The following is a 57,671-nucleotide window of genomic DNA, read 5'->3' as shown; positions in this document are numbered from 1 at the left end:
CTTCGTCAGGCGATCTTCCGGCAAGTAATGCGAATGAGCGTAGGCGACCAGGCTGTCCAAATCCCATTCCTCCGGAACGTCGTTGTCGGAGCAATGGCTTTCGACCGACTTGGCGATTACGGAACGGATCATGCCGGCGACGATGTCGCGGATGTTGTCCGAGTTCAGAATCGCGCGGCGGTCTCCGTATATTTTCTCCCGCTGGAGGTTGATAACGTCGTCGTATTGCAGAACGATCCGGCGAGTGTCGAAGTTGCTGCCCTCGACCCGCTTCTGGGCCGATTCGATCGCGCGCGTGATCAGCTTGCTCTCGATCGGAGATTCCTCGTCGAAGCCGAGCCGCTCCATCATGCCCATAATGTTGTCGGCGCCAAACCTTCTCATCAGTTCGTCCTGCATCGACAGGTAAAATTGCGACGAGCCCGGGTCGCCCTGACGGCCGGCGCGGCCGCGCAGCTGGTTATCGATCCGGCGGGATTCGTGGCGCTCGGTGCCGATGATGTGCAGGCCGCCCTTCTCGGCGACGCCGTCTCCCAGCAAAATGTCCGTACCGCGTCCGGCCATGTTCGTCGCGATCGTAACCGTGCCGTACTGCCCCGCGTTGGAAATAATGGCCGCTTCCTCGGCGTGGTACTTGGCGTTAAGCACCTGATGAGAAACGCCCTTCTTCTTGAGCATCTCCGAGATACGCTCGGAGTTCTCGATCGAGACGGTGCCGACGAGCACCGGCTGTCCCGTCGCATGCCGCTTCACAATCTCTTCGACGACCGACTTGTACTTGCCGTTCTCGGACTTGTACACGACGTCCGGTATATCGTTGCGGACCATCGGGCGGTTCGTCGGCACTTGAACGACCTCGAGGCCGTAGATGCGCTTGAACTCCTCTTCCTCGGTCTTCGCCGTACCGGTCATGCCGGCAAGCTTGCGATACATCCGGAAGTAGTTCTGGAACGTAATCGTCGCGAGCGTCATGCTCTCGTTCTGAACGGTGAGCTGCTCTTTCGCTTCGATCGCCTGATGGAGGCCTTCGCTATAACGCCGACCGGCCATCAGCCGGCCGGTGAATTCGTCGACGATGACGACTTCGTCTTCTTGAACGACGTAGTCGACGTCCCGCTTCATAATATAACGGGCGCGCAGCGCCTGATTTACGTGGTGGTTCAACGTCACGTGCTCGTGCGAGAACAGGTTGTCGATGTTAAAGGCTTTCTCGACTTTTGTTACGCCGGTCTCGGTCAGCGCGATCGTGCGCAGCTTGATGTCGACGGTAAAGTCCTCTGTATCCGCCAGCTTGCTGACCAGCCGGTCGGCCGCGTAGTAAAGCTCGGTCGACTTCTGGGCTTGTCCGGAAATAATAAGCGGAGTACGCGCTTCGTCGATAAGGATGGAGTCCACCTCGTCGATGATGGCGTAATGAAGAGGGCGCTGAACCATCTGCTCCTTGTACAGGACCATGTTGTCGCGCAGGTAGTCGAAGCCGAATTCGTTGTTGGTGCCGTAAGTAATGTCGCACGCGTAAGCCGCCTGCTTCTCTTCATGGGAAAGCCCGTGAAGGTTGCAGCCGACCGTCATGCCCAGGAAAGTATAAATCTGCCCCATCTGCGCGCTGTCGCGCTGAGCCAGATAGTCGTTAACTGTAATAACGTGAACGCCTTCGCCCTGCAGCGCGTTCAAATAGACCGCAAGCGTACCGACGAGCGTCTTACCTTCGCCGGTTCTCATCTCCGCGATTTTGCCGTGGTGGAGCACCATGCCCCCGATGAGCTGTACGTCGAAATGGCGCATGTTAAGCACGCGCTTGGACGCTTCCCTCACGACGGCGAACGCTTCGGGCAGGATATCGTCCAAGGACTCGCCTTTGGCGATGCGTCCGCGGAACTCGTCCGTCTTCGCGCGAAGCTGCTCGTCGCCGAGCGAGGAAATGGAAGACTCCAGGCCGTTGATCCGCTCGACGGTCTTGAGAAGCCGTTTCACCTCACGTTCATTGGCATCTCCGAATATTTTTTTGACAAGTCCCATCATAATCGAATGTACCCCTCTCTCTCGGGCTAAAAATGACGCGTACTCTAGCTATATCTTTACATTTTATCAGTTTGGGGGTATTGGAGCAAGGAAGCGCAGCTGGAAATTCTCTGGACATGGAAGTCATCCGGGCATAAAAAATGCTGCCTGGTCAGGCAGCGGAGGGAGAGATGAATTAGGGCTGATTCAGTTGAAGATCCCGCACGATGTTTTCTTGCTCTAGCGAACGAAGGCACAGTGTTTCAAGCAGACGCATCTGTCTTAGCTGGCCTTGCTTCAGCTCATCCGAATCCGACTTTAGCAGGGCTGTGGTTGATTTCAGTTCGGATACGTCTGTCTTTAGTTCAGCTACGTCTGTCTTCAGTTCGCCTATGTCGCGCTCCATTCTGGTGATCTTGGCGTCCATCACTTCTACGCTGTGCTTAATAGCGAGCAAAATTTCTTTCGTCCCGTCCATTCCAATCGCCTCCCTCGATTTCTTCCGGACTACTTGTGGAGCCGCTGAAGGTCGCTAACAATCGTCTCATATTCCACGGACCGAAGGGACAGCTTCTCCATGATTCGTTCCTGGCGAAGCTGGCCTTTCTGCAGCACGGCTACATTTTTCTTCAACGCCGCTACATCCGTCTTCAACGCCGCTACATCAGCTTTCAACTCAGCCACATCCGTTTTAAGTGACGCTACCTCAGACTTCACTATAGCAAATTCTTGCCTGACCTCCGCCTGAAACCCTTCGAACTTGGCCGCCAGCATGTCGACGCTATGCTTGATTGCCAGCATCATTTCCTTAGTTTCGTCCAATCGCTTCTCCTCCCCTGCTTCGAAGTGACACCCGGACTCGTGCAACTTGTCCCCTCATTATACTCCACATCGTCAGACAGTGCAGTAGTAATAATCCAGCTTTACGAGGCTCCTATGTCGTGAAAACAAAACGCCGCCCAACCTCCATAGAAGAAGTCGAGCGGCGCGTGCTTCGCGTCCGTGTGTTTGATGGATATAGAATAACATGGACAGGCGCCGCGTTCAAATTAATTTTTTGACAGCGCGAATCGACGAATTTCCTCTACAATAAAAGTGATCTCATCCGCTCCCAAGCCCGGGTAAACGCCAAGCCAGAAGGAGCGATTCATGACTTCGTCGGTGTGGGTTAAATCTCCGACGACGCGGTACCCTTGGCCGGATGAGCGCATTTCGTCGAACAAGGGCTGCCTCAGCAGATTTCCTGCGAACAGCATTCGCGTCTGAATACCTTTACCTTCAAGATGGCGGACAATCTCCTCTCTCGTAAAAGGCGCGTTATCCCTTACGGTCAGGAGGAAGCCGAACCAGCTCGGATCTGAATTGCTGGTCGCTCGCGGCAGCCGGAACAGATGAGTAAGAGGAAGCAAGCCGTCGTACAGCATCCTCCAGTTTCTTTTTCTGGCTTCGATAATATCGGGAAGCTTCTGCAGTTGGGCGCAGCCTACGGCCGCCTGCATATCGGTGATCTTCAGATTGTATCCGAAGTGCGTATATACATACTTGTGATCGTAGCCCTCCGGCAGCTCGCCGAACTTCTGGGAGAACCGGCGTCCGCACGTGTTATCTTTGCCGGAAGCGCACCAGCAATCCCGCCCCCAATCCCGGAACGACTCGACGGCTCGCTTAAGCCGAGGGTCGTTCGTGTACACAGCTCCTCCTTCCCCCATCGTGATATGATGCGGCGGATAAAAGCTTGATGTGCCGATATGGCCGACCGTTCCCGTGAAGCGCCACTGTCCGTCGTAAAAATATTTGGAGCCTAGCGCGTCACAGTTATCCTCGATCAGCCAAAGCCGATGCTTGTCGCAAAAATCGCGAACACGCTTAAGATCGAACGGATTACCCATCGTATGCGCGATCATGACGGCTCTCGTCTTGGGACTTAATGCGGCCTCCAGTCGAGAAACGTCGATATTGTACGTCTCCGGATCGATATCTACGAATACGGGCACGGCTCCGAACTGCACGATCGGATTCACCGTCGTCGGAAAAGAAGCCGCCACCGTTACGACCTCGTCGCCCTTGCGTATTCTCCGATCCTTGAGCATCGGAGAGGTCAGCGCCATAAAAGCGAGCAGGTTGGCGGAGGAGCCGGAGTTCGTCACCAGCGCATATCGCACCCCGAGAAAGGATGCGAGCTCCCGCTCAAAGCACTCCACGTATTTACCGCCGGTCAACCAGAAATCAAGCGACGAATCCACCAGATTGAGCACTTCCCGTTCATCGTAGAAGCGTCCTCCATACGAGATGGGGCGTCCTGGGGTAAAAGGCGGCTTCCTCGCGTGTTTGATCCGATAGTGGCGGGTCGTCTCGAGCAATACCCGTTTTCTGAGGATAGCTTCCAGAAGACGGGAAGAGCCTTGCGCAAGAAAGCCTTCGACTTGGTCAGCGGGAAGCGTGTAGGTTTTGTCGTAGACGATTTGTTCCACATTCATGTCCTCTAAGTTCGCATTGGGCTTCAGCATGATAAACTGCGCTTCTCCCTGTTCGTCACTCTCGGTTAGCGCAATCGCGACTCGTCGCGCTCCTCTCCAATTGATCTGCCAGATCGAGCCCAGTTGAATCGTCATTTTGCCCGCTCCTCCTCGTACTCGGCGATCTGGCGACGGCACAGTTCGGCGATATTTTCACCTTGCAAATAGGCTTTGTGCCATTCCACCGTCTTGCGCAGAGAGGTATCCAGATCCCAGCGCGGTCGCCAGCCAAGGCGAACTGCGGCTTTGGAGCTGTCCAGCTTCAACGCTCGGGCTTCCGGCCATCCCGGACTTGGCTGCTCCGGTACGGAGATGGCTGCGTTCGATCCCCACAATCGTGCAAGGCGATTGGCAACGTCACCTACAGACTGCACGTCGCGATCGTCCGGACCGAAGTTCCATGCTCCCCCGTATGCCGGACCATTCTTGTACAAAAGCTCCGCCAACCGCATGTATCCTTCCACTGGCGCCAGCACGTGCTGCCAAGGACGCGTCGCCAGCGGATTCCGAAGGACGCTCTCCCGGTCGGCCTCCAGAGCTTGCAAACATTCCGGAACGAGCCGGTCCTCGGACCAGTCGCCGCCGCCAATGATGTTGCCTGCCCTTGCGGTCGCTACGGCTACGCCGTGAACCGGATAACGCTCCATTGGAAAATAAGACTCCGTATACGCACGAACCGCCAGCTCCGAGCACGCCTTCGAAGCCGAATAGGGATCCTTGCCGCCCAAGCGTTCATTTTCCCGATAGCCCCATATCCACTCTTGATTCTCGTAGACCTTGTCCGTCGTTGCCACGACTACCGCGCGTACCGATGACACGCGACGGACGGATTCAAGCAAATTTACGGTGCCCATAACGTTCGTATCGAAGGTGTAGACCGGATCCGCATACGAGCGGCGAACGAGAGGCTGTGCGGCAAGGTGGAACACAACTTCCGGCTCGAACTGCAGGAAGGCCTCCTGCAAATCGTGTAAATTCCTGACGTCTCCGTGGCGGTCCGTCAAAACACGGCCGACTTCTGTTAGATGATACAGACTGGGGACCGTATGGGGCCTCAAAGCGTACCCGAACAATACGGCGCCTTGCCCAGCCAATGCGAGCGCGAGCCAGCTTCCCTTAAATCCCGTATGTCCGGTGATGAATACTTTGCGACCGCGCCAGAAATCGCTCATGGTCTCCCCTCCGCTGCCAGTCACCCGTTATGGCAATCTATTCTTTATCATATTGATGAAAAGCCGGGAAGGATTGTACTTTCGGAGAAGCGAGGCGGATGCCGTGGAGGGAAGCTTGATCTGACTAGTGTGCGTAATATTAAAAAGCCCCGGCGAGGTCGCCGAGGCTGGAGTTTTCGATTATGGATTATTGGGCTTCAATCAACCCATATGTGCCGTCGTTCCGACGGTAGACGACATTCACTTCCTTCGTGTCGGTATTCGCGAACACGTAGAAATTGTGTCCGACAAGATTCATCTGCAGGATCGCTTCTTCGACGTCCATCGGCTTCAGGTTGAAGCGCTTGGTCCTGACCAGCTCCATAGTGTCGTCTTCATCGCGGGCCATCGTCGACACGCTGCTTCCGTTGCCATTAACGTATTCTTCTTTGAACAACGCTCTGGCAGATCCCGGTTCGCGGAATTTGCGGTTGATCTTCGTCTTGTGCTTGCGAATTTGTCTTTCGAGTTTGTCCACCACGAAGTCGATCGATGCGTACATGTCGTCCCGTTTCTCCTCGGCGCGAAGCATCGCTCCCGGAAGCGGAATCATGACCTCGATGGCTTGATGGCCTTTGGTAACGCTCAAGGTTACATTAACCTCGGATTTCGGAGGCGTTTCAAAATACTTGTCCAGACGACTCAGCTTTTTCTCCACGTACTCTTTCAAAGCATCTGTGACTTCCATACGCTGACCTCGAATGTTGTATTTCATGGGGCAACTCCTCCTTTGCTTACCCCCATCATATCACATTTGAGATGGGCGATTCAAAACATTCAGTTAATAATTTTGAATTTTTTGAAAACTTAGTTTGGGCCTTGAAAAAGGAGAGAGAAAAGAAAAAACCCTGGATTTCTCCAGGGAAGCGCCATGATGCTTGTATGTGAGTTAGACGCGAAACGCGCCGTATGATTACAGTTTGGTAACGTTAGCCGCTTGAGGTCCTCTTGCGCCTTGAACGATGTCGAATTCCACCGCTTGACCTTCTTCAAGAGCTTTGTAACCGTCCATTTGAATAGCCGAGAAGTGAACGAAAACGTCCCCACCTTGCTCAGTTTCAATGAAACCGTAACCTTTTTCTGCATTGAACCATTTTACTTTACCTTGCATGTGTTAAACATTCCCTTCATATTCAAATGACGTTAGGCATTTATACCCAGCCCACATCTTGAATATAACATTAGGGAAAGATTGGTGTCAATGGTTTTTTGTAAGCGGTGTCATGCGAATGAGAAAGAAACGTTCTTCCCCAAATTCGAATGTAACAAACAATCTAATTACCTAAGAAGAATTCGATATTTGTCGTTAGTGGGTATGATTCACGTGAAGAAGGTGTTGGACCAACATATTATTGTTTGATGGCGCGTTGTACGCTACGTTATCTCTAAATAATTCTCGCTTTGGGGTGGAAAATCAGTTGTGTCCAATCTCGGCAATACTAAGGGGGTATCGGCTTGGAGATCGGCTACTCGCACTTCTGTCGTGAACCCTAGTTTACAACCCTTATCGGAAATATAAGCAAGTACTTCAGGATTATAAGAACCATATGGAAATACCATTGTCCAGTCGTTCGAATCTACGATTCCTTCTAAGGTTTCTAGTGATTTATTAATGTCCTTTTTCATCTCTCGTTGAGTAAGCTTTCCTAGCCAATAATGCTCATAACCATGGACAGCGAAATCCATGCCGCTTCTTTTCATTAGTCTAATTTGCTCGAAGTTCATATACAGCTCCCTCGAAAATGCGCCTTCCGAAATCGGGATGTAGATCCTAAACAAGTCGTCAATGATACGATCTCTTACCCATTCAGGCAACTCCATTTGGAGAAGCCGCTTGATAAAAATAATATCTTTGTCATCGAATCGATTCGCAATGGCCAACTTATCGTACAACTCTTCATTTGAAGGAAAGTCGAACTCCGTTCCCCGATAACGGTTTAACAGCTTGTACACTGTCGCAAGTAAATCCTGCTTCCGGTCTTCTCCCACAATCGCCAAAATAAAATGAATCTTGTTTACGGCCAAAACTTTATTTTCAGTTAATGGTTTTCCTGGAACGGCAAATAAGCCTCTAATTTTGTTTGCCATTAAGATCGGGAACACATTTAAGTAATGATCGATATATCCATCATCGAAGGTTAACAACAAGCTATTAGTCGGCAAGTCCCTTTTTGTTCTCATACACTCAACCGCCTCCTCGATGGAGACGATCGTGTACTTAGATTTGAAAAATTCGATTTGCTCAAGAAAATGTGATAACTCGAGCCCTTTAATACCAGGGTTTCTGCTATCAGCTAAATTCCTCACATAATGATACATGACTACTGTTAATTTAGAAACGATATCAGTTCACCTCTATCGCTAGGCTCGGCCTGTCCTGATCTCCGTCGCCTTTACAAATCGTTACATTGCTAACTGAGCTGTTCACCCAAATATCGATATTTTGTTGGACAAATGGTTCAAAATAATTCGGTATAACATTCTCATCGCTCTCATCTCGGAGCACAAAGCCAGCATTCGATAAACTCTGTTCTTCAATGCCATAACAATAAAAATCAATATACTCATACCCACGACTGGAAAGCAATATACTAAACTCTTCATATAAACCGGATAAAGCGAGGCAATCGCCAATATAATCAATAATGCGCAAAATCTTGCTACCATTGAAATGAATCTCTCTCCCAATCAAGATCGCCCGCATTGTTTGGCGTTCATCTTGAATGCCCCAAACGGAGTAGTTGTAGATCGGGTGCTGATAATACCTTCTATTTACATAATCCCCGTCCTTGTAAGGGATCGCTTCTTTATTACTCTCTAAGTCGTAGTTAGCCATTAATTCATCGATACTGGCGAGTTCTTTTAGCCGGTACTGGATTAACGAAGGATTTGCCGGTAAGATAACTTTGTTCTTAACAACAGCAATTCTGTATTCTTCCGCCTTTTCATTCAAACGATAAAAGTGATTCATTTTCCCAATATGAAATCCCAACATGACCTTCAAGATCGGAATAGAAGTTTTGGGATTGGCTCCAACACCAATTTCCGCCCTACACTTGCTTTCGACCATTAATCGCTTCATTAACTCGATCCCCAAAAAGGGTATATTCTCCTTGTTATCCCTTACTTTCCACATGACTCCCCATATATCCTTGCGGCTCTCGCTTCGGGATGCTTCAATGAATCCTAGAATTCCTTCTAGGCTTGATGTCTCTTTATCTATTGCCAGAATATAGTTTACTTTGTCAGCGAATTGATGCTCATAACAAAAATAACCTCGATTTCTAGCAAAGATGTGATCCGCTTTCCATTCCGTTGCGATAAAACTCATAATCTTCTCAATATCGTCTTCATTGGCCAAACGAATGATGTACTTCTCATCGAATTTATTCATCTCTCCACCCCAGTCTACTTGGAGATTGCAGCCAGCACAAAGGTACATACTGCTTTAATTGACTCGAAATTTTCGGGAGCCAACGCTTCTTCTTGAATATCAACGGACAAGTCGCTCTGGAGCCGTGAAAGCAGAATAATAATGTTCAGTGAATCCATTACTCCTGCATTGTAAAGATTGCTTGTATCTGTAATTTCGATATTTTTTTCGCTTGCCATTCGGTAAACTATTTCTTGGACACTCCTGCAAATATCCTCCATAATCTATCCACTCCAATTCTTATGCTTTAGCATACGTTTCTTCAAAAAATTTGTATCCATTACTCTTTATATTGGCGTGAATATACGCTTCATCACAGTTACCTTCCGTAATTAGATCTTTGATTAAAGCGAGAGCAAGATGAATTCTTTCTTCGGACTCTGTGCCAAAGGATACCCTGATGAATCGCTCAGTACTGGCACCATAGGCCGACCCCGGAACAGTAGCCACCCCATATTTAAATAGCAGGTACAAACAGAAATCCATTGAGCTGCCTTCAAACTGCCCAATATGAACAAAAAAATAAAACGTAGATGACCCCGGCAACCGCTTTAAGCCAATTTGATCCATATATTCTGAAATTCTTTGGCGCTTTTGAACAACTTCTCTTGCCTGTGGGAGCGTTATTGCGATGATTTCATCGAAATAACGCGCAAGATAATGTTGCAATATCGTTGGCGCGCACGTGATGAGATGTTGGTTTAATTTTTGAATGTTAGAAATGACCTCCACACTCGAAACAACGTATCCGATTCTCCATCCCGACATTCCCATATTTTTCGATAATGAGTTTACCACGATAATTCCGTCTTTATCAGGCACAAGATTGATCATGGAATAAAAAGTCTCATCCAACAAGAAATCACTATACGCCTCATCTACCAGAACATAAATCCCTCTGGACCGACATTGTTTATAAATAGAGGCAAGTTGCTCCTTGCTGTACAGCCATCCTGCCGGGTTATTTGGATTGTTAACGACCAACATTCTCGTCTTGCCAGTGAAATGCTTATGGAAGTCATCTATATCGCAATCGAAAGGAATAAACTTCGGGGTCACATCCACTAACCTTGCTTGCTCCTGGTAGCTCAACCATGCCGGTTCATGGATCAACACCTCGTCGCCGCTATTCAACACAGCTTGCATTGCCATATAAATAACAGGCTTTGATCCTGCTGTAATCAAAATTTCATTCTGATAATTGATCTCCGCTTTGTACTGCTTCAAATAAAACTCGGTGATCTTCCTTCGCAGCTCCGGAATCCCGTTGCTTTCCGAGTAGTGATAGCATTTCTCTACATTTAATTGATTAAAATCGAACATGGGGATATCAAAGAACGCCTCTCCCAAAGAAAGCGTAACGATGTCTCTTCCTTTTCTTTTTTGGGAATACACCAGTTCATTTATATAGATGGACAGCGCCGGAGGAATGCTGCTGACCCGGTTGCTTATTTGCATTTTCGGATTGTGCATAAGACTTAATCGCCTCCTTTCACAACAAACTTATTTTTCATCACTTTTCCGCTTGAAGTCTTCGGAAATTCACTGCTCAAATAAATATTGGCTGGCCATTTATAGTTCACGACATTTTTATGCAGCCATGCACTCAGTTTCGCCTTAACTTCCTCATTAGGATCCACAGGAATTACGAATAAGTTGTAGCTTTCTCCATAAAATTCGTGCTCCACTCGTACTGCCGCAGCTTCATGGATATAAGGAAGACTTTCAACTAACGCCTCAATTTCTTTAAGCGATACGAACAACCCACCTTTCTTAATGACATCCTGCCTTCTTCCAGACAACACGACTTGCTTGTCTTCATTAAGATATCCGATATCACCGGTTGCAAAAAATCCATCCTCATCCAGATCCATCTTGACTTCACCATCGCCAGTTAAATAGCCGCGAAATAGAAACGGCGTTTTCACCATGAGATTATAAACATCTTGCGTGTCTTCCCGAGAAGTGAATTTAAATGCGACATAGGGTAATACCTCACCAACGCTGGCTTCGGTGCGCTCCTTAAAGTTCTTTGCTGTTTCGGAGGTAAGGAACGTGGTCTCTGACAACGCATAGTTTTCGAGAATACACATCCCGAACTTTTGTTCAAATCCTTGTTTATCCGCAAGCGAGATCGGGGCTGTACCGATAAAAGATGTTTTAATATTTCTGCTTATTTCTAAGTGCTTTGGAGTATTAATTGTATTGGCTATTTTTAAAAGCCCCTTAGCAATCGTGGGCACAAGCCAAAGCGAGTCGATCTTAAATCGATCGACCGTCTGCCAGAAGCTTAGCAATGTGCGTCCACTGAACGTTTCTGTAATCACTATGCTTCCCCCGCTGCTGAGGGGGATCATTGCCAGATTAAATAGGCCTCCTAAATAGGACATGGGAAGGTAATTCCAAAATCTTGGTCTCTTATCGGGTAAATTGTGAATTTGGGCAAAAGCATACCCGCTAGACCATAGCGTATTCCCGTCGAGAACCATAGCCTTGGGCTCGCCTGTAGTTCCACTTGTCGAGAGATACAGCTTAGGGCTATCCCCTGTGGCCACTCTTTGCTCCGGAAGAAAGATCGGCAACCAACTGAAATCCCCGTCACAGGGAAGACTAATGATATGGGAGCTCTCAAATCTACTTAATGCGGTAAAATGAACGCTATCCAACTTTATACAAAGTCTCGGATCGATCAAGGAGCACCATCTCTCTACCTCGCGTTCCGTCGCGAAGCACGAAAGCGGAGCATAACCATATCCTCCTTTGATCGTGGCTAAGTAACAAATCACAGCCTCCGCCGAGTTAGGTAACAGTGACAATATATTGTCGCCTGGACGCGCCCCAAGTTGTTCAAATAAAATTAAATATCTATCCATATATTCGGACAATTCCCGGTATGTAATCTGAAGCTCTTGTATGCCCGCATCCACTATAATCGCGTCTTTCTGCCCATTTCCTTGCACTAACTGTCTCAAGTCGTCCGAGAAATTCCGCAAAGCTCCCTTCATAATTGCATTTCCCCCTCTTTAATCACCATTGTTCCGTCTATGTACATATTTGCTTTCGTCAATACGAAATCCAGATGAAACGAGACTTTGTTGCTGCCTCCAATCGTATAATTCGAACCGAAACCAAAATGAAGACTTCCATAGGAACCTTCATCGATCAACATATTGCCGCATAATACAGCATCCTTATTGAGCCCTATGCCGACTTCCCCAAGATAATAAGCTTTGTCGCTTTTTACTCTGGTGAATATTTTGTCCAATGCCTGGCAAATCTCTTCGTTTGCAGAGTATATAGAATCAATTTTTCCTTTGGAAATTCGAAGTTCAACTGTATCGGTCAATTTGCCGATAAGCTCGTGTGTAATAGATCCGTCTATAACCAGCATTCCTTCGGTACTGGCTTCGTTAGGGGCGATATTCGCTTCAATATCCGGCGGCGATCCTAATCGATAAAGCTGGTTAACGAAGCCCGGGCAACAATTCCCTCCCCTGTTTGAAATATCCATTTTCATTCTAGTTCCTGCTGCTGTCTCAATATATAACTCTTTCCCATTAGTCAATGCTTGAGTCATGGCTTCCACTGCTTGCAGCCTTGATCTGAAATCGGTAGCAACTGCGGGATCATTAAGCAAAGAAACCGAATATTCCGGCATACTTAAGAAACGGGATTTACCGTTAGTGGCTTCCAATCTGGCTTGGGTATGAGCAAGAGAATACTGCGTTAAACAAAGAATCAAATCTGAACTTTTCATCGCTTCTGCAACCTCATCAGGAGGTTCAATGCCATGAGTATCCGTCCTGATCAATTCGTAGGAGCTGAAGTTCGCGTGAATTCCCTCCAAATATTGAAGAAACACTGACGCTACGCCAAAGGTACTATTGTCATATAACACGCATACCCATTCGTCTGATTTCAAATCCCCACAATGCTCGATTATATGTTTAACAACGTTCATAACGGTACCTTCCTCTAACACAAATATAATAGTATTATCGGTTAATCAGCTTATAAATTAGATATAGCTATGATATAATATGCCCTGTCCAAAGAAATTTAACTCAGAAGCTAAGAGAGGATATTTACATATGATAAACGAATATGAAGGCTGGAAAAAATTCAAAGATGTAAATAATGATTTCTTTAGCTACCTTGATGAACTTCAAACCATGGATATAGAAACGAAAGACTTCCTTTATCACTTTCCCGTTTTTGTCGGCTATGTTAATATGTCCAGATTTCTATTCCTGTACGATTTGTATAAAAAAGTAAATGAATTGAATGGTCACATTGCTGATGTGGGTACATTTAAAGGGGCAACCTTATTATTCTTCACAAAATTGGTAAAGCTCTTTGAAAACTATACTTCAACTCAAGTTCATGGATTTGACTGGTTCATGGGGATGAACCCCGATGCAGGTGCTAATTCCACGTACAAAGGAGATTATGAGACTCTATTAAAATTAATAAAGCTACAAAAATTAGAGGATATCTCCATTGTTCATAAAATGGATATTACGAAAGAACTTAGGGGCTATTTCGAACAACACCCTTATTTACGTTATAAAATTGTTTTAATTGATTGCGGCATTAAAGAAGTGTTAGATTCTGCGCTCGAACATTTCTGGCCACGTTTAGTTCCTGGTGGAATATTAATCATGGATCACTATAATGCTGAAGTATCGAAAGATGAAAGTGAAATAGTCGAGAAATATATTGGAAGCAACTATGTCAGACAAGTTTCTTTCAGCAGGTCGCCTACTTGTTATGTAGTTAAAGAAAAGTAAGGTGAAGGTACAACCCATTCTGTACACAGCTCGCCGATCTTAGCTATCGGCGAGCTGATAGTGTTCTCTTACCATAAAGAGCAAGTACAATCAATTAGCGGAGGCGTCTCATGATTACTAATAAGCAAGATTATATGCGTTATCTTGAAGAAGATCGTCGTGCGCTTGGAGCCTATACCAAGTATCCGATCCTCCAGAATAACATCATGATATTATTGACTGATCCCTGCTGGAAATTCCAAAAGCTCTTACGCAAATTAGAGTATTGGACCAATTGTAAGTGCAGCGCGATATGGAGGCCTTATATCTACTACCTACGCTGGCGCTTCCAGAAGAATAGCCTATTACTTGGCGTTACGATTCCGCTTAACGTGTGCGAGGAAGGACTATGTATTGCACACTACGGAAGTATCGTCATTAGTCGTCATGCGAAAATCGGGAAAAGGTGCATCATCCAATCTGGAGTAAACATTGGAGGCAACGGCAGTGCCGCCACAATCGGAGACGACTGTTACCTCGGTCCCGGATGCAAAATATACAATCCCATCACAATTGGAAACAACGTTAAGATTGGGGCAAATGCTGTGGTCAACAAAAGCTTTCCTGAAGATAACATCGTCCTGGCAGGAATCCCTGCAAAAATCGTAAATCGCATTGATGAAGACTACAAAGTTCTCGGAATTACCAAGCGTTAAGTCCACCATCGACAATTATATTTTGCCCCGTCACATAACTCGAAGCACTCGAAGCCAAGTAAACAACAGCCCCTACCATCTCACTAGCCTCTGCCATGCGACCTAGCGGTATCCGTGCGGAATACTTCTGAACAAACTGTTCGTTCTGTCCACTCTCCACACCACCAGGAGTCAAAGTATTGACACGAATCTTATTTGGCGCCCAATAAGTAGCTAGATACTTCGTGAGTGCCACAACGCCACCTTTGGAAGCAGAATAAACAGCAGGTGAAGACAGTTTTTGCCCGAGATAATAGGAACCTTCATAAATACGATGATCTGGCCCCATAATGCCGTATATAGAAGCCGTTTGGATGATAGATCCACCTGTCCCTTGCCGAATCATTTGCTTGCCGACTTCTCTCGCTACAAGAAATGTGCCGTCGATGTTGATAGACATCACTTCTTGCCATTGCTCGAGAGAATACTCCTCGAAAGGAGCCAAGAAGCTGGCTCGATTAGCAGGGCGACTAGCTGCATTATTGTGAAGGATGTGAACCGCTCCCAACCTCTTTACAGTCTCCTCCACCATAGCTTCAACCTCACTTGGAACCGCCACATTACATTGCAATCCGATCGCTTGAACGGCATATACAGACGCTAATTCCGCCGCAAAGTCCTCTGCTCCCTGCCCGTTCAGATCGGCGATCGCAACATTCGCACCGAACTCACAAAGACCTCTACACACCTCCCGACCAATTATTCCAAGGCCTCCTGTTACTATAGCCGTCTTGCCTTCCAATTCAAATAATTTTCGATAAATCTGATTCATTCCGCTCCCCCTTCCAATCGTCCTCCAAGCAGCCATTCAACCATTTGCCAATCTAGTTCGCTATCAATATCAATGGATCTCTCTTCCGGCATAACATGTAGCAATGTATCAGGCAGAAATAGCGGATGGTCGTTTAGGATAAATTCTCGTCGCCAAATATAGATCGATGCGTTCATGTCGTAGCACTTAGGAGCATCCTGTCTACGAACAATTGGAACTTTCGCCGACTTTGATAAAAATACACGCCCCTCTTCGTCCGTTTCTACGAGATTAAAATACGGGGATCGACGAGCTGGCGTGCCCGTGATTAAATTAGATGCCCCTTTAGACTCTAACAAATACAGAGATTCAATGATATCTTCCTCTGTTCGTAGCGGCGAGGTTGCATCTAAATCCACCACAACATTAAATTGTTCGCCTGTCTTCAGTTCTACCTGTTGAATACAGTGGCGAATGGCAGGTAGCTTCGCGGATGTATCGCTTGCCATTTCAGGCGGACGCTCCACCAATATATCTGCGCCATATCGTTGAGCAACTTCGAGTATCGCATTCGAATCACTGCTCACAGCGATATACTTGAACTGTCCAGATCGTCTAGCAGATTCAATACTGTAAGCGATTAGTGGCTTTCGATGCATCTCACGAATGTTCTTATTAGGTATCCCCTTCGAGCCACCCCTTGCACAGATGGTACACAACCTACTCACGTCGTACCCACTCCTTAGCAGTAAACGATTTCTCTATCGCTTCGATGAGCTGAACAACTGCTAATCCATCACTCAACGTGCATAAATCACTCCATTGATCTTGGAGGATCGCTTGGTGTTGCGCCAAATAAGTGTCATTGCGCGCTGTCTGCAACACCTCAACCTGTCCATCTATTTCAAACAATCCGTTCCTCATGTCAACCCTATATGTATGCCGATCGGTCACGACAACGATCTCACGCCTGCCGGGCCGGTCTAAGTAATTCACTTGCAACGTAGCAATAGGACAGCGTTCAAGCGCTGCCAACACACTACACATATCTTCCCCGGTTACTTCAAGTGAACTGAATCGGCCACCTAATGCACTGACTTGCAGCCACTGCCCGCATAGCAACAGCATATAATCCAGTTCATGACTTAAGTCTCGAAGAACCCCTCCGCCTTCTTCACGTGAAGAAGAATAACTCAGTCGATAGTCACGTTGCGGTCGCCAATCCGGTAGAAATTGTCCCGCATAGATTGAAATAGACATTATTCGCTCATTTTGAAGTTCACTTTTTAATTTGCGAAGCAATGGATGGAATCGCAGGTTATAAGCAACTGCTATTCGCAATCTGTGACCTTCAGGAAGCAAGCGAGACTCAGCGAACAGCGGTTTTTCAACCAGTACTATGCCTTCCCACTGGCAATCAATTAATTCGATTAGCACGTTATAATGATCAGATGTCTTGTTTGCTACGACGATGTAGCTTGGACGCATTTCTTCTATGGCCTGGGACAAATTCATGTATGCGACAGGATACTGAATCTCTCGCGAACTAACGACCCCAACTTCTACGCCTAATTCTGTAAGAATCTCAGCATGCCGTCGTCCAATTGAACCGTAACCCACAACTAATGCCTTCATCCAAAAACCTCTAGAAACTCACTATTCGCCTTCTCAAAATCATCCGTTCGCCCGATGTCGATCCAGTATTCTCGAATTGGGAACACCGAGGTTTGCTCATGTCGCTGCATCAATTGATCGAACAAAGTCGTCATGTCATAGTAGCTATCTCGCGGAATATACGCAAGAATGCTTGGATCAATCACATAGATGCCGCCATTAATGAAAAATCTCTGCGTGGGCTTCTCTTGGAGCGCGCACAATCGATGCCCCTCTGTCTGAACTACCCCATACGGCACCTGAAACTCATATTCACGTACACACATTGTTGCTTTCGTACTCGTATCGATATGAAAATCAACGAGGTTGCCGAAGTTCACCTTCGTTAAGAGATCTCCATTCATAACGACAATCGGCTTTTCATGTTCCTCTTCAATAAGCGATAGTGCTCCCGCTGTACCTAGTCGCTTCTTTTCATGAATATAGCGAATCGTTACCCCCCAACGAGAACCATTACCGAAATAATCTTGTAACATTTCCGCTTTGTAGTTGACTGAAATATAAAACTTATGAAAACCACTCGAAATAAAGTTTTCCAAAATAATCTCTAGAATTGGCTTCGTACCAACCCGTAGTAATGGCTTTGGCATATCTTTCGTTAGCTCACCGAGTCGACTGCCCAGACCACCTGCCATCAGCACCACCCAATTATCACGATGATGCGTATGCATGAGATCGTCCAATAGCTGCAGCTTAATAACTTTCCCATCACCATCTAAAATAGGAAACTGACGCAGCTTTAAATAATTCATAATCGACAACAATGTCTCCCGATCCATATCGGTCGTCGCCGTTCGGGGCTGTCGATTCATGATCTCGGATACCGGAGCTTCGACACGAACTCCGCGCAAAATTCCACGTCGGACATCGCCGTCCGTTACCGTACCAAGTAACCGCCGCTCCTCATCCACGACAAGTGCAATTTGAACCGTACCGCGATCAATGATTTGCAGAACCTCGAAAATCGATTGTTCCGGTGAAATGAATATCTCTTCAACAGGGATCATTATGCCTCTCCCTCTTTCTTTCCGTGGCTGGAACTCCATAAACAAATGAATGCGAAGCGAGACTATTAATGACAACAGCTCCCGCACCTACGACACTGCGTTCGCCAATCGTCAAATTCGGAAGAATCGTTGCTCCTGCACCGACGTATACACTTTCCGCAACGTTAACATCGCCGCATATCGTCGTTCCTGGCATCAAAGCAGCGTGGTCGCCAATGCACGAACCATGATCGACAGACGCTCTCGTATTAATCAGGGCGTTCTGTCCAATGACGGCATCCGTCTGCACAACAGCACCCGCCATAATTTGCGCGCCTTCGCTCACCTTGACGCTCGTGGAAACAATCGCAGCATCATGAATGAGCGTCGCAAATTGATACCCTTTAGACTTATATCGGTTAAATAGAACCTCGCGGAGAGAGGAACCCACGATAAAACCTACTCCCATAACCAATTGAACTTCATTCGGTGCGAAGGCTTGCATCTGTTCATCCTCACCTAAATAAGGTACTGCATTAATATGCGAACTAGGCTCTTTGGAAATGTAACCGATTATCCGTATGTTTTGACGCAAGAGCAAGTCGAGACATACAGTAGCATGTCCACCGCCGCCGACAAGTATAAATGGTGTATCCACGCGATCACTCACCATTCGATCAATTCATCTTCCGCATAACTGCGGCTCGCCTTAAGTCCTAATAAGCTCCAATACATCGACGGCGGAAGTCCATTGCCCGGACGCTTTAGTGTTAGGTTCGTTTCGTCGAACGTCTCTCCCTGTTGAATATCACGTGAGGCAACAATACTTTTTCGCGCAGGCACCCTATTTTTAAGTTCGGAAACCGCCGGATATTTGACGCTAGTTCCAAATGCTATTTCGATATGTCTGATCTGCTTAATCATCTCTTGAATTTCATGTGGCTCTAGCGACGCCTGATGATCAGGACCTTCCATCGTCTTGTCCAATGTAAAATGCTTCTCAATGATGACTGCACCCAATGCAACTGCAGCGACAGAAACTTCCGAACCAAGCGTGTGATCCGAATATCCGACAGGTAGAGTGAATGCCTGCTCCAATGTCTTCATCCGATTCAAATGAACATCCTCGTACGGAGTAGGGTACTCCGTCGTACAGTGGAGCAACATCACCTTATCCTGTAATGCTGTCTGCCCTTCCTCGGAGGAATAAGCGCTCTTGAAAGCCATCAATGACGGCTTGGCAGCACGATCAGTGACCAAACCAAAAGCAATGACACTCAATGCTTCCTCGACTTCACCAATCGTCGCCATTCCAGTTGAAACGATCAGTTCACACTCTGTTCGCGCTGCTTTTAACAGGAACGGAAGGTTCGTCAGATCACCAGATGATAACTTCAGCCGATTCAGCTTTAACGTATCCGTCAACAGAGCAAGGCTTTCATCATCAAATGGAGTCGATAAAAAATCAATCTGGTGCTCACGGCAACATTCGATCAACGCGCAGTGATCGTTCAAAGATAATTCCAATCGACGAATCATATCTTGTTGCGACTCTTCCGCATCCGTAAGCCGCTTCTGATACTCTGCCTTCTCGGCACTGTTGCTAACGAGCTTGTTCGCTTGGAAGGTTTGGAATTTCACTGCGTTGGCACCAACTCTAGCTGCCTCTGCAACTAGCTGTTTTGCTATCGCCAGCGAGCCATTATGATTAACTCCCGCTTCCGCAATGATATAAGTTGATGGCTTCATATGATGGCCTCCGATCTTAGATCATAAAAGGATTTCATCAACAGCCCTTCCAGCTTTACGGACTTTAAAACTCGCTTAATCTTCGGAGCAGCATTCCCTTCACCATATAAAGAAACGACATCCGACAGTGATTCGCTGAAAGTGTCCGATAACGCCCACTGAATAGTGGCTACGATCTCCTCGCTTGACGAACCGCAATCCAACACAGAAGCCGCCTTGATCCGTCCCGCTTGCCGTGACCCAATATTAACAGTCGGCACGCGGAACATTGGAGCTTCTATAATACCGCTCGACGAGTTGCCAACGACAGCCTTTACATATCTTAGCGCGCTTAAATATCGAAGCTGCCCTAATGAAGTGAAACATTTAACTCGATCCGGATGGCTAGCAGCATATTCGTCCATCATCTTAGCGATAATGCGCCCGTCTGTATCCGAATTCGGTTTGGTAAAAACGATCTTTGCTTGCGGGAAGCGTTCCAGTGCAGTCAGAAGCTGTGTCATTAATTCACTAGAAGATTGCTTCGACAGCGTAAGAGGGTGATACGTCACTAACAAATTGACTTCACCTAGCTTGAAGTCCAATGCGCGCTCCAGTTCGTCCTTCTCCAACAGCTTGATCTTTCGAATGTTATCGAGGCCAATTGCCCCAACATTGTAGACGCGCTGAGGGTCTTCCCCCAGTTGAATAACACGCTGCCTATACGGCTCAGCCGACGTAAAATGAAGGTGCGATATCTTCGTAATCGAGTGACGAATGGCTTCGTCTATTGCGCCTTCTGTGCTCTCACCGCCGTGAAGATGCGCGATTGGGATATTCGCAATCATAGCCGCCTGCGCTGCCGTCATGATCTCATATCGATCCCCGAGCAATACAATGAGATCCGGTTTTAGACGGTCTAGCGCATCCGCAAACCCGATCAGCGCCAGCCCCATCGACTTCGTGATGCCAACGGGTGTGTCACTAGAGAGCAACATCTCTACCTTTGCATCGATCGCGAATCCGTCGTCCACGATTTGTTGCATGGTCAGTCCGAATTCAGGCGACAGATGCATACCGGTGACAATGAGCAGCAATTCAATAGCTGGATCATCGCGCAACTCCCCTAGCAACGGAGTCAGCAGCCCGTACTCGGCTCTTGTTCCGGTGACGACGGCTATTCTTCTTCCCTGATCCAATGTCATAAATACATCAGCCCCTGACTGCTCGGTATGTTAATCACCGAATGTTCCAACCGTTCCGTTACCGTAAGAGTCATGCGCGGATGATGCCCAAACATCGGTAATCGATGCATTGGAGTCCAGATTGGACGCGTTTGGAATCCTGCCTTGTTCGTCTGCACCAATATCTGATCACGCAACTTCACGTTAGGCTTATCTAGAATGATCGCATTCAACCAGTAGTTACTGCGACAATACTCGGGCTCTTCCATTAGGCGAACACCCTCTATCCCTTGAATAAGCTCCTTGTACCTTTCAGTAACTATTCGTTTATCCGCAATCGTTTCGTTTAATCGCTCCAATTGCGCACAGCCGAGTGCAGCGTTTAAATTCGGCATTCGGTAATTGAATCCGATCTGATCATGGTGGAACTCCCAGCGATGTGGAAGCTTAGCTGTCGTCGTCAGATGCTTCGCCTTCCTCGCCAGTTCTGCATCATTCGTCACAATCGCGCCACCACCGCCAGTTGTCACGATTTTATTACCATTGAAGCTGATCGCCCCAATCTTTCCGAATATGCCTGTATGCTTGCCTTTATAAATAGAACCTAATGACTCAGCCGCATCCTCAATCAGCACCAGCCGATACTTGTCACACAACTCCACCAACGCCTCCAAGTCAACTGGATGTCCGAATGTGTGCATCGGCACAACAGCTTTAATCCGGTTGCCTGTCACACGATTTCTTACATCGCCCTTAGCATCAAATTGGACAATATCGTACAAATAACGTTCCAACTCCGTGCCGTCCATTCCCAGAGTGGTTTCCGTTACATCCACAAAATGGGGGATCGCACCGCAATACGAAACAGCATTTGCTGTAGCAACAAAAGTCAAAGAAGGGATTAGCACTTCGTCCCCTTCTTTGACTCCCGCTAACAACAAGCTCATATGTAAAGCGGCAGTACCGTTCACAACAGAGACAGCATATCCCGCTCCAGTATACTCCGCAAGCTCCCGCTCGAATCGATCAACGAACGCACCCGCAGAGGACACCCAGCCTGTATCAATACATTCCTTGACATAATCCCACTCATTTCCCGAAAACCGAGGTTCATGCAAAGCAAGCATCCGTCCTCGTCGAGGAAATGCCCTGTCCAGCATGTCGACGATAGTTCCCGCCAAATGTTGCTTACTCACCTTGCATCCCTCCCTTATATATTGTATATCGACGTTTTATATTGTTTTAAATTAGCCGGTTCGGTAAACCACGCAATCGTCTCCACAAGACCCCGACGGAAACCTTCTCCGTCTGCAAATTCTGGTGACCAGTTCAGTTTCTCCGCTGCAAGCTTGTTATCTGCCCATAAACGTTCGACTTCGCTCTTATCCGGACGAATACGCTCTTCATCCGTGATCCACTCGACATCTTTGCCCATGATCTCGCCGATCAGCTTGGCTGTATGCCCAATCGATACCTCGAAGTTGCTGCCAATGTTAATCACTTCCCCAATTCCCGCAGGCGACTCTAACATATGAATGAATCCGCGAATAGTGTCTCTCACAAAGTTAAAGTCTCTCGTTGGATGAATGGCACCCAGCTTAATCCGCTTTTGTCCTGCGGCAAGCTGCGTAATGATCGTTGGAATGACCGCTCTAGCGGATTGACGAGGACCATACGTGTTAAACGGCCGAATAATACTAACCGGCAACTCGAACGAACGATAGAACGACAGCGCCATCTGATCAGCACCTATCTTAGACGCTGAATAGGGTGAGTGACCTTGCAACGGGTGCTTCTCATCAATCGGTACATAAAGCGCTGTGCCATACACTTCGCTCGTCGATGTATGTACAACTTTGCGAACACCGTGCTTACGCGCTGCCTGCAGCACATTAAGCGTCCCTTTAATGTTCGTATCAACATAAGTGTCTGGTGAGTGATAGGAGTATGGGATGGCAATAAGCGCCGCCAAATGCAGCACCGCATCGCACCCCTTCATTGCCTCATGGACGCCGTGCGGATCGCGAATATCACCCGCAAATACTTCAAATTTACCTCGAACATCTGCCGCCGCATGGTCAAGCCATCCCCATGAATTGAACGAGTTATATAAAACAAAAGCTCGCACGTCATATCCACCACGTACAAGCATCTCAGTTAAATGTGAGCCTATAAAGCCATCCGCCCCTGTTACGAGCACCTTTTGAATATCGCTCATATATTCATTCACCTCTGAGTTCAGATATCTCGATTTATTGGATACGGTTTGCAGTTTCTATCTGGACATGAATAATTTCAATCTCCTGTTGTGTGGAATATAACGAATAGAACTGTCCAGGGACAACGGATATCACTTCTCCCCGCATGCATTCCAATCTACGCCCTTGAGATGCAAAGATACAAGGCCCATCTACTATTGTGATCGTATGAATCTCATCCACTCGCGTTTCATTGCGCCATAGTGAGTTCATGAAAATGTTAATGCGTTTAGTTATCGTCCTTCGTCCATCCTTGTCAAAGTAATCGAGGACACGATAGCTTCCCCACTGTCGTTCTTCATACATCGTAAGCTGTTCAAAGCCTTTCATCAGCTCTTTCAATCGTGGACTCGTTGGCTTGTCCGTCACGAGAATCCCCTCATGACCTGCCGCTACGACCACATTCGAAACATTAAGAACAAACACCGGAATATTCAGCTCGTTTACAATATGCGTGTTTACGCTATCTTCGCTAAGAACTCCATTACCGAAAACCCTCTCACCAATTTCCTCAGTAAACGTATTCCAAGTTCCGAGATCCTTCCAGTAGCCTTTATACGTGATCGCAACTATACTTATTGCTTTTTCCACGACAGAAATATCAAAGCTAACTTTCTTCAGGCTATTATAGGCTTGCTGCAATTCCCTATAACTTGCAGGCAAGTTATGCTGATCTATCACCTGCCGAATATAGGATAGTCTAAATGCAAAAACACCACAGTTCCATAGTGCATTCACCGCAATTAGCTTCTCAGCTTCTTGTTCCGTCGGCTTTTCAAAAAAAGCGCTGACCGGCATGTACTCATTTTCCGTATTCGGCAGAACCGCTGGGATAATATAGCCATACTTCGCAGAAGGGTATGTTGGTGTTGTACCCATCAATGCCAAATCCGCGGAAGTTATATTCAATATATGCTCAAATTCCGTTATTTTGCGGAAATAGCTTTCTTCAACGAACGGATCTACAGGCAGTACACAGATCACTTCATCATCCGGAACTGACAATTTATCTCGGAGATACAAACAAGATAGTGCAATAGCTGGGAAGGTATCTCTTCTCTCCGGCTCTACAATCACAGCAATATCATCGCCGAGCTGTTGCTTGATGATCTCGATGTGCGAAGCACTAGCGACGATATGAACATCAGAACTGAGACCTGCTCCATGTAGCTGCCGCCACACTCGCTGGAGCATGGATTCATACTGCCCCTCTTCGTTTTTCAAAATTTTAAGAAACTGCTTCGATCTTGCATCACTGGATAATGGCCACAGACGTTTACCTGAGCCTCCGGATAATAATACTATCTTCATAGGGTCATTCCTGGTTGTTCTTTACACTTATCACAATACCAGTCATAGGTTTGTTTAATACCTTCACGCAGCAGTGTAGTTGCTGTCCAGCCCATCGCAGTAAGCTTAGATACATCCAGCAGTTTTCTTAGGGCTCCGTCTGGTTTAGTGGAATCGAATACTATCTCCCCTGTATATCCAACAATTTCCCCAATCAGCTGCGCTAATTCAAATATCGTAATATCAACGCCAGCTCCAATGTTAATTAATCCATGATTACTTGCATCTGGCTGGTTGATCAAGTAAACACATGCATCGGCTAGATCATCTGAGAATAAAAACTCTCTGCGCGGTGTCCCGCTCCCCCACAATTCAACTGTCGGTTGGTTATTCTGCTTAGCCTCAGCAAATTTCCGAATTAACGCCGGAAGCACATGCGAAGTTTGTAAGTCGAAATTGTCCTCGATGCCATATATATTAGTCGGCATTACTGACACAAAGTCCGTTCCGTACTGGCGATTATAAAATTCACACATTTTCAGACCCGCTATTTTGGCAATGGCATACGGCTCGTTCGTCGGTTCTAAGTAACCACTCATGAGATGTTCTTCTTGCATCGGTTGCGGTGCATGCTTAGGATAGATGCACGAACTTCCTAAAAACAAGAGTTTTCTCACATTGTTCAGATAGGCATAGTGAATAACATTCGTCTGGATAGCTAAATTATCACGTATAAATTCCGCAGGATACGTAGAATTAGCTAGTATTCCACCTACTTTGGCTGCGGCAAGAAACACATACTCTGGTCGCTCCGTGCGAAAGAACCTTTCCACCTGCCCCATATCCCGCAAATCTAACTCCGAACTAGAACGCAAGATCAGGTTATTGTACCCTAGAGAGCGCAGTCTCCTCGTGATTGCGGAACCAACAAGCCCTCGGTGACCGGCAACATAGATTCGAGCATCTGTATTCATTATCGCTTCACCTCGACCTCATCATCCGTTCCTTAATTTGAATCTTTAACATGTCCTCTCGCACCATCGATTGAATCAACTCATGGAATGTCGTCTTCGGCTCCCAGCCAAGCAATTTCTTAGCCTTCGCAGGGTTCCCGATCAATAGATCTACTTCAGTCGGTCGGAAATATTTAGGATCTACGCGTATAAGAACCTTACCCGTCGCTCGATCTATACCGAGCTCATTAATTCCTTCACCTTGCCATTCGATGGAGATACCTACTTCTTGAAAAGATAGTTCTGTGAACTCTCTAACGCTGTGCGTTTCACCCGTAGCAATAACAAAATCTTCGGGCTCTGAATATTGGAGCATACGCCACATAGCTTCCACATAATCTCCAGCAAAACCCCAATCGCGCTTAGCATTCAAGTTACCAAGATACAACTGATCTTGAAATCCACACTTGATGGCAGCAACTGCACGAGTGATTTTACGCGTAACAAATGTCTCACCTCGTACTGGTGATTCATGGTTAAATAAGATCCCGTTACAAGCAAACAGGTTGTAGGCTTCCCTATAGTTGACTGTCGTCCAATAAGAGTACAGCTTCGCTGCTGCATACGGACTACGAGGATAGAATGGCGTTGTTTCGCTCTGCGGAATTTCTTGCACCTTGCCGTACAGCTCACTTGTAGAGGCCTGGTAAAACCTCACTTTCTCCGAAAGCCCTAGAATACGGATGGCTTCCAGGAGGCGTAACGTACCTAGTCCATCCGCATTTGCTGTATATTCAGGCGTGTCAAACGACACATGCACATGACTTTGTGCTGCGAGATTATAGATCTCGTCGGGCTGAACTTCTTGGACGATTCGTATCAAATTCGTTGAATCTGTCATATCGCCATAATGTAGGAAGAAGAAGTTTGTGTCATCCTCATGCGGGTCTCGATACAAATGGTCAATACGCTCCGTGTTAAATGATGAGGAACGACGCTTAACACCGTGCACTTCATAGCCCTTCTGAAGTAAAAATTCAGCGAGATAGGCACCGTCTTGTCCCGTTATCCCAGTAATGAGTGCCTTGCGTTTATTCCCTGTCATCTGACATCCCTCATTTTGTTCGCTCACTCACTATAGTTATTTATCGGCTTCCTACTATTGATTCCATACAACAAATTGTTTCCATGAGTAAATCGGAGGAGCGGCTTCCCCTAGAAGATTAGAAATTTGATCACGAATTTCTGCGTCATAGTCATACTCAAACGCCAAAATGATAGCATCTATCCTACGCCCATGATCCACCAGCCATTCTGGTGCATAAACCGTAATTCCACGGATACTCGCCCCTTGAATTTTACGATCATTATCTAAGAAAGCTTGTACCTGAATCCCGCTCTTTTCTAAATCTATAAGCATATAAAGCGACAAATCTATTGTTCCGAAAATAGCTACACTACGAATTCCTCTATTGAAAGCAGTCTTTGAGATAGGCTTATCATCCAATAGTAGCGTTTCAACCCATTTTTTATAATGTCCACCATTCATTTCGCCTCTAGTTAATGGCTGCAGCACGCTCTTCCCAAAATGTTTGGTGCAAATTTGAACAAGATCCCTGCGCACTTCCTCCAAATTCGCAATATCTGTAGACGTTCCGCCTGTTCTAAACACCGCAATAGCACGATTAATAAAGACACAATTTGCTTCATATTTCTTAAAGAGTTTAACGTTCGCGTCAAAATCACTCGCGATTCTATACTTAAGCTCGAACAAGCCAAATTCATCAAACACGCTTTTTTTAACGAATATCGCTTGATGAGTTATATTACGTCCCAATTGAAGATTAGCAAGAGTCGTTTTGTGTCCATAAGGCTTATACAACCCAATTTTCTCATTGACGATTAGAACATGCCCGTATATAGCTCTATTAGATGGATCAGAATCGAATTCGGCTAATACATCTGAGATTACCGTCTTGTCATGCAGATAGTCATCTGAATTCAGAAAGTATACAATATTACCTGTTGCCGCCCGTATTCCTTTATTAAACGCATCATAAATGCCTGCATCCGGTTCCGAAATGACGATATGAATCAAATCGCGATACACACTAATGATATTGAGTGTTCGATCTGTAGAACCTCCATCTACAATGATAAATTCCAATCGGTCATACGCCGACTGTTGCAGCACACTTTTAATGGTGTCCTCCAGGTATCTCTCACTGTTGTACGTTGCTGTAATAATAGAAATCTTGTTTTCAGCACTTTGACTCAAGATGACACCTCACTTTTCATTTTCGAAAAATAATGAAGGGGTCCTTAACAAATGAATCTTACTCCGGATTTCCTCTATATTCCAATCCCACCATTTCACCCTTAACAAAATCTCTGTTTCTTCAGGACTAAAGCGGTAACGGATTAATCGAGCTGGCACCCCTCCAACGATAGCATATGGGGGAACATCCTTTGTAACTACTGCACCGGCGCCAATTACTGCCCCATCACCAACGGTTACGCCAGGTAGTAGAATTGCGTTTGCACCTATCCATACGTCATTACCAATTACAATTTTCTTATTAGACGCTATTCCATACACATCTATTACTTCTTCCTGTGGTAGAATGCCGGGTATCCCTTCATAACCTAGAATCTCATTTTCTGACGTATACAATATCGGGTGAGTCGTTATGAAGTTCAACGGGTGATTTACTTCTCCAATCCGCACCGACTCATTAATCGATGTAAATGCTCCGATCTCTTGCAGCAGTGATTTCGGATAGCAATGCTTCTGATAACCATATGTAAACCGACCAATCTTTACGCCTTCAACGACTCTTGTCGTTGTCGTTTCCTCCACAACTCCGCGATCAAACACCTGCATATAATGTTCATTCTCAATAAACCCCAATGCGTTCAACTGTTTAAATATGGAGGGGTAGTGCGCCGTAGCAACAAGAATATAGTATTCATTACGATCGATTTCAGCCAAAAAGTCTGCACGAACAACATCCTTTGAAATAAAGGAAGTTATTCCCGAATGGTTATCTATGAAAAATGCAATATGAGGGTAAAGCCACAAGTACTGTGAGAGAAACTGGTCTGCCACCTTACCTGTCCCAAATATAGCTATTTTCTTTCCGTCACGAAGAATGCTCTCGTACAATTGTTTATGATCCACGTACATCTTGTTGCACCCCTATATAAACAAATCTTCGTAGGTCACCCGTTCGAAAGAATCTAGATGACCCCCGGCTGTTGCATTACGAATACGTAAACTACTCTGTTCTGCAATTAATCGCAATGCTTCATACTCGCTCTTTTGGGTATTAATTATTCGTTGAAGCTTTTCGTAACCATGTTCCCTCCATCCATTCTTATAAGTGTTAATTTCCTTTTCATTTTCCTCGTAAGAATGCGCTGACCATACACCGTTTTCAATATCCTGAATACTATACCCCCACCAGGAATGATCGCACCCAATGAGAATAATTTCTTCATATCTCAAACTAATGGCTAACATCAGCGCTACAGAAATAACATTCTGAGCAAATTCAGGAAGCGCCTTTTCAAAATTAAGTATCGTTGGCTCATAGTTCACAATATGTTCTAATAAATAGTAATAAACACGGTCTGCTGCCGGATCATTATCTGTCATATAGCCATAAGAATCATTATGAATGAACAACTTGGTTATGGGTAGTCTGTCTCGCATTGTTTCTAATAATCGATCAAGATATTGTGCTTTCTGCAACCAGAACCCCGGGTCTGCAACCACCCAATATTTGGGATTCAATGAAATTAGACTATCGTCCCTATACGAAGTGTTCACGATAATCGTGTCTTCATCAGCGAGCAACTGTAAATTCTGTTGCAACAACGATGGACCCGTCCCAATAATAAAACAGCGTTTAGCCTTTTTATTCTCCATTAGTTGCTTGTTGCGCTGAAGTAATTGTCGCGTCAAACTCCAGTCTTTTATAGGAAAATGAATAATATTCTTATTAAACCCAAGAGCATTTATTTGCTCAATCAAAGCACCTCCATCTACTACGGTGATGATGATTTCATAGGGTACAGTAAGGTAACTTGCAATATTAGAGACAGCGTCGATCGGAACACCATGCATATACGTTCCGATCTTACCTATGTCATTGTCCAAAATCACGCTTGGAATACTTGAGGCATCCAGCCTCCTCCACTTAATCAAGAGTTTCTCAGCTTTCCTACCTGCCCCTACCCATATATATCGCACTTCAATGCCCCCTTTTCCCCCACCCTAACCCTACACTAATAGACTGTCTTTAATAGCTTGATAAATTTTAACGCCGCTTGTCCCATCTGCATTCACGTAGACACTGGAAGCCAGTCCTTTACGATGGTGTGCGCATGGGTCTTCACCTCGTCCAATCATCTTCGCAACTTCTGGTGCAGGCAACTCTCGATTAACTGTATAATAAAACGCATCATTTGTAATCAATGAGCCTTCGGGAAGCTGCCCTCCCCAATAAAGTATCGGTTTCTCTGTTAACAAGTACGCCGAAAGCAAAGATCCACCACAAGTAATTAGCATGTCCGCAACTTTCAATGCCGAAAAATAATCAGGGGATTCATCAAAGATGATATGTGAATATAAGGAGTCGCCTTCTTTGATACTACGAATCAGATTCGTATAATATTCGGAAAATACCGGCGTGTATTTATAAATGGATGCTTCAGTCAGCGGATGCGGCCGCCAGATCAGGATGCTGTTGTCGACCATATGTGGGAGGTTAAATATCTCCATCATTTTCTCAAATCTTTGGAAAAAGTTTTGTGCAAACATTAAACATGGTGTCTCGAATACAAACACCTTTTTTCCCTTTACACGCTCTTTCCACTCCTCAGGATATGCTTGTTCATTACTTCTAAGCGCTCTCAACATCCCATCTAATTTCGGCGTTCCGAGCACTAGTAGTTTTTCCTTCGGAACTCCGTCGCGAATTGCTGCTTCCTTTAGCGTGTCATTGACAAGGACAACGCGATCAACATTATGAATGGTCGGTATATTGTACGCCAAGCTTTTTTCACCCTCGGAAGGGGCTATGAACGAAGAAATGTGATACGGAACATATACGAGCATTCCTGTGTATTGCTTTAAGTTCGAGGTAAAAAAGACTTCGTGAACACGAGTAATCGTATTGTACTGGTCGTAAATATTATGTACATAAATCACATCCGGCTCTTCATAAGCCAGATCATACTCGTTATAATGTGTGATTGGTATATGAGCGGGGAATTGGTTCCCTTCATACGTCGGAATCTCTTTATCACCAGCAATTTGATAATACGGAATCGGTACTACCTTAGCTTCACAATCGGGATCAATTGCCGCTGCTTCATAAATGGTTTCCAAGCTATCCCACATGGACGCCTTATATGGAAAAAAAACAATTTTCAATTTCGGCTTGATTTCTGCTGCTACGATCTCCCGAAGCACCTCCACTTGCTGGTCCAGCGTCTTTATTGCAATATTATTAATAAGCGAGGCATCAGAATACAATGCTGCAAACTCCGCCTGAATTTCCAATAACTTTTGTTTAGACCTCTGAAGCGACGACTCTTCCTTGTTCAATTGATTCAGAATAGCCGCTAGCGCCGCTGAACAGTCTTCGATAGCCCTCCTTTTATCAGTCATTTTTCCTATTTCAGCAAGCATCTCTGAGATGCTGCCGAACAGTGCAAGTATTTTGTTTTTCATACTTAAAAACATAATTATTGCCCCTTTATGCGTGTCAAATGTGTGCAGTTAATAACCGATTCATTCTCTCAAGCCTTTCGGGGAACTCCCTATTCGTATCCATATAATCAGCTAAATACCGATTCATTTCAATTTGCATTTGTTTCAACTTATCTTGATCCTGAAGCTCCACGGCTAGTTCTGCTAACAAGCTAGCATGATAAGCATAAAACCGTTTGACCCATTTGATAAGATCCGATTCGACTACGCTGTTTTCAAGCTTCTCAATGATGCGAGTATAAACCCTTATAATATCGCTTCTCTGGCTTAAGTCTTTGGCATGGTCAAGTGAATCCTCACGCTGATAATAATGATAATACGGCGTATCATAATAGTAAGCGGTGTTCGCTTTCATTACATAATCAAAAAACATAAGTACATCGCCGCCACTAACTTCTTCCCAAAAGCGAATTCTATCAATTCCGTTAGTCGGATTAAACAGATTCACACGAAAAAGTTTATTCCAGTAGTATGCTCCGAAGGCACGATATGAATCACGCATAAACGTATATCGCAAGATTTCTTGCCGGTTAATAATACCTGGTACGAAATCAACCTTATTTTCAACTTGAGAGCTTTGCTCACCCGTCGCAATAAACCGCCCCGAGCAAACAAAATCCACATCATGGTCTTCGAGCATCTTCACCATTTCTTCATAGAATTGAAGCTCCACCCAATCATCCGGATCAACAAACCCAACGTAGTCTCCCGTCATTATATCCAGTCCAGCATTAATCGCACTAGAGCATCCCCGATTTACTTGATGAACTACCTTTACTCGTGAATCTCTCTGCGCGTACTCATCGCAGATTTCTCCCGAACGGTCGGTCGAACCATCGTCGATACAGATAATTTCAAGGTTCGGATACGTCTGATGAACCACACTCTCCAGACTCTTACAAATATAATGTTCTACGTTGTAAACAGGTATAATCACAGAAATCTTCTTCATCTGGACTCCCTCCTTAATTCCCCTCCAGGTCCACAACCGAAAAGGCATCCCAGAATGTGCGCATTGATTCTATGTTGCCGGTTGATACACGCAAATAGCCTGCCAGGATTCCGGAGCGGTAGTCCCGAATCCACACCCCTTGCCCTTTCAACGCCGCAATCACATCTGTCGACTTTTTCCTCGACCTGAACAGAATGAAGTTACCTTCCAAAGACAGTACTTCGTAGCCATGATCCCGTAGTTGCTGAGAGAGCCACTCTCGCCCTTCCATCTCCGCGACACGCTGGTTCTCCAGCACGTCCGGGCGCTTTAAAATCTCTTCGGCGAACAGCAGTCCGACATTGCTTACGTTAAAGGTCGCCTGAGATCTCTCCAGATAGTCGATCAGTTGCGCGTTGCCAGCCGCATAGCCGACTCTCAACCCGGCAATTGAACAAACCTTGGAAAAGGTTCTTAATACGATGAGATTTTCGTAATGCGCAAGCAACGGCATGAATGTGACTTTATAATAGTAGTGATAGGCCTCGTCAATAAGAACAAGCGCGCCGACCGATCCTGCCTTCTGTATAATGGCGTGCGCCTCATCTTCCGTATAGGTTGCACCAATGGGACTATTTGGATTAAGAAGTACGACAATTCCGGTCGACTCGTCAATGGCTCCCAGCAACCGCTCTACCGGAATCGTAAAATCGGCGGCATACTCTACCTTCACATGCTCCATGCCGAACATCTCCGCATAGACACCATACATTTCAAATGTCGGTGTAACTGTCACGACCTTTTTTCCTCGTTCTCCGAAGCATTGAAATGCCAATCTCATCGCTTCGTCTGAACCGCTGGTGATCGTAATCTGATCCTCTTGCATTCCGCAATGTGCCGAGACTTGCCGCACAAGTCTATTTTTCTGTGGATACGTGGCTAGGAATTCCGGTGTAATCTTCCGCTTCACTTCTTCTACGAAATCTGTCGGAAGCCCCTCCGGGTTTTCATTCATATCCAGCCGCAGAACTTGATCTCGCTCTTCATGAAATTTCACACGATACAGGTTTTTAATATGTTCATTCACATACATGTCGTTTGACTACCTTTCCAAAAGGGTGTACCAACGATCCGTCTCGTAAAATTGCTTCTCATTGTTTAAGTGTGGCAAGTACTTCTGCTCGCGAACCGTAAATCCCGCCTCCGTGAACACCTTGTAATGCTGAATATACTCTTCCGGCGTTCGATAGATAACATCGTAGTTCGCTTTCAGCGCTTCCGATGGACATTCATCCAGCGTTAACCTTCTCTCAACCGCGACTGTTTCCGTGAAGTAAATAACGCAGCACTCGTCCAGCAACGACAACAATCCCTCGTAACATGCAGGCAGTTCCTCGTCGTTAATGTACATGCAGACGCCGCCAACGATCAGTCTGTCGAATCTTCCTTTGTAAAACTCCGCCGATTGCTGTACGGTTTCCTGGAAAGAGAGGTTGTAGAAATCATAGTTCTTTCCCTCGAAGCGATTGCGATTGCGCGCCGCCTCTACCATCTCCTGCGAGAAGTCCGTTCCGCAATAATAACCGCTTAACGGAATGATCGACTCCGCCCATCTGCCAATCCCGCACCCGATATCAAGCACGCGGTTCGTCTGCCCAATTTGCAACTCCGGAAGAATGAACGTCTTCTCGAATCGATTCCACTCCTCCGCATGGCTTGGATTCTGATCCCCAAGCAATACCGATACATATGGGTTTGCCATGCTTGCAATAGCCTTGGCCCGTTCGTTGTAGAAGCTGCGCGTGTTCTCCGTCTTAATATTGACACGTTCGCCATATATCCGATGCCGATCAGACAAGCGCCTCTTCCTCCTTCTCGATGTGCTTCAGAATCCGTTCGTAATCGTCGAAATAATCGATCTCCGCCCAGAATCTCCCGCCGACATCCACTGTATATATATTTTGTTCTTTCGTATCCGCAAAGGAATACAACACATTCTCCCACCATAAGGAGTGCTGATGATTGCCAACCAACGATTCGAGACGCTCATTGAATTTCCCCATGAAGCTTGCTTTGATTTTGGCGAGCCCGACATATTCGCAGCTGCGGGACGAAAGTGGAAGCTCCTTCCCGTACTTCTCGATGCAGCCATTGTCTGTCGTCAAGAAGAAATAGTCGCCGACCTCAGTACGAGTCTTATCAATCGCTATGCTGACCTCTCGTTTGTCGTCAAGTACAAGATCAAGAATGTCCTTCGAGAAGTACACATCCGCATTGAGTACAATCGAATCCTCCTGCAATTCATCCCTTGCAAACCATAAGCTGGCAATGCTGTTCGTCACGTCGTAGAATGGGTTGAAATAATACTTAACCGGCAATCCTTCGAGCGCTTGGTATATTTTGCTCGATTGGTACCCCACGCATACGACCAATTCAAATCCCGAATCGAGCAGCATCTGCGCCGTTCGGCGGATGAGCGGAACTCCGGCAATAGGTAATGTCGATTTCGGCACATCCTCAATCATTCTCGAGATTCGAGTGCCGCGACCTGCAGCCAATAAGATTGCCTTCATTCTCATCATCCTCTCTATGAGTTACAGGCTATACGAAGAAAGCGGAGAAGTTATATTTCGGTGATTCGGCGGCGGCGGCGTCATGTAGTCATCCCCATAGACATAACGCAAGTAGCCGTCCCAATCTGCTGGTACATAGTATTGTTTTCCTTCAAAAGACAGGGTCATCAATTCCGTAAACCAGCCTTTGAGAAACCCATTCATCTCCGCTTTTCCATGATAACCAATGCAGCCGACGCGCTCGCAACGCTTCTCATTAAACGCAATGGATAAGAGCTTAGCTAAGCCGAACGCTGCCTGCTTCGGAATCAACCGCACAACGCCCCACCCCATTGTCCCAAATAGCGTTTCCGATGTCCGCCAAGCTACACGCGCATAGAGTATTTTTCGGCTCATCGCCGCAAGCATTCCACGAACCGACCGAAGTACGGCGAGATTCGGCACGCCGTCCCGTGGAAATATATCTATGAATACTCCGTTATGCATCTTCAGATGTTCTTGACCAAGACGTACCGCCTGCGTACCCGTGCGTCTTAATTTTCCGTATAACCATGGATAGTGCTTGTCTGTCTTATTTGTTTGAAAGAAGGTGTCCTCTCTGAACTCCTGCTTGTCAATCTTGCAAAATTTGTCGTAGTCGCTGCGCAGCATCTCTACGTCAATGTCGTCATCCCAGGGAATAAAGGATCCGTACCGCACCGCTCCCAATAAAGTCCCTGACGCAATGATATAGCTCAGCTCATGCTTCCTGCACAGAGCATCGAATTCCGCAAGCAATTCGATTTGTATCAGCTGCATTCGCCGCAGCTCGGCTTCTGTCATTTTCTTTTGGCTATATTTCAGCATTTCGTTACGGATCATCGCCCTTCAGCGCGCTTACTATCCTTTTTATCGACATTTTTTGACTTGGACTTTAGCAGTCAAGAGTAATTCAACCTTTCACTCTCTCAATCGCAGGCTCATACCCATACGAAGCCGATAACGCGTAATACTGTTGTGCCCCAGAATCGTTACCCACTGATTCATAAAAAACAGCCAAATTGTATGCCGCCAAAAAATTAGATGAGCCCACAACAACTTCTTCAACTCCGCGGCGCCCTAACTCCAGGCACTTCAGATAGCTGTTCTCGATATTCTCAACTACTGAATAGTCCTGCGAGTCAATCGCATAGTCAAGCAGAAACTGTGCAACCGCGAAGCAGAAATCCGGGGAGCTTTCCAACAAGGCTATTTCATCCCCTACCAGCGCCAGCGCTTGATCATAATGTTTGCATTTCGTATGCGCCTGAAGCAGCTCCGTGACCGTTTCCGCAGCAAATGGAACCGAGGGCTTCAATAAAGCATAAGCTTTCTTCAAATACTGCTCGGCCAGCTCATGCTGTTTCGTACCCTGATATTGTCTGCCTAATTGGAAATTTAAATAAGCGCTATCCGGTTCGTCTACCAGTGCTTTCAATAATAACGGGATATTGCGAATGGACTTATCCGTCATGTAGTAGCCGTCATGCAGCAACCTTAACCCCGTCTCCACCATCGGCATGAGCGGAGTCGGTTGTTCGTGGATACGTCCCTTGTAGGTTACTCCCCGTGGAAATAACCTTGGAATCCCACGTACCCCCTCAAACTCATGTCCATATTCCACAAATCGGGACACAATATCAATCAGGCCTATTCGGCGAGCAGTTGTACTCGTAAAGGCTCTAATTACGTCAGCGCTGCCTTCCACAAAGTACTCATCCGCATCCAGCACAAGCATCCAATCCCCTGACGCCTGCTTAAGCGCATAGTTTCTGGCAGCCGAGAAATCGTCACACCATTCGAAATGAAACAGCTTTGCTCCGTACTCTAGAGCTATTTCTATTGTGCGATCCGTTGATCCCGTGTCTACAACAATAATCTCGTCAACCATCGCTGCAGCGCTGTCCAAACACCGGGCCAGATACTTCTCCTCATTCTTAACAATCATAGCTAACGATATCAAGGTTACACGCCCCATTTGTGTTCGGATAGAATATGTGATGATCTAAACCATATTTTCCGTCCAATTATTGTAGCAATCATACAGAGTGGCTTGGAAAAAGTCATAGTGCTTTCCGTTCAAATAGGCTTCATACTTAAAATCAAGCATTGCATTTTTCACTTCATTAGTCTGGTACTTTAAGTCCATATTATCGAATAGTATGTAATACTGTGCGATGAGAACTTCTGCGCGGCTTATCGCCTCAATAGCACAATCCATGCTTGTATGCCATTCCTCTTGTTGGGGTATTGGATAATTGGACAAGACATACTGTAAGGCTTGGAAAACTTCTTGATTATAGGAATGAATGAGATCAAGCACTTGTTCTTTCAAATTCGCCTTATACGAGACTGCGGACAGCTCCTTGGACACAAAGCTGACGATAAACCCTTCCGTCCCAAACGGATAGAGTTGAAGATCATCCGCCGGCAATAACTGATTCAACTCTACATCGTACATCCCTGAACCGTATAAAATCACCTGGCCCTTCTGGGCCGCCAGACGATTGCATTCATAGACTGCGTGTTCAAGATCGTCTCTGAATAGATCAATATTAATTAGAACTGCAGCAAAAGCCTTGTCGTTTAACATCCCCAAATCCTGAAAGCTTGTACCGACGATGGATACCCTATTATCAGAGTTATTGGACCGATAGTCGTTCTTATCGTAAAGTTCGTACACGAGATTGTCTTCACCGAACAGGGCAACCACATTTGCATATGCGCTATTAAGCAAATTACCGCCCACGCTCAACAATGCAACAGGAGCATTTTGGGAAGACATCTTCTTAAAAATCTCTGCAAATATAACCATCGTTTGGGCCTGGAGGATTCTCGGAAGATCCGACTCGTAAATCTGCTTAATCAACTGATAATAGACTTGAGCCTGCTGCTCCATTCCAACCGAGGAGATGTTCCCGTACCTATCATTAAAATCGTAAATCACGTTCCCTTCAAAAACCAGCCTTCCTCCGGTAAAAACAAGCGATTCTCCGTAAAGATAGATATCTTTTATTGGCTCAGTCAATTTACATGTCCCCTGGCAAGAGATTTATGAGATGATTCAACTTGCAAACGATTTTTTCATAACTGAAAAATCTTTCCCTGTATTCCTGGATATCATAGCATCCTCTGGCAAAATAACTTTCATCATTGCATATCTCCACCAAAATTCTTGATAATTGCCTTATGTTGCCGACTTCAAAACTTTTACCGCATTTTCCCCAGTTCGTGGCGTCGCCTACCGCATCGATTTCGCTGCATACGATATAACATCCATTTCGCGCGGCTTCAACCCATACATTTGGGGTTCCCCCTTCGAACTCGGAGGTCAACGCAAATACTTTTGCTTTCTTATATTCGTTTTCAAGCTTATCTTTATCCATAACTTTCCCGGTAAAAATGACTCTATCTCTAAGATGAGGGGACTCGTTAAAAAAATCTTCAATATATGGCTTAAATGAATCTTCAATCCCGCCTACTAATTTCACTTTCCAATCCGGAATTGCCTCTGCGATTAATCGAAAGGCTTCCATTAGTACCCAGTTTGCCTTTTGAGCCGTACCAATTCTGCCCACCGTCAAAATTGTATTTTCCTTTTCCGAATACTCCGTCCGTTTACGGGGAGCTAGATCGACAGAAGCGTTGGGGACATAGTCAATGATATACGGCCACTTCTTCGAAAGATGTTGTTTTAGCTTTTTTGACTCGACAGTGATTACATCACAGTTGCTTAGAAGCTCCTCATAACCAGCCTCTCTAAAAGCTATCCTATCCTGCCAGTAAAGATTAGCATCCAGCTTCAGGATAACCTTGCCGTCGGGTCGCAGCTGCCTGTATCGCCGAACCATTTCAATATGTGAAGGATAGGCCCCGAAGCAGAACATGACATCGATTCCGGAATAATGTTCAGAAATATACTCGCAGCACATTTGCACCCATTCGCTTAAATCCTGCGGCGTTCTCAAGATTTCCAATTCAAGACCGCTCAGCAGTTCGTGATAGGTGTATTCCTCTTTTTGAGCCGTGACGATAACCGTTCTGTATCCTAAATATTTATGAAACATATAGGGAACCAGACAGCAGTCCTTCATCAATTGCTCGTTCGTATAGTAAATGTAAGGTGAAAAGCTGTATATTCCCTTTGCCATTTGAATGTCGTCCTTGTCTTATAATTTAGCTTATAATAAAATATATCGGTCAAATTCCGCCACACCATTAGAAAGACTGCAAACATTCCCGGACACCCGATCCCCCATTGGACTTTTCAGCAAACTGTATTAATATTGAATCACGTACATCCCACTATGCTCGCATTTCGGAGGGCTTATGAACAAACTAATATCCTTGTGCATGATCGTTAAAAATGAGGAGCAATTCCTCGAACGCTGCTTAAAGAGTGTAAATCAGTGGGTAGACGAAATGATTGTCGTAGATACAGGCTCTACAGATCGTACGAAAGACATCGCCCGAGCCTTTACCGACAATATCTACGATTTCAAGTGGATTAACGACTTCGCAGCAGCACGCAACGAAGCGCTTAAACATGCATCTGGCACATGGATTTTGATTCTGGACGCGGACGAGTACATGGAAGAAAACGATATTCGCGGGCTTCGAGACTTCCTGGCTGGCGAGAAACCGTCGTCCAAATTTGTTTACCGAGTTACTGTACGCAACTTTATGGACTCTTCGAATCATACCGGAATATCCGAGTCTCCCATTCTTCGGATTTTTCCCAACCGTATGGGCTTTGAATATTACCGCCCGATTCATGAACAAATCCGGTTGTCCAGCGGCTCCTCCTATGAGATTATTGCATTGCCGTTCCAGATTCTTCATTCCGGCTACCTCGAGCATGTCGTAGCCGCTCAAAACAAGCATGACCGCAACATGTCGATTTTCGAGCAAATGATGAGCCGCACCAAGCTGAATGCCTACGATCACAGCATGATCGGCCAGCAGTTAAGCATGATGAGAAAGAGCGAGGAGGCGCTTCCCCATCTGAAGATCGCCTTTGAGAACGGCAGCAAGTCCTCCCCCTGGTACCTAAACAATCTATGGACGATGCTCGACGTTTACCTGCAGTCCCAGAAGTATATCGAGGCGTGGAGCTTGATTGACGAGCACATGACGGAGTATACGGATTACCCTGATATCCGCTGTGTGCGCGGTATCATACTCCTCTCACTGGGACTTCGCGAGCAAGCCAAGCAAGAGCTGGTGCTTGCGCACCGCGAAGCGGAAAATAGAGCTCGACTGAACCATAATATAGCGCTCGTCAGTCCGAATCTGGGGATGCGTATGCCGCTCTGGCTCCTCGCTGTTACGTTTGAGAACGAGAATAACTTCCAGTCCTGCATCCATTATCTCACGCTCTTGCTTAGAGCAGACGATCAAGACATTGAGGCATGGGTTAAAATGGTTGAAGTATTAAGCCTAAATGAATCCGCTGCGAATATTGCCGCTTTTCTGAACAGACTGCTTCATGTCGACGCTGCGCCGCAGAAGGTCATTGCCATGGCAAAAATCTCAATCAGCCTCGGAAATCAGCAACTGGCACAGTATTATATGAATCGTTTGCCGTCCCTTGACGTTTTGAGCTTAAGCGAGCAGCTTCGATATGCTTTATTAAGCAAAAATCTGACCGTTTTCGAACAATGCCTCATGAACAGAGCCAGCGATGGGTTGACTGACTCCGCAGCAGTTAAAATGGTGATTCTCGGCTCTATCGTATGGTCCCGTCCGGAATGGATAGAGCTTTGCAACCAGACACTTACTGATGAAAGCATTGGGCTGCAGTTTGCCCGAAATCTTCTCCAACCAGATCGGGCCGGGCAAAGGGATCCTTCCTTTGACCCCGTAGCCACCGATCTCTTAAGTCAACTCTACTTTTTGAAAGCTTGGGATACCTTCGACTCCCTCATTGACCGATTTAGCTCCGCAGCCGTTATCAATCAATTGGCTAACGTTTTTCTAGCCAAGCACTTTGTTCAACCGGCTATGCAGTATTACCAGCACTTGCTTGACCATAACGAGCTAGATGCGACAAGCTGCGAAAATCTGGCCTTGTTGCATGCTATGGATGGAAAAATTGAAGAGGCGCTTGAGTTCTGGGAGCAAGCCATTTCACTTCGACCTGAAGCCCCAATCAGACTATTTATCCAATACTGCTTTTATTGCAAGGATTCTCACGACAAATCGGAAATGAAAGCCAGGCTGGCTGAGCAACATCCGAATGATGCCAAGTCAGCGCTTATTCAAGGTTTATAACGGTAAAAGTAGAAGCCTGCGGATATCCCGCAGGCTTCTACTTTTGGCCCCTTCAAATCAAATCTGCTGAGCCTCAGCCTGTGCCGACTTTCTAATCGCCGTGTTCCAGGTTGCCCTCAACTCTAGCAGGTGGTTTAATGCCTCTTGGGCAGGCGCAGTCTCTTTGCGAGTGTTGGCCGCAATTAATTGATGAATCATATATTCATAAATCTGAACAAGATTGTGGGACAGTTCATATTCAAAATTAAGGGAAGCCACAAGCTCATGAACTACCTGCTGCGCCTTGATTAGATTAGTGTTGGATTTCTGCATATCCCTCTGCTGAATCCCTTCAATTCCTGCGCGTGTAAACCGAATGGCTCCATCGTACAACATCAATAAAAGCTGTGGGCCGGATGTCTGTACAGCTGACTGTTGATACTTCATAAACGGGTTCGTATTCATCCTTATACCCCTTTGTCGAACATAATGCTTTCATGCGAACCTGCATTCCCATAGCCTGCTTTTTGTTTTTTTGAACTGTTGATTCTCTGAATGCCCGCTGCAGCCTCTTGCATTAAGGTCTGCATGTGCCCCAAGATGATTTCGTCGTATTGTGAAATGCTGCCTAATAAAGCACGCTCAACTTCCGATATCGCGCTTCTTTCATGCACTTCTGCTGCCAGAGCTTCTCTCAGCTCCGTCAGCTCCACATACGTTTCATAATCTGCAGGCTGTGCCAGCCTTGCCAGGCGATCGCTCTCTGTCAGGACCTCTTGAATAAGCTGCTCCATTTTATCCATTAAGAGAACAGGCTCGCCTGCGCCTGATAACGATTCATAGCCGTCTCCATCGCCGTAAATTGCTTGTAATAGGTCGTTTCCCAACGATCCATTCGCGCATTGAAGTCGCTGATGCGAGTATTCAGCATTCTTAATTGCTCACTGATCAGGCTGGATTCCAGGAAAGCCGCATCCTTGCTTGTACTCACTTTGGAGGTGCCCGCTTTTGAAGACAAACTTTCAATGCCTGTCATTAAAATGTTGGAGAGACGGTTAAACAACCCGTTGTCGGGGTTCGTGGCCGAGTTCTTCTTAGCCGTGTCTGTCTCTTTGGTTTGTTGTGTAAACAGCTTTTCGAAGGCGTTAGGATCAGCCTCTATTGCGGCACGAAGCTTGGCCTCGTCCTTGATCACCAATTTCCCGCGTTGCTGCCACTCACCTGTTTCAATGCCGAAGGAAGCCAGATTAACGCTCGCGCCGTCAATCGTAACGCTTGTCATCATCGCAAGTCTCAGATTGTCAACCATAGTGGTCAGAGCAGGATCCCGACGCAACAGTCCGCTGCGCGCCTTCTCTTCCCAGAGCTTGATTTCGTCATCCTTCATTTCTTCTTTCTGGGCACTTGTAAGTGGCGAATAGCTGCGGTAACGTTCCTCATTCAGCTTATTGTTAACCGATTCCAATAGATCATTGTAGTCCTTAATAAAAGACATAATCGAATCTACAATACTATCAGTATTGGACTTAATGGATAAGCTGCTTATAGCGCCATTCGACTTTGCATTTAAAGTAATTTCAACTCCGTCTTCCGTAAACGTATTGCTGTTTCTCTCTACTGCAATTCCGTTAATGACGACTTTAGCCGTACTTCCAATTGTCGTATCGACATCTGTTGGCAAATCTGATGGAAGAAACTTAGTCAGCAGCGATCCGGTTGAATTGTCCCATGTAATCGCCGTTGCTTCTGTTGTTTTCGACGTTAAAGAAAGCTTGCCGGAAGCGGCATCAATGTATGCCGTTACATTCATTTCTTTATTGGCGTTAATTTTGGCAACCATCGAATTCAGCGTATCCGTCTCATCCAATTGAATCGACTTGTTGTTGATAGTAATGTTCACTTTACCGCTGTCCAGCGTGTAGTCCAGAATTCCCGCTGTTTTTAGCTCCGCGAGCGTTTTGGTTTTATCCACCTGTCCCACGCCCGTCTTACTGACGACAGACGCGTGGACTCCCAACTCCGTAACCTCAATCGTCATCGCTCCAGTAACGGCTGATGATGAGGCATTGGCGCTGACAGCCGACGAATTGCCGGATATGGTGACCTGCTTGGAGTTCAAGGAGCCTTCGAGGCTGTAGTTAAATAACTTGTTGTTACGCAAGTCAATCATCTTGATGTTCAGATCCCGATACTGCTCTCGCTGCCATTCCAATGTCGTTTTCTGTTGTGTCAGCTTATCCAGGGGCGCGCGCTTGGCTTTCATTAAATCCTTGACCAAGGTATCGATATCAAGCCCCGATGAAAATCCGGTAATCCGTGTAACCATTCTTATGCCCTCCCTCTATATCTTCTCATCGACCAGAATACCGGCGATTTCTTTCATTTTAACTACGAGATCAAGCGATTTCTCCGGAGGAATTTCCCGAATCAGCTCTCCGGTTTCCTTATTGAATACTTTTATTGTCACAACATTCGTCGCATCGTGAACCTTCATTTCAAATCTCGTCTCCGGACCCTCAAGAGATTTGATTGCGCGGTCAATCAATCGGATTAATTGCTCTTCTCCCAACGAAAGCTTGACACCCTTCAACTCCGCTAACTGCAGCTGTCTTTCATTACGCACTTGTTGAACTGCCGAATGGTTGGACTGTTCGTGGTTCTGCTTGACAGGTTCAGCAATAGGGCTATTTGTGGAGGGCGAATAGCTCGCTGGCTGAACATGAGTCGAGGATTGCACGTTCATGGTATCACTCCGCTCCAGACAATATTAGTTTACTAATTATATCGACTGTTCCACATCCAAATATTAGCTTAAACATAAAAAAAGGCCTTGGAATATTCCCAAGGCCTTTCTCTTTGATCAAGCTTAACGGAGCAAGGACAGTACGCCTTGCGGAGCCGAGTTCGCTTGCGCAAGCATCGCTTGCGAAGATTGAAGCAGGATTTGGTTCTTGGTGAGCTCGACCATCTCCTTCGCCATATCCGTATCGCGAATACGGGACTCGGAAGCCGTCAAGTTCTCGATTGTCGTGCCCAGGTTGTTGGAGGTATACTCCAGGCGGTTTTGCATAGCACCCAGTTTAGCGCGCTCTTTCGCGACCGTTTCAATAGCCGTCTCAATCGTGGAGATTGAAGTAGCACCAGCCAAGCCTTGAATGCTCGTAGTCGTAATGCCTGCGATACCAATCGTAACGGTGTTATCGTCAGCCTGGATCGACACCGTGCCGCCGGAGATGGAGATTCCGTTGAATTTGGTGTTCGTAAGAATGCTGTCGATTTGGTCGGTCAGATTCTTCAGCTCGACTGCGATGCTGTCTGTCTTCTGAGTCGTCGTGTAAGTACCTGTAGCATATTGAACGTTCAACTCTTTCATCCGAGTCAGCATGGCGCTGATTTCGTTCATGGCGCCCTCAGCCGTCTGAATGAAGGAGATACCGTCTTGAACGTTGCGCTGCGCTTGCTCCAGACCGCGGATTTGACCGCGCATTTTCTCGGACACAGCAAGACCAGCCGCATCGTCGCCTGCACGGTTAATGCGAAGACCGGAAGACAGCTTCTCCATGTTCTTGCCTGTTGCAACGTTGTTCAACATCATGTTGCGGTGGTTGTTCAGTGCAGTAATGTTGTGGTTAATACGCATAATCATGTTCCTCCCTGAGTGTACAAATTGAGATCCGCATCCTTGCAAATCTCCTGTTACCGGTAACAAGTCGGCCGCCCTGTTCCGGTGCTAATAAGTATATCGGTTTCCTGGATCTTTATTTTAATACTGCAGCCGTTATTTTTTCATCTTTTTTAATTGCTCCGACAACGCCGAAATATCCTCTACCTGCGCAAGCGCATGGATATTCGATTCTTTAACGGAAAGTAGAAGTTCCTTCCGCACGATCGGCATTTCTTTCGGTGCGGAGATCCCCAGCTTGATCGTATCCCCGTCGACCTCCAGCACAGTAATTTCTATCGCATCCTGAATGATAACAGATTGCCCCTTTTTCCGTGAAAGCACGAGCATTCCTCTCGCCCCTTTCTAGCGTCCTGCGGACGGCTCAAATAAGCGATGTCTGGTAGAATATTGGGTACTGGTCAGAATAACCTGCCTGCCCTTGCCGTTCACTCTGTTCACAACAATCGGGGCAACCAAATTTACAGAAGCTTCGCCCGCTTCCCCCCGAATAGAGACAATGGAACGAATCAGCAGTTCCTCCGCCTGACCGACTTGCAAATCCTCGCAAGCCGTCTCGGCCAAGTCGAACTCATAATCTTCAAACAGCAGAAACGGATCAACAACAACGAACCTGACCGTTTCCTGGTCTGCAGATTGCAAAGTGCCGAAAGGTTTGTTGTTTGCATCCTCCATCAGGACAAAATTCTTGCAAGCCTCGAATCCGGGAAGCCCTTCTTTGAAATGTATCCCTATTGACTCGATGTTATCCATTTTCGGTTCTGCAGACATCAGGCTAACCTCCCATAAGTCGCTAAAATCAGAAAAGCTATAAGCGATAAATCGCTTACAGCCAATAATAACATACTCTCTTCTCTATTATGCCGTAATATCTATCTCCGGAGGAGTGATCGTCACTTTAGGATACTGCTGCATGTAGATGCTCACGGATCCTCGATGAAACTGGATATCCGGCCGATGAATTTGCGCATCGACGGTCAGCTGTCCGCGTTCAACCTGAACGTTTACATCATTGGGCATATATTGAAACGCAATGTTGGCAGGAGAAGCGTAGCCGTATATTTGCAAATCCGGAGCCCCCTCGATAAAGGCGCTTAGCGCCATATCCGGAATCGGGTTTCCTTTAATACGCAGATCCCCCAATCTATTCCCTTTCTCGACGATTTGCTGAATATTTTGATCCGCGATTTGCTTGTACTGAGAATATATCCGATTCCAAAAGGACTGCGGTTTCCCCCCATTAAGCGCATCGTTGGTCAAGCTTTGATCAACTCTTAACGTGCCAGGTCGATTGTTCGCCGTAATGGTCGCTTGCTCGGATTTAATTGTCAATTCAGGCTGCGGTCTACGGATTTCAAACTGCCCCCGTCTCGATTCAATTCCTATAAGCCCTCTTTGCGAGTGGATACTAATCATTGGAATCATCAGGCGAATACCTCGCTCCCGAACTATCTCAAGAAATCGACCAAGGAAGGCTGAATAACTTTGGCGCCCACGGATAAGGAGGCCTGGTAAATCGTTTCATTGACCTTGGCTTTAATCAACACGTCCTCAATCTCCGCGTCCTCGGTTTTCGATTGGAGCGTCGTCAGATTCAAATTCAGATCCTGCAGTCTTTGCTCCATGAGTTCGACACGATTGACACGAGCCCCCAGTTCAGCGCGCTGGGTCAGTATTTTGTCCATTCTGGAATCCAGAAGCGGGAGCTGATCACTTACTGCGGAAGTATTCCCGGATTCGAGATTGCTAATGATCTGATCCAATACGTTGAACAAGTTATCATCTTCGTTCTGAGGCGCAGTCACTCCTGTCGGGGGAAAGCCAAACACTTCATTTCCGGTCAGGTTGACCTTTATTGAAATCCCCGAACTAATCATATATTCAATGCCTAAATCATCTGTAATCTTGCCGGCTGCATTCGCCAGGCTGTCGTAGGGCTTCTCGTCGGTAAACTGTCCGTTGAAAACATACTTCCCCTTAAACTGACTGTTTCCGATTTCCACCAGTTGCTCCTTCAACTGCTTTATTTCTGCTGCAATATTATCCAGAGCAACGTTCGGATTGGTGTCGTTGGAGCCTTGAATTGCCAGCTCTTTGACCCTTTTGACTACATCCCCGACCTGTGACAGCAAAGTATCGTTGAAATCAAGCCAAGACGCTGCAGAGTTAACATTCTCCTGATAGCGTTCATTCAATGACAAATCGCTTCTATATCTTAAGGAATACGTGATGCCGACCGGGTCGTCGGAAGGACGATTGATTTTCATCCCGGTAGACAGCTGCTCTTGGAGTCCCTGCATCTGCGACATATTCCGATTGATGTTGCGAAGCAATTGATTGGTTATCGTTCCTTGAGTTACACGTCCCAACATTTCGTTTTCACATCCTTCTTAGATTCCGGAATTATCTACCAACCGTACCCATGCCATTAATTATCCTGTCCAAGGTCTCGTCAATCGTCGTCATGAAACGAGCTGCCGCATTGTAGGCATGCTGGAACTTCACCATGTTGCTCATTTCTTCGTCCAACGAAACGCCGCTCACCGATTGACGACGAGAGTCTACTTGATCCACTACGATTTTGGCATTTGTTGTTTGACGATTAGCCTCTTCGGCCTCGACGCCGAGTTGACCAACAATTGATCGGAAGAAATCGTTAACAGAACCCTGCGCAGTTGCAGCTCCCACAGCGACAGATGAAAAATCAATTTTCATTTCACTGAACTGACTGATCAGCATTGCCAGATCTTTATTTCCTTTTACGACAGCTTCAGGTGTACCCGTCGTTCGCATCGACGAAGCAATATAACCGGCATCTGCAAGAATATTCGCATTTAATGACATGTTGCCTGCAGTCAAAGGTCCACCATCATTGGAGGCGAAGAACGTACCTCCCGCTTGCGGAGGATCCATCATTGTATAGCCGAGCTGATGCAGACCGTTTAGACCTTTAACGGTGACAGTCAAAGGAGAGGTCAACGTACGGGCAGTTCCGGAGTAGGTGATATTATCCAAGGTGATGCCGTCGGGCAAGACAGCCCCTGCAGGAATTGTAACGGTAATATCTCCATTAGCCAAACCGTTGACAAGCGTATTCAACTGCTGCTGATAGTTGGCAACATACTGGTCTCTGGAGATAATCATGCCGTGAACTTCTCCACCGCTCAGATCCCCGCCGGCAAAGCTTGCCTGCAAACTTTCAACGGTTACCGGCGTGAATTCTCCGTTATCCACCAGTACGGTTCCGCCCATCATGACCTGATACTCGCCGTCGTTCGTTTCCACGCTGGTCACGTTAATAACCTTGGACAACTCGTCCATCAATAGATCCCGCTGGTCGCGAAGATCGTTAGCGTTATCTCCCAGGCCTTCAATCTTCCGGATCTGTAAATTCAAACTTGAGATCGTTTCGAGAGAGGTGTTAATCTGGTTTGCTTTTACACCAATATTCTCGGTTATATCTGCGCTCAACTCTTCCAATTGACGCGCTGTCTGATTAAACGCATCTGTCACAGCCTTGGCTGTCTCGCGCACCAGTTTCCGCGCAGTAATATCCTCCGGGTTTTCGCTTAAGTCATGCCACGACTTCCAGAAGTTATCCAACACTGCACGAAGCCCCGTATCGGAAGGTTCGTTTACGATCGTTTCGAGCTTTTGCAGGGTATCCGCCTGAATCGACCAGCTACCGTGCGTTTTATTTTCATTTCTAAACTGGGAATCGAGAAAGTTCTCCCGAATTCGTGTAATCGAACTGAATTCCACACCGGTTCCGAGCTGCCCCGGCGTCGTCGAGCTTGACATGCCGATCGCCTCCATCGGCTTGGAGGCCGTCATGTTGACGACTTGGCGAGTGTACCCGACCGTATTGGCGTTCGCAACGTTGTGTCCCGTCGTTTGCAGTGCCGCCTGCTGCGTGAACAGACTGCGCTTGGCCGTTTCAATCGCGTGGAAAGTGGAGCGCATCATGAATTATCTTCCCCATTTCACCGTAAGTTAAGAAGATTAGGCTTTAGAATCAAAGAACCTGAGCTTATTTTGCCCATACGCCGATTCGGTCGGCTTCTTGTATACGTAATCTTGATCGTCATAGGCGCTGGCCAGGAGGTTCAAGGAGAAATCATTAAACTCGATGGATTGCTGCGTCAGCTTCATATTCAGCTCATTCAAGGCTCTAATGCGTTCCACAGCAGCGCTGAGTTTATCCGCGAGGTTGGAAAGCTTCTTTTTGTCTTCCGCGTTCGTAATCATTCGAATGAGACTGGCCACCGTAGTTGAAGGTGTCGGGTTGAAGCCCGCCTCTCGCAGAACGGCATTGACAGCTTGCTGCCGGCGCCCTTCAGCTTCGGTAATCAGCTTGACCAATCGGGATTCCTTAGTCACCATCTCGTTTAATACGTCGATATCGTTGGCAACCAAGGCCTCTTTTTTCCGTTCGGCATACACGATCATCTGTTCATGCTGCAGTAGCAGCGTTTCCAGTGCCTCGCACAGTTCATGAAAGGACATGCCCATCACCTTCCGTTAACAGAGTTGCGTACAAGTTATTCTCGAACGAAAGGCAGCACCTTCTCGGCCAGCTTACCCGAATCAATATGATAAGTTCCTGTGGCAACTTCATTCTTCAGACTCTCGATCCGCTTCGAGCGGTTGGGGTCTTCGGCACGCTGGGCACCCAGCAATTCCATCGCCTCCGCCGAGAATTGAACCTCGTCCTTGCGGCGCTTGCCGGAAGCCTGGTTGGCACGAATATCCGATTGCTGTTGATAGGTGCGATAAGCGCCTATACGCTGAGTATCATTTATTTTCATGGAGATCACCTCAATAAATAAAAAAGACCGATAATAATCTATCCCTATTATCGGTCAACAAATATGAAATGTTTAGTCATCACGCTTAATTATCGCGATCGCGCAGACGATCGCCAATCTGATAGGTGCCTTTCTGCCGCTCTTCGTCGGGATTGTATCTGGCTCCGCCGGGAGAAGTCGCGTTCCTTACGTCTCGAACCAGACGCTTCTTGCACGCCTCGCACAGATGTCCCTCGCGAATCAGCGTACCGCACGACTCGCACGGATACGACAGGTTGGGAGCGTCCATCAAAGAGATCCGGCCTTCGCGCACCCACTTGGTAATCTGCTTGATGCTGACCTCCGTCTCCTCGGACAGCTGCTGAATATCCATGCCTTTATTTTTGCGAAGATGCTCGGCACATCTCTCGTAGTCCTTCTCCAATTGCTGATAGCAGCTGTCGCAGACATCGCGGAAATTTTTGGAGAACAACTTCCCGCATTTCGGACAGTAGGTTAAATTCACGCCATCATCCCCCGATCTCCGACATCAATCGACTATTGTTATCTGAATTATACTAAAATTGTCAAGCAACCGCCAGAGGTTCGACAATTAAGCGGAAGCCGTCGTTTTCGCTGCCGGTTTCCCGTCCCGTCTCGGATCAGCGTATGCGGCTTCAAGCTGTTTCGGTACGCTGCCGAACAGCAGCCACGACCATCCGGTCAGTCGGCTGAGCGCGGTAACGACGACCCAGGAGATCAGCAGCGCGAGCAGGAATCCCCCCGCGTACCAGGCATGATGGATCAGCGTACTTCCCCCGGAGACCGGGAATTTCCGATAAACGAGCAGCACAAGCGGATGAACCAGATACACTCCGAACGAGACGATCCCGAGATGCCGCAGCCGCCCGACCCAGAACGAAGTGTTCATTTTTCCGCCGATCAGGAACGCGATCTGAATCAGCACCAGCGGAGTGAGCATCGTATAGATATCCCATAATCCGTCGTACAGCGCATTGTGATAACGGGTCTGATACATTCGTGCATTGTAGAATATCGTGACATAAGAGATTCCCGCAGCCAACCAAACGCCCCAAAGTGCGATCCATGCCGCCAGCTTCGTCGCCGTGATCTTTTCCTTGGCAATGATCAGCCAGTCCTTGATCCGGTCGAAGTAAATCCCTAGCCACGCCCCGAGAAAATAATGCCCGAAGTAAGAAGGCGACCAGCTTCCCCGATTCGTTACCTGCCAGTATTCGCGGTTAAGCAGGAAGAATGCCCACTGTATGCCGACGCCGATCACAATCGCGGACGCGGCGAGCCATTTATAACGTTTCATCAGGAACAGGAAAATCGGAAACAGCAGGTATAGCTGTATGCTGATAAACACAAAATACAAATGCGTATAAGCCTGCCCTTGCGACACCTTGCTCCAGAAGCTCGGCCACATCTGCGACAGATCCCAGGCATAGCCGTTCTGGTACCATCTAAGCACGAAATACAGCGTCGAGAAGAGCAAATAAGGCACGATAATATACATCAGCCGATTGCGATAAAACTTCTTAAAGCGCTGAAACGTAAGCGGCTGCGGATAATAGTTGTAGAACAGCACAAAGCTGCTGAGCAGAATAAAGGAAGTCGTTCCAATCTTGGAAAAGATGTTCAGGAAGTTGTAAACCCCGAACATTCGGTTATGAAGCATATCGACCGTTGCGAACGAAGTGGAGTGCACCATGAGCACGCCCAGGATCGCGAGGCCGCGTACGATGTCGATTTCGTTTAATTTAGCGCGACGTTCCATGACTCCTCCTTTAATTCCAGGAATAATTTGGATGAGAACGTATTTCCGAAGTCACCCTATCATAGCATAAGGCGAACGCCGTCGAAAAGCGAGTTTCAATGGAATCTCTCGCGTTTTCTGCTAGGGCGCGTATGCATACACGCCTTAGGAGCGAGCCCAGAGCAAGCCATAGATTCGGCACGGCGCATCCGGTTCGGTCGCCTGTCTCAGGACGCGAGCGCACTCGTCGAGCGTGCTCCCGGTCGTATACACATCGTCAAGCAGAACGATATTCCCGGAAAAAGAGCCGGGATGAGCGGCCGCGAAATTGCCTTTCATGTCGACAACGCGGCTGCGACGGGTTTTGAGACTTTGTTTCTCGGTGTGGCGGAGGCGATGCAATAAAGGCCGATAAGCGATCCCATACCACTCGGCCAATCGGAGACCCAATCGCTCGGCTTGATTAAAGCCTCTCTCCTTCAACCTTTCCGGCGCCAGCGGCACGGAAGTGATAATCGGGAACGAGGCGCCGGGCGCCGCATGATGCAGTCTTTCGAACGCGAAAGCCAACATGGCCGCAAGAATGATCTCTACGCCCTCGTTGCCACGGTATTTGTAAAGTGCCAGCCAGTCCCGCATCGTGTCGGTGTAACGCACCGCGCAGCGGCTAACCGCGTAGGATCGGTTTGCTCTACGGAGGCAATCCTCGCAGGTTTCCGCCCGTCCGCAGACGCGGCAGATCGGATGCACGATCCATGGAATCGCCTGCCGGCACAGGCCGCACAGCGAAGCCAAAGCCTGTCTCGGCGCCGGATGCTTAATCGGTATCGGCACGGCCGCCACGTTCCCGGCTTGGCTGCCGTCACGCCCGCAGATCGGGCATTCGCGCTTTGCTGCGGCAAACCAGGAGCCCATATTTAATCTCATTCAAGATCACTCCTATTTGGACGAGGTAAACGCTGGAAAAGTTACAAAGACGACTGGCAGCTTGACGCAAAAAAGCTGCAGAAGGAGCTTTACTTGATGGTTTCTTTCAGGTATCCTCTGCGTTTTGCGGCGCGGTTCATCGTTTGAATTTGCCGGATTGAGCTTTTCTGGGAGGTCGTCCATTCCGGAGCGCCATAATAGACGAAACCAAACGGATCGTCTCCCGAGCGTCCCGCCCTCCCTGCCATCTGAACGAGCGAGGCCGTGTCGAACAACGAATTATGAGCGTCGAGAATAAAAACATCGCTGCGCGGAATCGTAACGCCTCGTTCCAGAATCGTCGTTGTCACGAGCAACTGCACCGAACTGTCGCGGAAAGAAACGACCTTGTCCCCCCTTTCGTCGTCTTGAGAAGACGTTCCTGCAATCGCTGTTGCAGACAATCCGAGGCTTGATGCGCGTGCGCGGAGCAGACGCACCATCGGTTCGACCTGCTTCACGTATGGGACGAACAGGAATACTTGCGCTCCGCGGGCGACCGATCGACGTATCGGCTCCAACAGCTTGCCTGGCAGGGCTTGTTTGCCGATTATGTGACGGACAGACGGCAGCTTCAGTCTGCGGGGCACCGGCAGCGGATGACGATGATAGCGGACCGGAACTCTTGCGTGGACCAGTTTCCCGCGGGCTGCATCGCGCTGCATAGCCGCTGGAGGCGTCGCACTGAGATAGACGGTGCGGCCGTCGGGTTTGCCGCATTTGGCCGCGGCGTAGTGCAGCATCGGGTCGTTGTGGTAAGGAAAGGCGTCCAACTCGTCAATCAGCACAAGGTCGAACGCTCCCTGAAAACGAAGAAGCTGATGGGTGGTCGCCAGCGTTAGCTCACCTTCCTGCCAGCGGTCCGGACTGCCCCCGTACAGAACGACAAGGCTCCTGTCCGGGAACGCCTTGGCCAGCCTCGGCGCCAGCTCCAGCACGACATCCCGCCTTGGCGTCGCCACCAGCGCTCGCCCTCCCCTTGTCAGCACGGAATTAAGCAGCGGAAAAATCATCTCGGTCTTCCCCGCTCCCGTAACCGCCCAGAGCAGAAACGACCTCCCCCGGGAAGCGGACGGAGCCTCCAGAAAAGCGAGCGCTTGAGCCGCCGCATCGCTTTGCGCGGGGCTTAGCCCCCAGCGTTCGATGAGCCGCCGCTTGACGGTGGCCGGGCTTCCTCCATTGACGAGCAAGTCATGCATGGCTGGGCTACCCGCAACGGCGGATACACCAAGAGCGGACGTGCGGCCAGCGGTGGCGGGCACGGCAAGGGTAGCCGGACGGATGGCAGTGGCGGACACGCCGATGACGAGCAGCTCGCATTCGCGGCTGCGTCCCATCGTCAGGCAAGCCTCGCAATACGCGCAGGCTTGCCTCCCGCACGCGGCGCAAGCCGTGCGCCGCAGCTTGTCCGCGCTGCCGCAGCGCCGGCAGCGCAGCACCGGGGCGCGGCAGCCAGGCCCGCGCCCCCACAACAGCCGAGCGCGGCGCAGCGCCCGCTCGGCCCAAGCAGGCAGCCCCGCCGACGCGGGGGCTGCAACATCGAGGGCCACGGCGGCGGTCAGCCGCACGGCCCCCAAGAGCGCCGCGAGCTGCAACGCAGCAAGCGGCTGGACGCCCGGCAGCGCGGCGTCCAGCAGTTGCTGCGCCTCCTCGCGGAGCAGCGAGCGCCCGGCCAGACGCTCGGCCGCAGCCCCTGCCGCTTCGATCAGGCTCGGCTCTACGCCCGCGCCCTCCGGCTGCTTGATTCTCTCTATCTCTCCCATGTAACCGGCCGCTCTAACCACCTGCACTAATTGATCCGCCCAGCCCTTATGCGCTTCTCGCTTCTCCTCTTTCCCCTGCCTGGAGCTCATCATGCCCCGCGGATCTGTTCCCAGCAAAACATTCTCCTTCCCCAACACCTCACCCGCCTGCTCCTGCTCCTCCGCCAACAATCGACACAGATGTTCCGCCTCCCCCAATGGAATCTCGTCTTGCAGACGAACGATTTCTTTCGCTCTGCCGCCCCAATACAGAAGATCTGTCTTCCAGTCGATCGATATCTTCGTCCTGCACTCCATCCCCGTCCATACCGCATATAAAATAACCTTCACCTGGCTCCCCTCCTGCTTGAACACAGACCCTTGATCTGCTCCTGCCGACGTCGTTCCCCGTCATCCCCTCTTTTCCCCGTTCCAACAACGCAAAAAACACACCTGCGCCGACGCGGCGATTCGGTGTGCTTCACCTTTATTTTTATCTTCAAACCAGGGCGTGCATACACACCCTAGGTTAATGAACCGATTCCTTAAGCTTGTTAATTCTATCGGCAGACAGGCCGGTCATCTCTTCCACCATTGCCGGATCCAGCCCTTTTGCCAGCATTTTTGCGGCAATTTCCTCTTTGCTCTTTAATATCCCTTCTTCCCTACCTTCTTCCCTGCCTTGTTCCACGCCTTGTTTCAGCCCTTTTTCCAACCCCATCTTCTCCCAAGATGTCATCCATTCCATTATCGCTGCCTCCTCTTTGTGATTTGTGCGATCTATTTTCTTGAGCAAACGCTCGTTTTCGGAATTCGTTAATTGCAAATACGTTTCAAAAAAAACAGTCAATAGCCTCATCCTGGCAGGATCCAGCCGCAAACGGGTCATCATGCGGAGAAATTCGAACTTGACCGCGACCCGTTCCTTTTTATTATATCCCATACTGCTCAATAGCGCAGCAGCCACCGGATTATCGGTTTTCACAAAGCGACGCCAGCTTTTCTTGCGCAACTGGATCGCATAATACCGAAAAGTCACCACCTTCAAAAATGGAAATGCCCAACCGAATCGCGGCGGTTCTTTTAGCTGGCGGGAGTGACTAAAGACTGCAATCGGAAGAATTCGACGCCGATATTTCTCGTACAGCTTGCCGGAATAAAGAAACATTCGCTCCGGAAAATCCTCTTGAAAGTAAGACTGCGGTTCCAGATGAATAATAATGAGCGCCTTATGCTCCGGTTCAGTCGCTTCGGTTCCTTCCTCTTCCAACAGCAGCGTTTCTACAACCAAGTCCGCGCGCTCTGTTGTTCCGCCGACCAGGCCGGAGAATAATTCCTCAGACAAAAACTTCACATGGGAATAATCGATGATCGCCGAAACTTTTGGGAAAAACAGTTCCATAAACTCTTTAAAAAACGTCTGCAGCAGCTCTTTGAACAAACGATCATGATCAATACTCATTCCCTAATCCCCCTTTCCACCGCCTGCCCGCCGATAAAAACAGAAAAGCCGCCCATTCTCCAACAGGAGAAAGAGCGGCGTGTTCTTCACGACCGAGCTTGCTTTATTTCTTTTATCGTATCACGTAGTGACCGACGAATCAATCTATTCTCATTATCGTCCGTTAAGTCTCACCGCTTCGTACCTATCGCTTCCGTCCTCTTTCCATCTCTCTCTACTTTCCGTACCTTTTGTTTATTCTCTACTTTGCAGCCCCATTGCCTCTCGCTGACGCAGCCCGCCGCCTTTCCCCCTCAGCGAGGCAGCCGCTTCACATCCTCTGGGCGAGCCAATTCCACCCATACGACACTTGGATCCGCAGCAACAGAACCGACCAGTTCTTCCCCTCGCCCGCAAACTCTCTCGTCTTTCCGTCCGCCGTTATCGGGCAAGTCCCGTCTCACCCACTCAATCCCCACATTTTTACGGGCCATACGCTCCAAAATCGGTCCCGTCTCATCCGTCGACCGGTCCAGCACAACCGTAATGCCAATCTCCGTTCCCGTCCTTCTCGAAAAATGCTGAATCGCCCGAATGTATCCTTCAATTTGCATTTGATGATTTCCCGCGACCAACACGTAATGGCGACGTCCAGCGCCAGCGCTTCGACGAATAAGCCAGTGCGCCAATGCCATGGCCGCAACATACAAACCGACAATCCAAAACAGCTCGGGAAGCATGTCGGCTCCTCCTTTGCTATGCAGGTGAGCGACGGTTGACCCCGCGCCGGACTTTTCCGCTCCAGCCCACCGACCGTCTACTCGTTCCACAATATATGCCGCCGGCTGACTAGTGGTTCCCTCGCTAGTTCAATTGCACCCATCATCATTCTTTCACAAAATACAAAATCCCATTATTATTTCATAAAGCCAACCACGGTGCCCAATAGATTACGCCATCAGTTTACTTTTTTATCTATTCAACTCGCTGTTGATACGATCTTAATGAAAGTTACAACAATATCATGAAAAAGAATACGTCATACTACACAAAATGTTCTTTATACTACTTAACCAACCTTTGCCGAACCAGCATCGGCGGATACGGGGATTTTTTGTTTACTTGAATTTGTTAATAACCTGCCCGACTTTATCCCGGGAAGTTCCACCAACCAATACATGACTGAGGCAACCAAGAAAGTAGCCATTATTGAAAAAACGCAAATTGTCCAAACAGGAATGACGCCATACAATGCATGTAATAGAGCCAGTATTATTATAAAGTGGTATAAATAAAAGCTGTAGGATATCTTCCCTAGAAACAAAAGCGGCTTAGACATAAGGTATCTGACAAAAGTCTCATCTGATAAAGCTAGAGAGATCAGTATGATAGCTCCTGTGGCAGATACCCAATCGTTTATAACTCTGATGTGTATAATTCCGAGATTGGGCAAGAGCCAGTATGGATATGTCAGTAGTAGAACGCTTGTAACAAACAACAATATTCTCGCCGAATTTGCAAGAGTTTTGTAGTATTGAACAACATCATCTGTATATTTGGCGAGTAAGGCCCCAAAGATAAATAGGGATGCGTAATGCAGTGTTATGAAAAAGTCAATATTAGAAGATCCAGTTAATTTACTTAACCCGAATCCTATGAAAGACAAAACGAATGCTATTGTAACGTTTAATCTTAAACCATACCGCATCACAATATACATTAGCAGAGGAAATACAATTGATATCCTCATTTCATGAACCAGAGACCAGATTGGTCCATTGAAAGCATGCGTATCGTAATTGCCAATAAATAAAAAGTGATTAATAAAAGAATTCCACTGGAATTCCGCCCAGTGATTATTAATCCAACCACTTAAACTAGCAAAAGAACCAGAACCGGTATAGAACATTTTGTTCAAAATGATTGCAATTATAACAGCAACAACAAACGGGATGTATAGACGGCATAGCCTTTTAATAATGTATTGCGGATATTTTTGTTGCTTGCCTTTTAAATAAGTTAGAGATAGCACATAGCCACTTAAAATGAAGAAGATTAATACTGATTCATGCCCTCCCCAAAGGATTCGAAGGGGACTTTCTCTTAGTAACTTGAGTGTTGCGAAAAATATGTTGTCGACGAAAGCCGGTTAAAGCCAGGATATTAGAAGGTTCGTCGAAAGAACGAATAGAAGAAGGACATCAACCTTGG

Annotated in this window: 59 protein-coding genes (1 of these 59 running past the window's edge); 3 read left to right on the top strand and 56 right to left on the bottom strand. The window is 47.2% G+C overall.

Annotated features, from left to right (window positions below):
- The 13 genes from secA to ACFFT4_RS15155 form a co-directional block, all read right to left on the bottom strand.
- Window positions 1-2,022, bottom strand: partial view of a preprotein translocase subunit SecA gene (secA, locus tag ACFFT4_RS15215; RefSeq protein WP_378048995.1) — the 5' portion only. 492 nt of this gene lie to the left of the window's left edge; the window shows 2,022 of its 2,514 coding nt (coding positions 1-2,022); the start codon lies at window positions 2,020-2,022; its stop codon lies off the left edge, out of view.
- Window positions 2,023-2,197: 175 nt separating this feature from the next.
- Window positions 2,198-2,479 carry a hypothetical protein gene (locus ACFFT4_RS15210; RefSeq protein WP_378048993.1) on the bottom strand — a complete coding sequence of 94 codons (282 nt, stop codon included), beginning with the start codon at window positions 2,477-2,479 and terminating at the stop codon, window positions 2,198-2,200.
- A 29-nt stretch (window positions 2,480-2,508) separates the two neighbouring features.
- Window positions 2,509-2,823, bottom strand: coding sequence for a hypothetical protein (locus ACFFT4_RS15205; RefSeq protein WP_378048992.1), 315 nt, complete (start codon window positions 2,821-2,823; stop codon window positions 2,509-2,511).
- A 227-nt stretch (window positions 2,824-3,050) separates the two neighbouring features.
- The gene (gene rfbH / locus ACFFT4_RS15200; protein ID WP_378048990.1) at window positions 3,051-4,613 is read right to left on the bottom strand and encodes a lipopolysaccharide biosynthesis protein RfbH; all 1,563 of its coding nucleotides are present in this window, start codon (window positions 4,611-4,613) and stop codon (window positions 3,051-3,053) included.
- Window positions 4,610-5,689, bottom strand: a complete 1,080-nt coding sequence (gene rfbG / locus ACFFT4_RS15195) for a CDP-glucose 4,6-dehydratase (protein ID WP_378048988.1) — start codon at window positions 5,687-5,689, stop codon at window positions 4,610-4,612. Before rfbG ends, rfbH begins: the two co-directional genes overlap by 4 nt.
- A gap of 187 nt (window positions 5,690-5,876) precedes the next feature.
- Window positions 5,877-6,443, bottom strand: coding sequence for a ribosome hibernation-promoting factor, HPF/YfiA family (gene hpf / locus ACFFT4_RS15190; RefSeq protein WP_378048986.1), 567 nt, complete (start codon window positions 6,441-6,443; stop codon window positions 5,877-5,879).
- Between the two features lie 198 nt (window positions 6,444-6,641).
- Window positions 6,642-6,839 carry a cold shock domain-containing protein gene (locus ACFFT4_RS15185; RefSeq protein ID WP_378048984.1) on the bottom strand — a complete coding sequence of 66 codons (198 nt, stop codon included), beginning with the start codon at window positions 6,837-6,839 and terminating at the stop codon, window positions 6,642-6,644.
- Window positions 6,840-7,102: 263 nt separating this feature from the next.
- Window positions 7,103-7,909 carry a polysaccharide deacetylase family protein gene (locus ACFFT4_RS15180; RefSeq protein WP_378048983.1) on the bottom strand — a complete coding sequence of 269 codons (807 nt, stop codon included), beginning with the start codon at window positions 7,907-7,909 and terminating at the stop codon, window positions 7,103-7,105.
- A gap of 163 nt (window positions 7,910-8,072) precedes the next feature.
- Window positions 8,073-9,122, bottom strand: coding sequence for a hypothetical protein (locus ACFFT4_RS15175; RefSeq protein WP_378048981.1), 1,050 nt, complete (start codon window positions 9,120-9,122; stop codon window positions 8,073-8,075).
- Window positions 9,123-9,136: 14 nt separating this feature from the next.
- On the bottom strand, window positions 9,137-9,382 hold the full coding sequence (locus ACFFT4_RS15170; protein WP_378048979.1) for a phosphopantetheine-binding protein: 246 nt from the start codon (window positions 9,380-9,382) through the stop codon (window positions 9,137-9,139).
- Between the two features lie 19 nt (window positions 9,383-9,401).
- Window positions 9,402-10,634 (bottom strand): pyridoxal phosphate-dependent aminotransferase, encoded by a 1,233-nt coding sequence (locus ACFFT4_RS15165; RefSeq protein ID WP_378048977.1) that lies wholly within the window; start codon window positions 10,632-10,634, stop codon window positions 9,402-9,404.
- Window positions 10,635-10,639: 5 nt separating this feature from the next.
- A complete protein-coding gene (locus tag ACFFT4_RS15160; RefSeq protein WP_378048975.1) occupies window positions 10,640-12,166 on the bottom strand; it encodes a class I adenylate-forming enzyme family protein in 1,527 nt (508 codons plus the stop codon).
- Window positions 12,163-13,122 carry an aminopeptidase gene (locus tag ACFFT4_RS15155; protein WP_378048973.1) on the bottom strand — a complete coding sequence of 320 codons (960 nt, stop codon included), beginning with the start codon at window positions 13,120-13,122 and terminating at the stop codon, window positions 12,163-12,165. Before ACFFT4_RS15155 ends, ACFFT4_RS15160 begins: the two co-directional genes overlap by 4 nt.
- A gap of 130 nt (window positions 13,123-13,252) precedes the next feature.
- Here ACFFT4_RS15155 and ACFFT4_RS15150 point away from each other — a divergent pair, with 130 nt between their 5' ends.
- Both ACFFT4_RS15150 and ACFFT4_RS15145 read left to right on the top strand, forming a co-directional pair.
- Window positions 13,253-13,951, top strand: a complete 699-nt coding sequence (locus ACFFT4_RS15150) for a class I SAM-dependent methyltransferase (RefSeq protein ID WP_378048971.1) — start codon at window positions 13,253-13,255, stop codon at window positions 13,949-13,951.
- A gap of 110 nt (window positions 13,952-14,061) precedes the next feature.
- Window positions 14,062-14,646, top strand: coding sequence for a serine O-acetyltransferase (locus tag ACFFT4_RS15145; protein ID WP_378048970.1), 585 nt, complete (start codon window positions 14,062-14,064; stop codon window positions 14,644-14,646).
- Here ACFFT4_RS15145 and ACFFT4_RS15140 read toward each other — a convergent pair.
- The 24 genes from ACFFT4_RS15140 to ACFFT4_RS15025 all read right to left on the bottom strand — a co-directional run bounded on the left by ACFFT4_RS15140 (window position 14,633) and on the right by ACFFT4_RS15025 (window position 38,961).
- A complete protein-coding gene (locus tag ACFFT4_RS15140) occupies window positions 14,633-15,457 on the bottom strand; it encodes an SDR family oxidoreductase (protein WP_378048969.1) in 825 nt (274 codons plus the stop codon). The genes ACFFT4_RS15145 and ACFFT4_RS15140 overlap by 14 nt on opposite strands.
- Entirely contained in the window at window positions 15,454-16,164 is a 711-nt protein-coding gene (locus tag ACFFT4_RS15135; protein WP_378048967.1) for an acylneuraminate cytidylyltransferase family protein, read from the bottom strand. Before ACFFT4_RS15135 ends, ACFFT4_RS15140 begins: the two co-directional genes overlap by 4 nt.
- On the bottom strand, window positions 16,157-17,071 hold the full coding sequence (locus ACFFT4_RS15130) for a Gfo/Idh/MocA family protein (protein WP_378048965.1): 915 nt from the start codon (window positions 17,069-17,071) through the stop codon (window positions 16,157-16,159). Before ACFFT4_RS15130 ends, ACFFT4_RS15135 begins: the two co-directional genes overlap by 8 nt.
- Window positions 17,068-18,117: a nucleotidyltransferase family protein gene (locus ACFFT4_RS15125; protein WP_378048963.1), complete on the bottom strand. Its 1,050-nt coding sequence runs from the start codon at window positions 18,115-18,117 to the stop codon at window positions 17,068-17,070. Before ACFFT4_RS15125 ends, ACFFT4_RS15130 begins: the two co-directional genes overlap by 4 nt.
- Entirely contained in the window at window positions 18,104-18,769 is a 666-nt protein-coding gene (locus tag ACFFT4_RS15120) for an acetyltransferase (RefSeq protein ID WP_378048961.1), read from the bottom strand. Before ACFFT4_RS15120 ends, ACFFT4_RS15125 begins: the two co-directional genes overlap by 14 nt.
- Window positions 18,763-19,845: an N-acetylneuraminate synthase gene (neuB, locus tag ACFFT4_RS15115; RefSeq protein WP_378048960.1), complete on the bottom strand. Its 1,083-nt coding sequence runs from the start codon at window positions 19,843-19,845 to the stop codon at window positions 18,763-18,765. The genes ACFFT4_RS15120 and neuB overlap by 7 nt, the downstream gene beginning before the upstream one ends.
- Window positions 19,842-21,029, bottom strand: a complete 1,188-nt coding sequence (gene neuC, locus ACFFT4_RS15110) for a UDP-N-acetylglucosamine 2-epimerase (protein ID WP_378048958.1) — start codon at window positions 21,027-21,029, stop codon at window positions 19,842-19,844. The genes neuB and neuC overlap by 4 nt, the downstream gene beginning before the upstream one ends.
- The gene (locus ACFFT4_RS15105; protein WP_378048957.1) at window positions 21,026-22,204 is read right to left on the bottom strand and encodes a LegC family aminotransferase; all 1,179 of its coding nucleotides are present in this window, start codon (window positions 22,202-22,204) and stop codon (window positions 21,026-21,028) included. Before ACFFT4_RS15105 ends, neuC begins: the two co-directional genes overlap by 4 nt.
- A 14-nt stretch (window positions 22,205-22,218) precedes the next feature.
- Window positions 22,219-23,226, bottom strand: coding sequence for an NAD-dependent 4,6-dehydratase LegB (locus tag ACFFT4_RS15100; RefSeq protein ID WP_378048955.1), 1,008 nt, complete (start codon window positions 23,224-23,226; stop codon window positions 22,219-22,221).
- A 34-nt stretch (window positions 23,227-23,260) separates the two neighbouring features.
- Window positions 23,261-24,577 carry a sugar phosphate nucleotidyltransferase gene (locus ACFFT4_RS15095; protein WP_378048953.1) on the bottom strand — a complete coding sequence of 439 codons (1,317 nt, stop codon included), beginning with the start codon at window positions 24,575-24,577 and terminating at the stop codon, window positions 23,261-23,263.
- Window positions 24,574-25,530: a GDP-L-fucose synthase family protein gene (locus tag ACFFT4_RS15090; RefSeq protein ID WP_378048951.1), complete on the bottom strand. Its 957-nt coding sequence runs from the start codon at window positions 25,528-25,530 to the stop codon at window positions 24,574-24,576. Before ACFFT4_RS15090 ends, ACFFT4_RS15095 begins: the two co-directional genes overlap by 4 nt.
- Window positions 25,531-25,537: 7 nt before the next feature.
- Window positions 25,538-26,614, bottom strand: a complete 1,077-nt coding sequence (gmd, locus tag ACFFT4_RS15085; protein WP_378048949.1) for a GDP-mannose 4,6-dehydratase — start codon at window positions 26,612-26,614, stop codon at window positions 25,538-25,540.
- Window positions 26,615-26,668: 54 nt separating this feature from the next.
- Window positions 26,669-27,787 carry a glycosyltransferase gene (locus ACFFT4_RS15080; RefSeq protein WP_378048947.1) on the bottom strand — a complete coding sequence of 373 codons (1,119 nt, stop codon included), beginning with the start codon at window positions 27,785-27,787 and terminating at the stop codon, window positions 26,669-26,671.
- Window positions 27,788-27,796: 9 nt separating this feature from the next.
- Window positions 27,797-28,696 carry a CatB-related O-acetyltransferase gene (locus tag ACFFT4_RS15075; protein ID WP_378048946.1) on the bottom strand — a complete coding sequence of 300 codons (900 nt, stop codon included), beginning with the start codon at window positions 28,694-28,696 and terminating at the stop codon, window positions 27,797-27,799.
- Window positions 28,697-28,708: 12 nt separating this feature from the next.
- Window positions 28,709-29,764, bottom strand: a complete 1,056-nt coding sequence (locus ACFFT4_RS15070; protein ID WP_378048944.1) for a hypothetical protein — start codon at window positions 29,762-29,764, stop codon at window positions 28,709-28,711.
- A gap of 30 nt (window positions 29,765-29,794) precedes the next feature.
- Window positions 29,795-31,261, bottom strand: a complete 1,467-nt coding sequence (locus ACFFT4_RS15065; RefSeq protein WP_378048942.1) for a CDP-glycerol glycerophosphotransferase family protein — start codon at window positions 31,259-31,261, stop codon at window positions 29,795-29,797.
- Between the two features lie 22 nt (window positions 31,262-31,283).
- Window positions 31,284-32,240 (bottom strand): glycosyltransferase family 2 protein, encoded by a 957-nt coding sequence (locus ACFFT4_RS15060; protein ID WP_378048940.1) that lies wholly within the window; start codon window positions 32,238-32,240, stop codon window positions 31,284-31,286.
- A 13-nt stretch (window positions 32,241-32,253) separates the two neighbouring features.
- Window positions 32,254-33,312, bottom strand: coding sequence for a pyridoxal phosphate-dependent aminotransferase (locus ACFFT4_RS15055; protein ID WP_378048939.1), 1,059 nt, complete (start codon window positions 33,310-33,312; stop codon window positions 32,254-32,256).
- A 9-nt stretch (window positions 33,313-33,321) separates the two neighbouring features.
- Window positions 33,322-33,981: a class I SAM-dependent methyltransferase gene (locus tag ACFFT4_RS15050; protein ID WP_378048937.1), complete on the bottom strand. Its 660-nt coding sequence runs from the start codon at window positions 33,979-33,981 to the stop codon at window positions 33,322-33,324.
- Window positions 33,982-34,069: 88 nt separating this feature from the next.
- The gene (locus ACFFT4_RS15045) at window positions 34,070-34,792 is read right to left on the bottom strand and encodes a phosphocholine cytidylyltransferase family protein (protein WP_378048936.1); all 723 of its coding nucleotides are present in this window, start codon (window positions 34,790-34,792) and stop codon (window positions 34,070-34,072) included.
- Between the two features lie 21 nt (window positions 34,793-34,813).
- Window positions 34,814-35,653 carry a LicD family protein gene (locus tag ACFFT4_RS15040; RefSeq protein ID WP_378048934.1) on the bottom strand — a complete coding sequence of 280 codons (840 nt, stop codon included), beginning with the start codon at window positions 35,651-35,653 and terminating at the stop codon, window positions 34,814-34,816.
- A 70-nt stretch (window positions 35,654-35,723) separates the two neighbouring features.
- Window positions 35,724-36,773: a tetratricopeptide repeat-containing glycosyltransferase family 2 protein gene (locus ACFFT4_RS15035; RefSeq protein ID WP_378048932.1), complete on the bottom strand. Its 1,050-nt coding sequence runs from the start codon at window positions 36,771-36,773 to the stop codon at window positions 35,724-35,726.
- A 42-nt stretch (window positions 36,774-36,815) separates the two neighbouring features.
- On the bottom strand, window positions 36,816-37,838 hold the full coding sequence (locus ACFFT4_RS15030) for a hypothetical protein (protein ID WP_378048930.1): 1,023 nt from the start codon (window positions 37,836-37,838) through the stop codon (window positions 36,816-36,818).
- A 1-nt stretch (window position 37,839) separates the two neighbouring features.
- Complete coding sequence (locus ACFFT4_RS15025; RefSeq protein WP_378048928.1) at window positions 37,840-38,961, bottom strand: glycosyltransferase family 4 protein; 1,122 nt, start codon at window positions 38,959-38,961, stop codon at window positions 37,840-37,842.
- 178 nt (window positions 38,962-39,139) lie between these two features.
- On the opposite strand from ACFFT4_RS15025, the gene ACFFT4_RS15020 reads away from it, so the two are divergent.
- The gene (locus ACFFT4_RS15020) at window positions 39,140-41,083 is read left to right on the top strand and encodes a tetratricopeptide repeat-containing glycosyltransferase family 2 protein (RefSeq protein ID WP_378048926.1); all 1,944 of its coding nucleotides are present in this window, start codon (window positions 39,140-39,142) and stop codon (window positions 41,081-41,083) included.
- Window positions 41,084-41,140: 57 nt separating this feature from the next.
- Here ACFFT4_RS15020 and fliS read toward each other — a convergent pair whose 3' ends face one another.
- The 19 genes from fliS to ACFFT4_RS14925 form a co-directional block, all read right to left on the bottom strand.
- A complete protein-coding gene (gene fliS, locus ACFFT4_RS15015; RefSeq protein ID WP_378048925.1) occupies window positions 41,141-41,527 on the bottom strand; it encodes a flagellar export chaperone FliS in 387 nt (128 codons plus the stop codon).
- A gap of 2 nt (window positions 41,528-41,529) precedes the next feature.
- Window positions 41,530-41,865 (bottom strand): flagellar protein FliT, encoded by a 336-nt coding sequence (gene fliT / locus ACFFT4_RS15010; RefSeq protein ID WP_378048924.1) that lies wholly within the window; start codon window positions 41,863-41,865, stop codon window positions 41,530-41,532.
- Complete coding sequence (gene fliD / locus ACFFT4_RS15005; RefSeq protein ID WP_378048922.1) at window positions 41,865-43,388, bottom strand: flagellar filament capping protein FliD; 1,524 nt, start codon at window positions 43,386-43,388, stop codon at window positions 41,865-41,867. Before fliD ends, fliT begins: the two co-directional genes overlap by 1 nt.
- Before the next feature lie 15 nt (window positions 43,389-43,403).
- Entirely contained in the window at window positions 43,404-43,805 is a 402-nt protein-coding gene (locus ACFFT4_RS15000) for a flagellar protein FlaG (RefSeq protein ID WP_378048920.1), read from the bottom strand.
- 123 nt (window positions 43,806-43,928) lie between these two features.
- Window positions 43,929-44,702 carry a flagellin N-terminal helical domain-containing protein gene (locus ACFFT4_RS14995; protein ID WP_378048919.1) on the bottom strand — a complete coding sequence of 258 codons (774 nt, stop codon included), beginning with the start codon at window positions 44,700-44,702 and terminating at the stop codon, window positions 43,929-43,931.
- Window positions 44,703-44,840: 138 nt separating this feature from the next.
- The gene (csrA, locus tag ACFFT4_RS14990; protein ID WP_378048917.1) at window positions 44,841-45,074 is read right to left on the bottom strand and encodes a carbon storage regulator CsrA; all 234 of its coding nucleotides are present in this window, start codon (window positions 45,072-45,074) and stop codon (window positions 44,841-44,843) included.
- 15 nt (window positions 45,075-45,089) lie between these two features.
- Window positions 45,090-45,515 carry a flagellar assembly protein FliW gene (gene fliW / locus ACFFT4_RS14985; protein ID WP_378048915.1) on the bottom strand — a complete coding sequence of 142 codons (426 nt, stop codon included), beginning with the start codon at window positions 45,513-45,515 and terminating at the stop codon, window positions 45,090-45,092.
- An 87-nt stretch (window positions 45,516-45,602) separates the two neighbouring features.
- Entirely contained in the window at window positions 45,603-46,169 is a 567-nt protein-coding gene (locus tag ACFFT4_RS14980) for a DUF6470 family protein (protein WP_378048913.1), read from the bottom strand.
- A gap of 23 nt (window positions 46,170-46,192) precedes the next feature.
- On the bottom strand, window positions 46,193-47,116 hold the full coding sequence (gene flgL / locus ACFFT4_RS14975; protein ID WP_378048911.1) for a flagellar hook-associated protein FlgL: 924 nt from the start codon (window positions 47,114-47,116) through the stop codon (window positions 46,193-46,195).
- Between the two features lie 31 nt (window positions 47,117-47,147).
- Window positions 47,148-48,707, bottom strand: coding sequence for a flagellar hook-associated protein FlgK (gene flgK, locus ACFFT4_RS14970; RefSeq protein ID WP_378049019.1), 1,560 nt, complete (start codon window positions 48,705-48,707; stop codon window positions 47,148-47,150).
- 39 nt (window positions 48,708-48,746) lie between these two features.
- Window positions 48,747-49,250 (bottom strand): flagellar protein FlgN, encoded by a 504-nt coding sequence (locus ACFFT4_RS14965; protein ID WP_378048909.1) that lies wholly within the window; start codon window positions 49,248-49,250, stop codon window positions 48,747-48,749.
- A 35-nt stretch (window positions 49,251-49,285) separates the two neighbouring features.
- The gene (flgM, locus tag ACFFT4_RS14960; RefSeq protein WP_378048907.1) at window positions 49,286-49,552 is read right to left on the bottom strand and encodes a flagellar biosynthesis anti-sigma factor FlgM; all 267 of its coding nucleotides are present in this window, start codon (window positions 49,550-49,552) and stop codon (window positions 49,286-49,288) included.
- Between the two features lie 85 nt (window positions 49,553-49,637).
- Entirely contained in the window at window positions 49,638-50,057 is a 420-nt protein-coding gene (locus ACFFT4_RS14955; protein WP_378048905.1) for a TIGR03826 family flagellar region protein, read from the bottom strand.
- Window positions 50,058-50,144: 87 nt separating this feature from the next.
- A complete protein-coding gene (locus ACFFT4_RS14950) occupies window positions 50,145-51,332 on the bottom strand; it encodes an acyltransferase (RefSeq protein ID WP_378048904.1) in 1,188 nt (395 codons plus the stop codon).
- Between the two features lie 144 nt (window positions 51,333-51,476).
- Complete coding sequence (locus ACFFT4_RS14945) at window positions 51,477-52,238, bottom strand: ComFC family protein (RefSeq protein ID WP_378048902.1); 762 nt, start codon at window positions 52,236-52,238, stop codon at window positions 51,477-51,479.
- 89 nt (window positions 52,239-52,327) lie between these two features.
- Window positions 52,328-54,370 carry an ATP-dependent helicase ComFA gene (locus ACFFT4_RS14940; RefSeq protein WP_378048900.1) on the bottom strand — a complete coding sequence of 681 codons (2,043 nt, stop codon included), beginning with the start codon at window positions 54,368-54,370 and terminating at the stop codon, window positions 52,328-52,330.
- A 178-nt stretch (window positions 54,371-54,548) separates the two neighbouring features.
- Window positions 54,549-55,481: an Rpn/YhgA-type helix-turn-helix domain-containing protein gene (locus ACFFT4_RS14935; protein WP_378048899.1), complete on the bottom strand. Its 933-nt coding sequence runs from the start codon at window positions 55,479-55,481 to the stop codon at window positions 54,549-54,551.
- Window positions 55,482-55,774: 293 nt separating this feature from the next.
- Complete coding sequence (locus tag ACFFT4_RS14930) at window positions 55,775-56,200, bottom strand: glycosyltransferase family 2 protein (RefSeq protein ID WP_378048898.1); 426 nt, start codon at window positions 56,198-56,200, stop codon at window positions 55,775-55,777.
- Between the two features lie 329 nt (window positions 56,201-56,529).
- Window positions 56,530-57,516 carry an acyltransferase family protein gene (locus tag ACFFT4_RS14925; RefSeq protein ID WP_378049017.1) on the bottom strand — a complete coding sequence of 329 codons (987 nt, stop codon included), beginning with the start codon at window positions 57,514-57,516 and terminating at the stop codon, window positions 56,530-56,532.
- Between the last annotated feature and the right edge of the window lie 155 nt (window positions 57,517-57,671).

Origin of the sequence: Cohnella cellulosilytica (genome assembly GCF_042431195.1) — a bacterium.
GTDB lineage: Bacteria > Bacillota > Bacilli > Paenibacillales > Paenibacillaceae > Cohnella > Cohnella cellulosilytica.
The sequence above is the reverse complement of the archived record's forward strand: the minus strand, read 5'-3'. Positions and strand labels throughout refer to the sequence as shown.

Excerpts from the sequence above, each read along its gene's own strand:
- ACFFT4_RS15210 (WP_378048993.1), bottom strand. The coding sequence starts at position 2,479 with ATGGACGGGACGAAAGAAATTTTGCTCGCTATTAAGCACAGCGTAGAA.
- rfbH (WP_378048990.1), bottom strand. The coding sequence starts at position 4,613 with ATGACGATTCAACTGGGCTCGATCTGGCAGATCAATTGGAGAGGAGCG.
- rfbG (WP_378048988.1), bottom strand. The coding sequence starts at position 5,689 with ATGAGCGATTTCTGGCGCGGTCGCAAAGTATTCATCACCGGACATACG.
- hpf (WP_378048986.1), bottom strand. The coding sequence starts at position 6,443 with ATGAAATACAACATTCGAGGTCAGCGTATGGAAGTCACAGATGCTTTG.
- ACFFT4_RS15185 (WP_378048984.1), bottom strand. The coding sequence starts at position 6,839 with ATGCAAGGTAAAGTAAAATGGTTCAATGCAGAAAAAGGTTACGGTTTC.
- ACFFT4_RS15180 (WP_378048983.1), bottom strand. The coding sequence starts at position 7,909 with ATGAGAACAAAAAGGGACTTGCCGACTAATAGCTTGTTGTTAACCTTC.
- ACFFT4_RS15175 (WP_378048981.1), bottom strand. The coding sequence starts at position 9,122 with ATGAATAAATTCGATGAGAAGTACATCATTCGTTTGGCCAATGAAGAC.
- ACFFT4_RS15170 (WP_378048979.1), bottom strand. The coding sequence starts at position 9,382 with ATGGAGGATATTTGCAGGAGTGTCCAAGAAATAGTTTACCGAATGGCA.
- ACFFT4_RS15165 (WP_378048977.1), bottom strand. The coding sequence starts at position 10,634 with ATGCACAATCCGAAAATGCAAATAAGCAACCGGGTCAGCAGCATTCCT.
- ACFFT4_RS15160 (WP_378048975.1), bottom strand. The coding sequence starts at position 12,166 with ATGAAGGGAGCTTTGCGGAATTTCTCGGACGACTTGAGACAGTTAGTG.
- ACFFT4_RS15155 (WP_378048973.1), bottom strand. The coding sequence starts at position 13,122 with ATGAACGTTGTTAAACATATAATCGAGCATTGTGGGGATTTGAAATCA.
- ACFFT4_RS15150 (WP_378048971.1), top strand. The coding sequence starts at position 13,253 with ATGATAAACGAATATGAAGGCTGGAAAAAATTCAAAGATGTAAATAAT.
- ACFFT4_RS15145 (WP_378048970.1), top strand. The coding sequence starts at position 14,062 with ATGATTACTAATAAGCAAGATTATATGCGTTATCTTGAAGAAGATCGT.
- ACFFT4_RS15140 (WP_378048969.1), bottom strand. The coding sequence starts at position 15,457 with ATGAATCAGATTTATCGAAAATTATTTGAATTGGAAGGCAAGACGGCT.
- ACFFT4_RS15130 (WP_378048965.1), bottom strand. The coding sequence starts at position 17,071 with ATGAAGGCATTAGTTGTGGGTTACGGTTCAATTGGACGACGGCATGCT.
- ACFFT4_RS15125 (WP_378048963.1), bottom strand. The coding sequence starts at position 18,117 with ATGATCCCTGTTGAAGAGATATTCATTTCACCGGAACAATCGATTTTC.
- ACFFT4_RS15120 (WP_378048961.1), bottom strand. The coding sequence starts at position 18,769 with ATGGTGAGTGATCGCGTGGATACACCATTTATACTTGTCGGCGGCGGT.
- neuB (WP_378048960.1), bottom strand. The coding sequence starts at position 19,845 with ATGAAGCCATCAACTTATATCATTGCGGAAGCGGGAGTTAATCATAAT.
- neuC (WP_378048958.1), bottom strand. The coding sequence starts at position 21,029 with ATGACATTGGATCAGGGAAGAAGAATAGCCGTCGTCACCGGAACAAGA.
- ACFFT4_RS15100 (WP_378048955.1), bottom strand. The coding sequence starts at position 23,226 with ATGAGCGATATTCAAAAGGTGCTCGTAACAGGGGCGGATGGCTTTATA.
- ACFFT4_RS15095 (WP_378048953.1), bottom strand. The coding sequence starts at position 24,577 with ATGAAGATAGTATTATTATCCGGAGGCTCAGGTAAACGTCTGTGGCCA.
- ACFFT4_RS15090 (WP_378048951.1), bottom strand. The coding sequence starts at position 25,530 with ATGAATACAGATGCTCGAATCTATGTTGCCGGTCACCGAGGGCTTGTT.
- gmd (WP_378048949.1), bottom strand. The coding sequence starts at position 26,614 with ATGACAGGGAATAAACGCAAGGCACTCATTACTGGGATAACGGGACAA.
- ACFFT4_RS15075 (WP_378048946.1), bottom strand. The coding sequence starts at position 28,696 with ATGTACGTGGATCATAAACAATTGTACGAGAGCATTCTTCGTGACGGA.
- ACFFT4_RS15065 (WP_378048942.1), bottom strand. The coding sequence starts at position 31,261 with ATGTTTTTAAGTATGAAAAACAAAATACTTGCACTGTTCGGCAGCATC.
- ACFFT4_RS15060 (WP_378048940.1), bottom strand. The coding sequence starts at position 32,240 with ATGAAGAAGATTTCTGTGATTATACCTGTTTACAACGTAGAACATTAT.
- ACFFT4_RS15055 (WP_378048939.1), bottom strand. The coding sequence starts at position 33,312 with ATGTATGTGAATGAACATATTAAAAACCTGTATCGTGTGAAATTTCAT.
- ACFFT4_RS15050 (WP_378048937.1), bottom strand. The coding sequence starts at position 33,981 with ATGGCAAACCCATATGTATCGGTATTGCTTGGGGATCAGAATCCAAGC.
- ACFFT4_RS15045 (WP_378048936.1), bottom strand. The coding sequence starts at position 34,792 with ATGAAGGCAATCTTATTGGCTGCAGGTCGCGGCACTCGAATCTCGAGA.
- ACFFT4_RS15040 (WP_378048934.1), bottom strand. The coding sequence starts at position 35,653 with ATGATCCGTAACGAAATGCTGAAATATAGCCAAAAGAAAATGACAGAA.
- ACFFT4_RS15025 (WP_378048928.1), bottom strand. The coding sequence starts at position 38,961 with ATGGCAAAGGGAATATACAGCTTTTCACCTTACATTTACTATACGAAC.
- ACFFT4_RS15020 (WP_378048926.1), top strand. The coding sequence starts at position 39,140 with ATGAACAAACTAATATCCTTGTGCATGATCGTTAAAAATGAGGAGCAA.
- fliS (WP_378048925.1), bottom strand. The coding sequence starts at position 41,527 with ATGAATACGAACCCGTTTATGAAGTATCAACAGTCAGCTGTACAGACA.
- fliT (WP_378048924.1), bottom strand. The coding sequence starts at position 41,865 with ATGGATAAAATGGAGCAGCTTATTCAAGAGGTCCTGACAGAGAGCGAT.
- fliD (WP_378048922.1), bottom strand. The coding sequence starts at position 43,388 with ATGGTTACACGGATTACCGGATTTTCATCGGGGCTTGATATCGATACC.
- ACFFT4_RS15000 (WP_378048920.1), bottom strand. The coding sequence starts at position 43,805 with ATGAACGTGCAATCCTCGACTCATGTTCAGCCAGCGAGCTATTCGCCC.
- ACFFT4_RS14995 (WP_378048919.1), bottom strand. The coding sequence starts at position 44,702 with ATGCGTATTAACCACAACATTACTGCACTGAACAACCACCGCAACATG.
- csrA (WP_378048917.1), bottom strand. The coding sequence starts at position 45,074 with ATGCTCGTGCTTTCACGGAAAAAGGGGCAATCTGTTATCATTCAGGAT.
- fliW (WP_378048915.1), bottom strand. The coding sequence starts at position 45,515 with ATGTCTGCAGAACCGAAAATGGATAACATCGAGTCAATAGGGATACAT.
- ACFFT4_RS14980 (WP_378048913.1), bottom strand. The coding sequence starts at position 46,169 with ATGATTCCAATGATTAGTATCCACTCGCAAAGAGGGCTTATAGGAATT.
- flgL (WP_378048911.1), bottom strand. The coding sequence starts at position 47,116 with ATGTTGGGACGTGTAACTCAAGGAACGATAACCAATCAATTGCTTCGC.
- flgK (WP_378049019.1), bottom strand. The coding sequence starts at position 48,707 with ATGCGCTCCACTTTCCACGCGATTGAAACGGCCAAGCGCAGTCTGTTC.
- ACFFT4_RS14965 (WP_378048909.1), bottom strand. The coding sequence starts at position 49,250 with ATGTCCTTTCATGAACTGTGCGAGGCACTGGAAACGCTGCTACTGCAG.
- flgM (WP_378048907.1), bottom strand. The coding sequence starts at position 49,552 with ATGAAAATAAATGATACTCAGCGTATAGGCGCTTATCGCACCTATCAA.
- ACFFT4_RS14950 (WP_378048904.1), bottom strand. The coding sequence starts at position 51,332 with ATGGAACGTCGCGCTAAATTAAACGAAATCGACATCGTACGCGGCCTC.
- ACFFT4_RS14945 (WP_378048902.1), bottom strand. The coding sequence starts at position 52,238 with ATGAGATTAAATATGGGCTCCTGGTTTGCCGCAGCAAAGCGCGAATGC.
- ACFFT4_RS14935 (WP_378048899.1), bottom strand. The coding sequence starts at position 55,481 with ATGAGTATTGATCATGATCGTTTGTTCAAAGAGCTGCTGCAGACGTTT.
- ACFFT4_RS14930 (WP_378048898.1), bottom strand. The coding sequence starts at position 56,200 with ATGCTTCCCGAGCTGTTTTGGATTGTCGGTTTGTATGTTGCGGCCATG.